This window comes from Enterobacter sp. 342, from assembly GCF_036663495.1.
In the GTDB taxonomy this organism is placed as follows: Bacteria; Pseudomonadota; Gammaproteobacteria; order Enterobacterales; family Enterobacteriaceae; genus Enterobacter.
This window is the reverse complement of sequence record NZ_JAWUEI010000014.1, coordinates 57424-113658: the sequence shown is the minus strand read 5'-3', so window position 1 is coordinate 113658 and position 56235 is coordinate 57424. Positions and strand designations below refer to the sequence as shown.

General features: G+C 52.7%; 62 protein-coding genes and 1 pseudogene (2 of these 63 cut by a window edge). 45 read left to right on the top strand and 18 right to left on the bottom strand.

Going from position 1 to position 56235, the window contains the following annotated elements; all coding sequences use genetic code 11:
- Positions 1 to 348, bottom strand: partial view of a ribosome biogenesis GTP-binding protein YihA/YsxC gene (yihA, locus tag V6E55_RS13555; protein ID WP_028018155.1) — the 5' portion only. 282 nt of this gene lie to the left of the window's left edge; 348 of the gene's 630 nt are visible here — the first part of the coding sequence; it begins with the start codon at positions 346 to 348; its stop codon lies beyond the left edge, outside the window.
- 579 nt (positions 349 to 927) lie between these two features.
- Here yihA and yihI point away from each other — a divergent pair.
- Positions 928 to 1443 (top strand): Der GTPase-activating protein YihI, encoded by a 516-nt coding sequence (yihI, locus tag V6E55_RS13550; RefSeq protein WP_129994699.1) that lies wholly within the window; start codon positions 928 to 930, stop codon positions 1441 to 1443.
- 188 nt (positions 1444 to 1631) lie between these two features.
- The gene (hemN, locus tag V6E55_RS13545) at positions 1632 to 3005 is read left to right on the top strand and encodes an oxygen-independent coproporphyrinogen III oxidase (RefSeq protein ID WP_316943055.1); all 1374 of its coding nucleotides are present in this window, start codon (positions 1632 to 1634) and stop codon (positions 3003 to 3005) included.
- 73 nt (positions 3006 to 3078) lie between these two features.
- Here hemN and V6E55_RS13540 read toward each other — a convergent pair whose 3' ends face one another.
- From V6E55_RS13540 to glnA, 4 genes are all read right to left on the bottom strand, one after another.
- A complete protein-coding gene (locus V6E55_RS13540) occupies positions 3079 to 3189 on the bottom strand; it encodes a YshB family small membrane protein (protein ID WP_049008129.1) in 111 nt (36 codons plus the stop codon).
- A 110-nt stretch (positions 3190 to 3299) separates the two neighbouring features.
- The gene (glnG, locus tag V6E55_RS13535) at positions 3300 to 4712 is read right to left on the bottom strand and encodes a nitrogen regulation protein NR(I) (RefSeq protein ID WP_114980043.1); all 1413 of its coding nucleotides are present in this window, start codon (positions 4710 to 4712) and stop codon (positions 3300 to 3302) included.
- Between the two features lie 11 nt (positions 4713 to 4723).
- A complete protein-coding gene (gene glnL / locus V6E55_RS13530; protein WP_129994701.1) occupies positions 4724 to 5773 on the bottom strand; it encodes a nitrogen regulation protein NR(II) in 1050 nt (349 codons plus the stop codon).
- Between the two features lie 170 nt (positions 5774 to 5943).
- A complete protein-coding gene (gene glnA, locus V6E55_RS13525) occupies positions 5944 to 7353 on the bottom strand; it encodes a glutamate--ammonia ligase (RefSeq protein ID WP_023309763.1) in 1410 nt (469 codons plus the stop codon).
- A 378-nt stretch (positions 7354 to 7731) separates the two neighbouring features.
- Here glnA and typA point away from each other — a divergent pair, with 378 nt between their 5' ends.
- The 5 genes from typA to fabY all read left to right on the top strand — a co-directional run bounded on the left by typA (position 7732) and on the right by fabY (position 12581).
- A complete protein-coding gene (gene typA / locus V6E55_RS13520; RefSeq protein ID WP_047624623.1) occupies positions 7732 to 9555 on the top strand; it encodes a ribosome-dependent GTPase TypA in 1824 nt (607 codons plus the stop codon).
- Between the two features lie 131 nt (positions 9556 to 9686).
- Entirely contained in the window at positions 9687 to 10286 is a 600-nt protein-coding gene (gene yihX / locus V6E55_RS13515) for a glucose-1-phosphatase (protein ID WP_114980042.1), read from the top strand.
- Positions 10280 to 11161: a virulence factor BrkB family protein gene (locus V6E55_RS13510; RefSeq protein WP_114980041.1), complete on the top strand. Its 882-nt coding sequence runs from the start codon at positions 10280 to 10282 to the stop codon at positions 11159 to 11161. The genes yihX and V6E55_RS13510 overlap by 7 nt, the downstream gene beginning before the upstream one ends.
- A complete protein-coding gene (dtd, locus tag V6E55_RS13505) occupies positions 11158 to 11595 on the top strand; it encodes a D-aminoacyl-tRNA deacylase (protein WP_047345532.1) in 438 nt (145 codons plus the stop codon). Before V6E55_RS13510 ends, dtd begins: the two co-directional genes overlap by 4 nt.
- A 44-nt stretch (positions 11596 to 11639) precedes the next feature.
- Complete coding sequence (gene fabY, locus V6E55_RS13500) at positions 11640 to 12581, top strand: fatty acid biosynthesis protein FabY (protein ID WP_028018144.1); 942 nt, start codon at positions 11640 to 11642, stop codon at positions 12579 to 12581.
- An 11-nt stretch (positions 12582 to 12592) separates the two neighbouring features.
- Here fabY and V6E55_RS13495 read toward each other — a convergent pair whose 3' ends face one another.
- Positions 12593 to 13510: an alpha/beta hydrolase gene (locus tag V6E55_RS13495; protein WP_114980040.1), complete on the bottom strand. Its 918-nt coding sequence runs from the start codon at positions 13508 to 13510 to the stop codon at positions 12593 to 12595.
- A 198-nt stretch (positions 13511 to 13708) separates the two neighbouring features.
- Between V6E55_RS13495 and V6E55_RS13490 the strand changes: the two genes are divergently transcribed.
- Positions 13709 to 13951, top strand: a complete 243-nt coding sequence (locus tag V6E55_RS13490) for a ribbon-helix-helix protein, CopG family (protein WP_114980039.1) — start codon at positions 13709 to 13711, stop codon at positions 13949 to 13951.
- A gap of 2 nt (positions 13952 to 13953) precedes the next feature.
- Positions 13954 to 14325: a type II toxin-antitoxin system VapC family toxin gene (locus V6E55_RS13485; RefSeq protein ID WP_237996082.1), complete on the top strand. Its 372-nt coding sequence runs from the start codon at positions 13954 to 13956 to the stop codon at positions 14323 to 14325.
- Between the two features lie 39 nt (positions 14326 to 14364).
- Here the strand turns inward: V6E55_RS13485 and fdhE are convergent, their stop codons facing one another.
- From fdhE to fdnG, 4 genes are read right to left on the bottom strand one after another with little or no spacing between them, the layout of a single operon-like run.
- On the bottom strand, positions 14365 to 15294 hold the full coding sequence (gene fdhE, locus V6E55_RS13480) for a formate dehydrogenase accessory protein FdhE (RefSeq protein ID WP_114980037.1): 930 nt from the start codon (positions 15292 to 15294) through the stop codon (positions 14365 to 14367).
- Positions 15291 to 15926 carry a formate dehydrogenase cytochrome b556 subunit gene (gene fdoI / locus V6E55_RS13475; RefSeq protein WP_114980036.1) on the bottom strand — a complete coding sequence of 212 codons (636 nt, stop codon included), beginning with the start codon at positions 15924 to 15926 and terminating at the stop codon, positions 15291 to 15293. Before fdoI ends, fdhE begins: the two co-directional genes overlap by 4 nt.
- Positions 15923 to 16825, bottom strand: coding sequence for a formate dehydrogenase subunit beta (fdxH, locus tag V6E55_RS13470; protein ID WP_014072386.1), 903 nt, complete (start codon positions 16823 to 16825; stop codon positions 15923 to 15925). Before fdxH ends, fdoI begins: the two co-directional genes overlap by 4 nt.
- 12 nt (positions 16826 to 16837) lie before the next feature.
- Positions 16838 to 19888: a formate dehydrogenase-N subunit alpha gene (gene fdnG, locus V6E55_RS13465; protein WP_147279814.1), complete on the bottom strand. Its 3051-nt coding sequence runs from the start codon at positions 19886 to 19888 to the stop codon at positions 16838 to 16840.
- Between the two features lie 372 nt (positions 19889 to 20260).
- Here fdnG and fdhD point away from each other — a divergent pair, with 372 nt between their 5' ends.
- Both fdhD and V6E55_RS13455 read left to right on the top strand, forming a co-directional pair.
- Positions 20261 to 21097 (top strand): formate dehydrogenase accessory sulfurtransferase FdhD, encoded by an 837-nt coding sequence (fdhD, locus tag V6E55_RS13460; protein ID WP_316943054.1) that lies wholly within the window; start codon positions 20261 to 20263, stop codon positions 21095 to 21097.
- Positions 21098 to 21211: 114 nt separating this feature from the next.
- Entirely contained in the window at positions 21212 to 21424 is a 213-nt protein-coding gene (locus tag V6E55_RS13455; RefSeq protein WP_114980033.1) for a DUF1471 domain-containing protein, read from the top strand.
- Positions 21425 to 21464: 40 nt separating this feature from the next.
- Here V6E55_RS13455 and V6E55_RS13450 read toward each other — a convergent pair whose 3' ends face one another.
- Positions 21465 to 21788 carry an AzlD domain-containing protein gene (locus V6E55_RS13450; protein WP_129994708.1) on the bottom strand — a complete coding sequence of 108 codons (324 nt, stop codon included), beginning with the start codon at positions 21786 to 21788 and terminating at the stop codon, positions 21465 to 21467.
- Entirely contained in the window at positions 21788 to 22447 is a 660-nt protein-coding gene (locus V6E55_RS13445) for an AzlC family ABC transporter permease (RefSeq protein WP_129994709.1), read from the bottom strand. Before V6E55_RS13445 ends, V6E55_RS13450 begins: the two co-directional genes overlap by 1 nt.
- A gap of 102 nt (positions 22448 to 22549) precedes the next feature.
- Here V6E55_RS13445 and V6E55_RS13440 point away from each other — a divergent pair, with 102 nt between their 5' ends.
- The 7 genes from V6E55_RS13440 (at position 22550) to V6E55_RS13410 (ending at position 33498) form a co-directional block, all read left to right on the top strand.
- Positions 22550 to 23098: a helix-turn-helix domain-containing protein gene (locus V6E55_RS13440; protein WP_049004916.1), complete on the top strand. Its 549-nt coding sequence runs from the start codon at positions 22550 to 22552 to the stop codon at positions 23096 to 23098.
- Positions 23099 to 23282: 184 nt separating this feature from the next.
- On the top strand, positions 23283 to 23903 hold the full coding sequence (gene sodA / locus V6E55_RS13435; protein ID WP_010436906.1) for a superoxide dismutase [Mn]: 621 nt from the start codon (positions 23283 to 23285) through the stop codon (positions 23901 to 23903).
- Between the two features lie 221 nt (positions 23904 to 24124).
- Positions 24125 to 29524: an Ig-like domain-containing protein gene (locus V6E55_RS13430; protein ID WP_316943053.1), complete on the top strand. Its 5400-nt coding sequence runs from the start codon at positions 24125 to 24127 to the stop codon at positions 29522 to 29524.
- 78 nt (positions 29525 to 29602) lie between these two features.
- Positions 29603 to 30277, top strand: coding sequence for a 6-hydroxyaminopurine reductase (yiiM, locus tag V6E55_RS13425; protein ID WP_129994712.1), 675 nt, complete (start codon positions 29603 to 29605; stop codon positions 30275 to 30277).
- Between the two features lie 184 nt (positions 30278 to 30461).
- Positions 30462 to 31166, top strand: a complete 705-nt coding sequence (locus V6E55_RS13420) for a UTRA domain-containing protein (protein ID WP_316943052.1) — start codon at positions 30462 to 30464, stop codon at positions 31164 to 31166.
- Between the two features lie 8 nt (positions 31167 to 31174).
- The gene (locus V6E55_RS13415) at positions 31175 to 32140 is read left to right on the top strand and encodes a sugar phosphate isomerase/epimerase family protein (RefSeq protein WP_316943051.1); all 966 of its coding nucleotides are present in this window, start codon (positions 31175 to 31177) and stop codon (positions 32138 to 32140) included.
- A gap of 107 nt (positions 32141 to 32247) precedes the next feature.
- Entirely contained in the window at positions 32248 to 33498 is a 1251-nt protein-coding gene (locus V6E55_RS13410) for an MFS transporter (RefSeq protein ID WP_129997035.1), read from the top strand.
- A 44-nt stretch (positions 33499 to 33542) separates the two neighbouring features.
- Here the strand turns inward: V6E55_RS13410 and cpxA are convergent, their stop codons facing one another.
- Both cpxA and cpxR read right to left on the bottom strand, forming a co-directional pair.
- Positions 33543 to 34916: an envelope stress sensor histidine kinase CpxA gene (gene cpxA / locus V6E55_RS13405; protein WP_014072363.1), complete on the bottom strand. Its 1374-nt coding sequence runs from the start codon at positions 34914 to 34916 to the stop codon at positions 33543 to 33545.
- A complete protein-coding gene (gene cpxR, locus V6E55_RS13400) occupies positions 34913 to 35611 on the bottom strand; it encodes an envelope stress response regulator transcription factor CpxR (RefSeq protein WP_028018126.1) in 699 nt (232 codons plus the stop codon). Before cpxR ends, cpxA begins: the two co-directional genes overlap by 4 nt.
- A gap of 150 nt (positions 35612 to 35761) precedes the next feature.
- On the opposite strand from cpxR, the gene cpxP reads away from it, so the two are divergent.
- Positions 35762 to 36268, top strand: coding sequence for a cell-envelope stress modulator CpxP (gene cpxP / locus V6E55_RS13395; RefSeq protein WP_114980026.1), 507 nt, complete (start codon positions 35762 to 35764; stop codon positions 36266 to 36268).
- A 174-nt stretch (positions 36269 to 36442) separates the two neighbouring features.
- Here cpxP and V6E55_RS13390 read toward each other — a convergent pair whose 3' ends face one another.
- Together V6E55_RS13390 and V6E55_RS13385 are read right to left on the bottom strand one after the other, a co-directional pair.
- A complete protein-coding gene (locus V6E55_RS13390; protein ID WP_016246739.1) occupies positions 36443 to 37423 on the bottom strand; it encodes a phage integrase in 981 nt (326 codons plus the stop codon).
- Between the two features lie 69 nt (positions 37424 to 37492).
- Positions 37493 to 37813, bottom strand: a complete 321-nt coding sequence (locus V6E55_RS13385) for a helix-turn-helix domain-containing protein (protein ID WP_016246740.1) — start codon at positions 37811 to 37813, stop codon at positions 37493 to 37495.
- Between the two features lie 111 nt (positions 37814 to 37924).
- Here V6E55_RS13385 and V6E55_RS13380 point away from each other — a divergent pair, with 111 nt between their 5' ends.
- The 12 genes from V6E55_RS13380 to V6E55_RS13325 all read left to right on the top strand — a co-directional run bounded on the left by V6E55_RS13380 (position 37925) and on the right by V6E55_RS13325 (position 45256).
- On the top strand, positions 37925 to 38206 hold the full coding sequence (locus tag V6E55_RS13380; protein WP_316943050.1) for a Cox family DNA-binding protein: 282 nt from the start codon (positions 37925 to 37927) through the stop codon (positions 38204 to 38206).
- Between the two features lie 10 nt (positions 38207 to 38216).
- Positions 38217 to 38420 carry a hypothetical protein gene (locus tag V6E55_RS13375; RefSeq protein WP_054623566.1) on the top strand — a complete coding sequence of 68 codons (204 nt, stop codon included), beginning with the start codon at positions 38217 to 38219 and terminating at the stop codon, positions 38418 to 38420.
- Between the two features lie 10 nt (positions 38421 to 38430).
- On the top strand, positions 38431 to 38637 hold the full coding sequence (locus V6E55_RS13370; RefSeq protein ID WP_000290619.1) for a DUF4761 family protein: 207 nt from the start codon (positions 38431 to 38433) through the stop codon (positions 38635 to 38637).
- Positions 38627 to 38857, top strand: coding sequence for a phage filamentation protein Fil family protein (locus V6E55_RS13365; RefSeq protein WP_048275527.1), 231 nt, complete (start codon positions 38627 to 38629; stop codon positions 38855 to 38857). Before V6E55_RS13370 ends, V6E55_RS13365 begins: the two co-directional genes overlap by 11 nt.
- Positions 38858 to 38951: 94 nt before the next feature.
- Positions 38952 to 39386, top strand: a complete 435-nt coding sequence (locus V6E55_RS13360; protein ID WP_316943049.1) for a tellurite resistance TerB family protein — start codon at positions 38952 to 38954, stop codon at positions 39384 to 39386.
- Complete coding sequence (locus V6E55_RS13355) at positions 39386 to 39568, top strand: DUF3927 family protein (protein WP_000946669.1); 183 nt, start codon at positions 39386 to 39388, stop codon at positions 39566 to 39568. Before V6E55_RS13360 ends, V6E55_RS13355 begins: the two co-directional genes overlap by 1 nt.
- Positions 39569 to 39610: 42 nt before the next feature.
- Entirely contained in the window at positions 39611 to 39823 is a 213-nt protein-coding gene (locus tag V6E55_RS13350; protein ID WP_316943048.1) for a hypothetical protein, read from the top strand.
- Position 39824: 1 nt separating this feature from the next.
- A complete protein-coding gene (locus V6E55_RS13345; protein ID WP_000620903.1) occupies positions 39825 to 40796 on the top strand; it encodes a DNA adenine methylase in 972 nt (323 codons plus the stop codon).
- Positions 40796 to 41101, top strand: a complete 306-nt coding sequence (locus V6E55_RS13340) for a DUF4406 domain-containing protein (protein ID WP_316943047.1) — start codon at positions 40796 to 40798, stop codon at positions 41099 to 41101. The genes V6E55_RS13345 and V6E55_RS13340 overlap by 1 nt, the downstream gene beginning before the upstream one ends.
- On the top strand, positions 41101 to 43461 hold the full coding sequence (locus V6E55_RS13335) for a replication endonuclease (RefSeq protein WP_316943046.1): 2361 nt from the start codon (positions 41101 to 41103) through the stop codon (positions 43459 to 43461). Before V6E55_RS13340 ends, V6E55_RS13335 begins: the two co-directional genes overlap by 1 nt.
- A 75-nt stretch (positions 43462 to 43536) precedes the next feature.
- Positions 43537 to 44130 (top strand): hypothetical protein, encoded by a 594-nt coding sequence (locus V6E55_RS13330; RefSeq protein ID WP_024153925.1) that lies wholly within the window; start codon positions 43537 to 43539, stop codon positions 44128 to 44130.
- A gap of 13 nt (positions 44131 to 44143) precedes the next feature.
- Positions 44144 to 45256 (top strand): helix-turn-helix domain-containing protein, encoded by a 1113-nt coding sequence (locus V6E55_RS13325; RefSeq protein WP_316943044.1) that lies wholly within the window; start codon positions 44144 to 44146, stop codon positions 45254 to 45256.
- A 403-nt stretch (positions 45257 to 45659) separates the two neighbouring features.
- Here the strand turns inward: V6E55_RS13325 and V6E55_RS13320 are convergent, their stop codons facing one another.
- Together V6E55_RS13320 and V6E55_RS13315 are read right to left on the bottom strand one after the other, a co-directional pair.
- Positions 45660 to 46709 (bottom strand): phage portal protein, encoded by a 1050-nt coding sequence (locus tag V6E55_RS13320; protein ID WP_000014576.1) that lies wholly within the window; start codon positions 46707 to 46709, stop codon positions 45660 to 45662.
- Positions 46710 to 48422, bottom strand: a complete 1713-nt coding sequence (locus V6E55_RS13315; protein WP_316943042.1) for a terminase large subunit domain-containing protein — start codon at positions 48420 to 48422, stop codon at positions 46710 to 46712.
- 153 nt (positions 48423 to 48575) lie between these two features.
- Here V6E55_RS13315 and V6E55_RS13310 point away from each other — a divergent pair, with 153 nt between their 5' ends.
- The 14 genes and pseudogenes from V6E55_RS13310 to V6E55_RS13245 all read left to right on the top strand — a co-directional run.
- The gene (locus V6E55_RS13310; RefSeq protein ID WP_182410513.1) at positions 48576 to 49421 is read left to right on the top strand and encodes a GPO family capsid scaffolding protein; all 846 of its coding nucleotides are present in this window, start codon (positions 48576 to 48578) and stop codon (positions 49419 to 49421) included.
- Between the two features lie 40 nt (positions 49422 to 49461).
- Positions 49462 to 50508: a phage major capsid protein, P2 family gene (locus V6E55_RS13305; protein WP_001246221.1), complete on the top strand. Its 1047-nt coding sequence runs from the start codon at positions 49462 to 49464 to the stop codon at positions 50506 to 50508.
- A gap of 42 nt (positions 50509 to 50550) precedes the next feature.
- Entirely contained in the window at positions 50551 to 51399 is an 849-nt protein-coding gene (gpM, locus tag V6E55_RS13300) for a phage terminase small subunit (RefSeq protein WP_316943040.1), read from the top strand.
- 102 nt (positions 51400 to 51501) lie between these two features.
- Positions 51502 to 51990 carry a head completion/stabilization protein gene (locus V6E55_RS13295; RefSeq protein ID WP_316943039.1) on the top strand — a complete coding sequence of 163 codons (489 nt, stop codon included), beginning with the start codon at positions 51502 to 51504 and terminating at the stop codon, positions 51988 to 51990.
- Positions 51990 to 52190: a tail protein X gene (locus tag V6E55_RS13290; protein ID WP_001102549.1), complete on the top strand. Its 201-nt coding sequence runs from the start codon at positions 51990 to 51992 to the stop codon at positions 52188 to 52190. The genes V6E55_RS13295 and V6E55_RS13290 overlap by 1 nt, the downstream gene beginning before the upstream one ends.
- A 40-nt stretch (positions 52191 to 52230) precedes the next feature.
- A complete protein-coding gene (locus V6E55_RS13285) occupies positions 52231 to 52620 on the top strand; it encodes a putative holin (protein WP_000232677.1) in 390 nt (129 codons plus the stop codon).
- Positions 52604 to 52924 (top strand): phage holin family protein, encoded by a 321-nt coding sequence (locus V6E55_RS13280; protein ID WP_063159706.1) that lies wholly within the window; start codon positions 52604 to 52606, stop codon positions 52922 to 52924. The genes V6E55_RS13285 and V6E55_RS13280 overlap by 17 nt, the downstream gene beginning before the upstream one ends.
- Entirely contained in the window at positions 52914 to 53306 is a 393-nt protein-coding gene (locus V6E55_RS13275) for a M15 family metallopeptidase (protein ID WP_316943038.1), read from the top strand. The genes V6E55_RS13280 and V6E55_RS13275 overlap by 11 nt, the downstream gene beginning before the upstream one ends.
- Before the next feature lie 113 nt (positions 53307 to 53419).
- Positions 53420 to 53950: pseudogene (locus tag V6E55_RS13270) on the top strand (DUF2514 family protein).
- A complete protein-coding gene (locus tag V6E55_RS13265; RefSeq protein WP_000917105.1) occupies positions 53950 to 54444 on the top strand; it encodes a phage tail protein in 495 nt (164 codons plus the stop codon). The pseudogene V6E55_RS13270 and the gene V6E55_RS13265 overlap by 1 nt, the downstream one beginning before the upstream one ends.
- The gene (locus tag V6E55_RS13260; protein ID WP_316943037.1) at positions 54405 to 55049 is read left to right on the top strand and encodes a phage virion morphogenesis protein; all 645 of its coding nucleotides are present in this window, start codon (positions 54405 to 54407) and stop codon (positions 55047 to 55049) included. The genes V6E55_RS13265 and V6E55_RS13260 overlap by 40 nt, the downstream gene beginning before the upstream one ends.
- A 157-nt stretch (positions 55050 to 55206) precedes the next feature.
- Positions 55207 to 55836: a phage baseplate assembly protein V gene (locus tag V6E55_RS13255; protein ID WP_234105256.1), complete on the top strand. Its 630-nt coding sequence runs from the start codon at positions 55207 to 55209 to the stop codon at positions 55834 to 55836.
- Positions 55833 to 56195: a GPW/gp25 family protein gene (locus V6E55_RS13250; protein ID WP_000108898.1), complete on the top strand. Its 363-nt coding sequence runs from the start codon at positions 55833 to 55835 to the stop codon at positions 56193 to 56195. The genes V6E55_RS13255 and V6E55_RS13250 overlap by 4 nt, the downstream gene beginning before the upstream one ends.
- Positions 56192 to 56235 carry the start of a baseplate assembly protein gene (locus tag V6E55_RS13245; protein WP_316943036.1) on the top strand. It continues 868 nt past the right edge of the window, so only the first 44 of its 912 coding nucleotides appear in the window; its start codon is at positions 56192 to 56194; the stop codon falls past the right edge of the window. Before V6E55_RS13250 ends, V6E55_RS13245 begins: the two co-directional genes overlap by 4 nt.

Here is a 56235-nt window from a genome sequence, read left to right as displayed (position 1 = left end):
CATCAGCACCACCAGACCTTTCAGGCACATGCGTTTTTCCAGGTATTCACCCAGCGCACGCTGCCACTTGATTTTCATCTCTTCGGGTACCTGAGCGTAACCGTAGCCCGGTAAGTCGACCAGGCGTTTGCCCTCTGCCACTTCAAACAGGTTAATCAACTGGGTACGGCCAGGTGTTTTTGAGGTACGCGCCAGGCTTTTCTGATTAGTCAGCGTGTTCAGGGCGCTGGATTTTCCCGCATTGGAGCGGCCAGCAAATGCCACTTCAATACCGGTATCAGAAGGAAGGTGGCGAATATCGGGCGCACTGGTGACAAAATGCGTCTGTTGGTAGTTCCAGGTAGTCACGTGGTCGTCTCCAAAATCGTAATCTGAAGGGGATTATACCCGAATGCAGGCAAAAGGCTTTTCTGATTGCATATGGCCTGTAGGTGAAAGCCCTGGCTGTTGTGAGAGATCGGCTAATCAAGCTTTGGGAGATTTCAGATAAATCGCAGGTGCCAAAAATGGCAAACTATTTTAAATCATAAACTTAAATTCGGGTAATTGTCCGAAAATCCCTTTTTGTACTGTTTCGTTGCTTGTTAGTTTAACGGAACAAGGTAAAGTGTGCGTCAGGGCGAGGAAGCCAACAGGAAATCGACTTAAGGATTAGGGGTCAGGAGCGCCAGGAGGCGAAGACGCAGGATTGTCAGGATGACCAGCGCCTGGAGGCGTTTTAACAGGAAATGGAACCGTATCACGGACGGTATCAGCCAAGGGATAAACAGGGCTTGTTGTTGGCAAACACGGAATGTCTGACCCGCTAAGGGTTGTGAGTCAGGAAAAAAGGCGACAGATTGCTCTGTCGCCTTTTTTCTTTGCTTGCTTTCTGCTAGATTTCGCCGCAATTCTATACTGAAGAAAACGACTTAAAGATAAAACATCATGAAAAAACCAACCTCCGCTGCGGGCGCTAAACGCCCTGCAAAAGCACGCCGCAAAACGCGCGAAGAACTGAACCAGGAAGCGCGCGATCGTAAACGCGACAAAAAGCATCGCGGTCATGCTGCGGGTAGTCGTGCGAACGGCGGTGGTACTGCGGGCGCTTCTGCAAAAGGTAAGCAGCAGAAAGATCCTCGTATCGGCAGTAAAACTCCCATTCCACTGGGCGTGACAGACACCCCGGTCACTAAGCAGCACAAACCAAAGAGCGAGAAACCTATGCTTTCACCGCAGGCTGAGCTGGATATGCTGGAGAACGATGAGCGCCTGGACGCGCTGCTGGAACGTCTTGAAGAGGGGGAAACCCTGACTGCTGAAGAGCAGTCGTGGGTTGATGCCAAACTGGATCGCATTGATGAGCTGATGCAGAAGCTTGGTCTGTCTTACGACGATGAAGATGACGAAGAAGAAGAAGAAAAGCAGGAAGATATGATGCGTCTTCTGAAGGGTGGAAACTAACATTTGCACCCGGCAGGAACGCTGGTCCTGCTTATAACCCTTCCGGTTATATGTTATCTGGTGTGGTTATTCGTTAAACTACGGCGGTTGTCGCGGCGCCAGAGGTGGCTGCGCACCCGAATGATGGCCCGCAACGGGGCCAGGTCGGGCCGCCGTATACGAACGCGACACCAACGGAAGGAGTGAGCATGTCTGTACCATCTATCGACTGGGATTTGGCCCTAATCCAGAAATATAACTATTCCGGGCCACGCTATACGTCATACCCTACCGCGCTGGAGTTTACTGATACCTTCGGCGAGACTGAATTTCTTCAGGCCGTGGCGCGCTATCCTGAACGCCCGCTTTCGCTCTACGTCCATATTCCGTTCTGCCATAAGCTCTGCTACTTCTGCGGCTGCAATAAAATTGTTACCCGCCAGCAGCACAAGGCCGATCAGTATCTGGATGCGCTCGAACAAGAAATCTTGCATCGTGCGCCACTCTTTGCCGGACGTCATGTCAGCCAGCTGCACTGGGGTGGCGGTACGCCAACCTATCTGAACAAAGCGCAAATCAGCCGATTGATGGCGTTGCTGCGCAGCAACTTCAATTTTAATGATGACGCCGAAATCTCGATCGAGGTTGATCCGCGAGAAATCGAGCTGGATGTACTGGATCACTTACGCGCTGAAGGTTTTAACCGTCTGAGTATGGGCGTGCAGGATTTCAATAAAGAAGTACAGCGTCTGGTGAACCGTGAGCAGGACGAAGAGTTTATCTTCGCCTTACTGAATCACGCGCGTGAGATTGGTTTCACCTCGACCAATATTGACCTGATTTACGGCCTGCCAAAGCAGACGCCCGAAAGTTTTGCCTTCACACTGAAACGCGTGGCCGAACTCAATCCGGACCGCCTGAGCGTCTTTAACTATGCGCACTTACCAACGCTGTTCGCTGCCCAGCGCAAAATCAAAGATGCCGATCTCCCTTCTGCCCAACAGAAGCTGGATATTTTGCAGGAAACCATTACTTCACTGACTGAGACCGGTTACCAGTTCATCGGTATGGATCACTTTGCCCGTCCGGATGACGAACTGGCCATTGCTCAGCGTGAAGGGGTATTGCACCGGAATTTCCAGGGCTACACCACCCAGGGCGATACCGATTTGCTGGGGATGGGCGTCTCTGCCATCAGCATGATTGGCGACTGCTATGCACAAAACCAGAAAGAGCTGAAGTCTTACTACCAGCAGGTTGATGACGCCGGCAACGCGCTGTGGCGCGGCATTGCGTTAACGCGCGACGACTGCATTCGCCGTGATGTCATTAAGGCGCTTATCTGCAACTTCCGTCTCGATTTCAGTGACGTTGAGTCGCAGTGGGGTCTGCACTTCAGCGATTATTTTGCGGAAGACCTGAAGCTGATTGCACCGCTGGCGAAAGATGGGCTGGTGGATGTATCGGAGAGTAAGATTGAGGTCACGCCGAAAGGGCGTCTGTTGATCCGTAATATCTGCATGTGCTTTGACGCGTATCTGCGTCAGAAAGCGCGTATGCAGCAGTTCTCGCGGGTGATTTAAGGCGCATAGCCAAAAGTATGAAACGTAGGCCGGGTAAGGCGAAGCCGCCACCCGGCTTTTACGTTCAACTCCGCTAGCTAAACAGCCCAACCAGCGCCGCACATAACATAGCCGCAACGGCTGTTTGTGGCGTGTGGCTTTCGGCTGCACCGCTAGAGAGCAAATTCACTAATGATTCCAGCATGATGGTCCCCCCAATTTCCGGGCACGATCATACAAAACTCATCGGAACAGTAAAGCGCAAAATAACAGCATTTTGCGCTCAATTAATAACCTTTACACTTCGGGGGAACATTACTCCATACCCAGCTCTTTCAGCTTACGCGTCAGGGTATTACGTCCCCATCCCAACAGGCGAGCGGCTTCCTGCTTATGCCCCTGCGTATGACGAAGCGCGGTAGTTAACAGCGTACGCTCCATCTCTGGCTGAGCTTCAGAAAGCAGGTTTTGATGACCGGAACGCAGGGCGCGGTCGGCCCACTGCGCCAGTAGCGTCGCCCAGCTGTCAGGCAGTGCATGTCCAGTACTGCTCTCTGGCGCGGATGCCTCAAACAACTCTGCCGGTAGATCCTGAATCAACACTTCCTGCCCGGCGGCCATCACGGTCAGCCAGCGGCAGGTGTTTTCCAACTGGCGCACGTTGCCCGGCCACGCCAGACGCGTCAGAGCGGCATCGGTTTCCGGGTGAAGCTGCTTGGCTTCTACGCCCAGCTCACGAGCGGCCACCTGCAGGAAATGACGTGCCAGGCGGGGAATATCTTCCCGACGTTCACGCAGCGGCGGCAGATGAACGCGAATGACGTTCAGACGGTGGAATAAATCCTCACGGAATTTTCCTTCCTGCACGCGTTGCTCCAGGTTCTGGTGAGTCGCGGCGATAATACGCACGTCCACTTTTACCGGCGCATAGCCGCCCACGCGATAAAACTGCCCGTCGGCCAGCACGCGCAACAGGCGGGTCTGGACATCCAGCGGCATATCGCCAATTTCATCCAGGAATAGCGTACCGCCGTCCGCCTGTTCGAAGCGCCCCTGGCGAATGGTATTTGCGCCGGTAAATGCCCCTTTTTCATGGCCGAACAGTTCGGATTCAATCAAATCCTTCGGGATCGCTGCCATATTCAGGGCGATAAACGGGGCTTTTGCCCGCGGGCTGTGGCGATGTAATGCATGTGCCACGAGCTCTTTACCGGTTCCCGATTCACCGTTAATCAATACGCTGATGGACGAGCGGGACAAACGGCCAATAATACGAAACACATCCTGCATCGCCGGCGCTTCGCCGATGATGTCAGTTGTTGGCCCAAAATCGGGTGTGTGGCGAGGCTGTTGCTGTTCCTGATAGTGGCTAATCGCACGTTCAACCAGCGCGACCGCTTCGTCGATATCAAACGGTTTTGGCAGGTAATCGAACGCTCCTTGCTGGTAGGCGCTCACTGCGGCATCAAGATCGGAATGTGCCGTCATTATGATGACCGGAAGCATAGGGTGGCGTTGTTTGATCTGCTTTAAAAGCGCCAGTCCGTCCATTCCCGGCATGCGAATATCCGAAAGCAGAACGTCCGGCGTTTTGGTGGTGAGTGCGTCGAGTACTTCGCTGCCGCTCTCAAACGTCGTGCAGCTTAATCCTGCCCCTGTGAGCGCGCGTTCAAGCACCCAACGGATGGAGCTATCGTCATCGACTACCCAGACTATCCCTCGTTGCATAAACGTCACCTTTATTTTTTAATCGGCAGGAAAACCGAAAACTCGGTGTGTCCCGGCCAACTGTTAAATTCAATTTTTCCAGAGTGTTGATCGATCAAACTGCGTGCAATGGATAAGCCCAGGCCGGTTCCGCCTTCGCGACCACTTACCATCGGGTAGAACAGGGTGTCCTGTAGATGCGATGGAATACCTGGTCCGTTATCCTCAACGTCGATTCGGGCTGCCAGACGATAGCGTACGCCGTGTAACGTGAGCTGGAAGGCGGTGCGGGTACGTAAAATAATCTCGCCCCCTTCCGGCCCCAGAGCCTGCAGGGCATTGCGTACGATATTCAACAGCACCTGCTCAATCTGATCCGGGTCATGCGCCAGTTCCGGCAGGCTTGGGTCGTAATCACGCACCAGCGTGACGTTTTCTGGTAACTCCATCGAAACCAGTTTCACCACCCGCTCAGCCACTTTATGGATGCTTTCTGTGACGTGCATTCCCGGCTGCTGAGGACCGAGAAGACGGTCTACCAGATTGCGCAGACGGTCCGCCTGCTCAATGATGACGTTGGTGTACTCCGCCAGCGCGGGGTCGGGCAGCGCCTTGGTCAGGAGTTGTGCTGCGCCGCGTAATCCCCCCAGCGGGTTTTTGATTTCATGCGCCAGACCTCGCACTAGATCGCGGGCGGCAATTTGCTGGGCATGCTGAAGCTGCTCCTGGCTCAGTCGGCGCTGATTATCCATCGGAGCCATTTCCAGCAGGATCAATCCTTCAGGAAGACGTTGGGCCGTCAGTGACAGAATATGCGAGCGCCCGTCGATAACCAGCGTGACTTCGTTATCCGTAAATCCCTGACCGGCCTGCAAACTTTCCTGCATCAGGCCAATATTCAGCGAAAAATAACTCAGTAATTCCGGAAGCGGGGTGCCAAACAGTTTACGTGCGCTTTGAGCGAGCAGTTGCTGCGCCGCCGGGTTGGCATAATGTACGGCCAGCTCGTCGTCGACCAGCAAGATACTGTTAATCAAAGAATTGAGGATCTGCCCAGCATCGGGCAGCGTGCCAGTTGCCATTCAGCAGTCTCCTGGAGTTGTTTGCACTAATTTAGTGCAGTATAGCTTTTTCGTCGTAAAAAGCGCGCGAGATCAGGTTGTTGGTGGAGAAAAAAGCCCATCCGGAGATGGGCTAAAAGTTTCCACGGCAACTACCCCCGGCGTTTGTCACGCCGGGTAAAACAACTTAATTAAACGCTGTAGTACAGCTCGAACTCAACCGGGTGTGGCGTCATACGCACACGGTCGTTCTCTTCCATACGCAGGGCGATGTAAGCATCGATAGCGTCGTCAGTGAATACGCCACCTGCAGTCAGGAACTCGCGGTCTGCGTCCAGTGCCTGCAGGGCTTCTTCCAGAGAGCCAGCAACCTGTGGGATCTCTTTCGCTTCTTCTGGCGGCAGGTCGTACAGGTTTTTATCCATTGCTTCGCCTGGGTGGATCTTGTTCTTGATACCATCCAGACCAGCCATCAGCAGTGCTGCGAAGCACAGGTATGGGTTAGCCGCTGGGTCCGGGAAGCGCACTTCGATACGACGCGCTTTAGGAGAAGCAACAACCGGGATACGGATAGAAGCAGAACGGTTACGCGCAGAGTAGGCCAGCATTACTGGCGCTTCATAGCCCGGAACCAGACGCTTGTAGGAGTTAGTGGTTGGGTTAGCCAGGGCGTTGATCGCTTTAGCGTGTTTGATTACGCCGCCGATGTAATACAGCGCCTGCTCAGACAGACCAGCATATTTGTCACCAGAGAACAGGTTGGTACCGTTCTTGGATAGAGACATGTGGCAGTGCATACCGGAACCGTTGTCGCCAAACATAGGTTTTGGCATGAAGGTAGCGGTTTTACCGAAACGGTGCGCAACGTTGTGCACAACGTATTTGTAGATCTGAATTTCGTCTGCTTTTTTGGTCATGGTGTTGAAGCGGGTAGCCACTTCGTTCTGACCCGCAGTCGCCACTTCGTGGTGGTGAGCTTCAACTACCAGGCCCATCTCTTCCATCACCAGACACATGGTGGAACGAATGTCCTGTGCTGAGTCGACCGGAGGAACCGGGAAGTAACCGCCTTTAACGCCTGGACGGTGACCTTTGTTACCACCTTCGTATTTGGTGGAAGAGTTCCATGCGCCTTCGATATCGTCGATAGCAACGTGGGAACCAGAAATAGACGCACCGAAACGGATGTCGTCGAACAGGAAGAATTCTGGCTCTGGCCCGAACAGAACAGTGTCTGCGATGCCGGTAGAACGCAGGTATTCTTCAGCGCGTTTCGCGATAGAACGTGGGTCGCGGTCGTAGCCCTGCAGCGTGCCTGGCTCGAGGATGTCGCAACGGATGATCAGGGTTGGTTCTTCGAAGAACGGATCAATGACCGCAGTGGTCGCATCTGGCATCAGAACCATGTCGGATTCGTTAATGCCTTTCCAGCCACCAATGGAGGAGCCGTCAAACATTTTGCCTTCTTCGAAGAATTCGGCGTTTACCTGATGAGCAGGAATTGTGACGTGCTGTTCTTTACCTTTGGTATCGGTGAAGCGCAGATCAACAAACTTCACTTCATGTTCGTTCAGCATCGTCAAAACGTGTTCAGCGGACATACTTAACTCTCCAGATTGGTCATTGTCGTCGTGGTAACGAGGTCTTCAATTTCTGTTTGTACTGGCTGTTGCCATGTATTTTTTATAAAGCGAAATCTGTGCCAACTTTTAAAACACCCCAAAAAGGCGTTATCATGCGCACCATAGTGCAAAAGGGCTGCACCACAATGGATTTGTTGCACCAGTATAGTGCCTCAATGTGAACATCGGGCACTATATTGGTGCAATTTACGTTAAAGTGCCCTTTTACCGCTCCGTGAAAGCGATCACAAAGCATCTCTGCAATACTTGTTTGCGGGGGATGTTTGTGATCCTGTTTTGTAGTGCGATTAATCCGTGTACAATAACGCGCTATTTCTAAATGCCTGAGGCAAAGTTGTGATCGAAAATTTGCGTAACATCGCCATCATCGCGCACGTTGACCATGGTAAAACTACCCTGGTTGATAAGCTGCTGCAGCAATCCGGTACGTTTGATGCGCGTGCCGAAACCCAAGAACGCGTGATGGACTCCAACGATTTGGAGAAAGAGCGTGGGATTACCATCCTCGCGAAAAACACCGCGATTAAATGGAATGACTACCGTATCAACATCGTTGATACCCCAGGGCACGCCGACTTCGGTGGTGAAGTTGAACGTGTAATGTCCATGGTAGACTCCGTTCTGCTGGTCGTTGACGCAATGGATGGCCCAATGCCACAGACGCGCTTCGTGACCAAAAAAGCATTTGCCCATGGTCTGAAGCCAATCGTTGTTATTAACAAAGTTGACCGTCCTGGCGCGCGTCCTGACTGGGTTGTTGACCAGGTATTCGACCTGTTCGTTAACCTCGACGCGACTGACGAGCAGCTGGACTTCCCTATCGTTTACGCTTCTGCGCTGAACGGTATTGCGGGTCTGGATCACGAAGACATGGCTGAAGACATGACCCCGCTGTACCAGGCGATTGTTGACCGTGTTCCTGCGCCAAACGTTGATCTCGACGGCACCCTGCAGATGCAGATCTCTCAGCTCGACTACAACAACTATGTTGGTGTAATCGGCATTGGTCGTATCAAACGCGGTAAAGTGAAGCCTAACCAGCAGGTCACTATCATTGATAGCGAAGGCAAAACCCGTAACGGTAAAGTCGGTAAAGTACTGACTCACCTGGGCCTTGAGCGTATCGAGAGTGACATCGCGGAAGCGGGCGACATCATCGCCATCACCGGTCTGGGTGAACTGAACATCTCCGACACCATCTGCGACCCGCAGAATGTCGAAGCGCTGCCAGCCCTGTCCGTTGATGAACCAACCGTATCCATGTTCTTCAACGTCAACACCTCTCCGTTCTGTGGTAAAGAAGGTAAATTTGTTACCTCTCGTCAGATCCTTGACCGCCTGAACAAAGAGCTGGTGCACAACGTTGCGCTGCGCGTTGAAGAAACCGAAGACGCTGATGCATTCCGCGTTTCTGGTCGTGGTGAGCTGCACCTGTCTGTTCTGATCGAAAACATGCGTCGTGAAGGTTTCGAAATGGCGGTTTCCCGTCCGAAAGTTATCTTCCGCGAAATCGACGGCCGTAAACAAGAGCCGTTCGAAAACGTTACTCTGGACGTTGAAGAGCAGCACCAGGGTTCTGTGATGCAGGCTCTGGGTGAGCGTAAAGGCGACCTGAAAAACATGAATCCAGATGGCAAAGGCCGCGTACGTCTTGACTACGTGATCCCAAGTCGTGGTCTGATCGGCTTCCGTTCAGAATTCATGACCATGACTTCCGGTACTGGTCTGCTGTACTCCACCTTCAGCCACTACGACGATGTTCGTCCGGGCGAAGTTGGCCAGCGTAACAACGGCGTGCTGATCTCCAACGGTCAGGGCAAAGCGGTTGCGTTTGCGCTGTTCGGTCTGCAGGATCGCGGTAAGCTGTTCCTGGGTCACGGTGCTGAAGTTTATGAAGGCCAGATCATCGGTATTCACAGTCGTTCTAACGACCTGACTGTAAACTGCCTGACCGGTAAGAAACTGACCAACATGCGTGCGTCCGGTACTGACGAAGCAACGGTTCTGGTTCCACCGATCAAGATGACCCTGGAGCAGGCTCTGGAATTCATCGATGACGACGAACTGGTAGAAGTGACTCCACAGTCAATTCGTATCCGTAAACGTCACCTGACCGAGAACGATCGTAAACGTGCTATGCGCGGTGCGAAAGAAGAGTAATTCACTCCTCTCTGGTCAACAAAACCCCGTCCTTGTGTCGGGGTTTTTCTTTTTCTACCCTGTGCGTACTTCATAGCCAAAGCCTGTCTTTCCCGCTACAGTTACTTTTCCACGGCGAGCAGGAGATAAACATGCTTTATATCTTTGACTTAGGAAATGTAATCGTCGATATCGATTTTAATCGAGTGCTGGGCGCATGGAGCGATTTTAGCCGTGTCCCACTGGCGACATTGAAGCAGAGTTTCGTGATGAGCGAGACCTTCCATCAACACGAACGCGGTGAGATCAGCGATGAAGAGTTCGCCGAACGTTTCTGCCATGAACTGGATCTGCCGTTAAGCTACGAGCAGTTTTCTCACGGCTGGCAGGCGGTATTTGTGGCGATACGTCCGGAAGTTACCAATATCATGCACAAACTGCGAGAGCAGGGACATCGTGTGGTGGTGTTGTCAAATACCAACCGTCTGCACACCACATTCTGGCCTGAGGAATACCCTGAAGTTAAAGCGGCGGCAGATAAGATCTATCTTTCGCAGGAGATGGGTATGCGTAAACCTGAGGCACGAATTTATCAGGCTGTTCTTCAGGCAGAAGGATATACAGCGGCCGATGCGGTCTTTTTCGACGACAACGTCGATAATATAGAGGGAGCTAACCAGTTGGGTATTACGTCAATTCTGGTGACCGGAAAAGAGACGATACCAAACTACTTTGCGAAGCAGTTATGCTAAAAACCGTTCATCAAAAAGCCACGCATCATACTCGTCCACTGAGAGCCTGGCTAAAATTGCTCTGGCATCGCATTGATGAGGACAACATGACCACACTGGCGGGTAATCTCGCGTACGTGTCGTTGCTCTCATTAGTGCCGCTGGTGGCGGTTATCTTTGCGCTTTTTTCGGCTTTTCCAATGTTTGCGGACGTGAGTCTGCAGCTTCGCCATTTTGTCTTCGCGAATTTTATTCCTGCAACCGGGGATGTCATCCAGAACTACATTGAGCAGTTCGTTGCCAACTCCAACAAGATGACGGCAGTGGGGGCATGCGGTCTTATCGTCACTGCGCTGCTGTTGATGTACGCCATTGATAACGCGCTGAACACCATCTGGCGGAGTAAAAAGGCACGACCAAAGGTGTACTCCTTTGCCGTGTACTGGATGATCCTGACGCTGGGTCCGTTGCTGGCCGGGGCGAGTCTGGCAATCAGTTCATATCTTCTTTCATTACGCTGGGCGAGTGATTTAAACGGCGTTATTGATAATGTACTTCGCATCTTCCCGCTGATCCTGTCGTGGCTTTCATTCTGGCTGCTCTATAGCGTTGTGCCGACCACGCGCGTGCCTAACCGTGATGCCGTTGTTGGCGCGCTGGTGGCCGCGGTGCTGTTTGAACTGGGTAAAAAAGGATTCGCCCTCTACATCACCATGTTTCCGTCCTATCAGCTGATTTACGGCGTGCTGGCGGTGATCCCGATTTTGTTTGTCTGGGTCTACTGGACCTGGTGTATCGTCTTGCTTGGTGCCGAAATAACTGTCACTCTCGGTGTCTATCGCGAACTCAAAAAAGCAGCAGCAGCTGAAAAACAACAAGAAGCAGACCAACCATGATTGCATTGATACAGCGCGTAACCCGTGCCAGCGTCACCGTGGAGGGAGAGGTGACGGGTGAAATTGGCCCAGGACTTTTGGTGTTGTTAGGTGTCGAAAAGGATGATGACGAACAAAAAGCCAACCGCTTGTGCGAGCGTGTGTTGGGCTACCGTATTTTCAGTGATGCGGAAGGTAAGATGAACCTTAACGTTCAGCAGGCGGGTGGCAGCGTGCTGGTGGTTTCCCAGTTCACGCTGGCGGCGGATACCGAGCGCGGCATGCGTCCGAGTTTTTCTAAAGGTGCCGCACCTGATCGTGCTGAAGAACTTTATGAGTATTTTGTTGAGCGCTGTCGCCAGCAGGAAATGAATACGCAAACCGGACGATTCGCTGCGGATATGCAGGTTTCGCTGGTGAACGATGGCCCCGTCACATTCTGGCTCCAGGTATGAGCCAACTGGCGGCGTGGCCGCGGGTAACAAGAGAGAGTACAGCTATGTATCACCTTCGAGTACCGCAAACGGAAGAAGAGTTAGAAGCCTATTACCAGTTCCGCTGGGAAATGCTGCGCAAGCCATTACATCAGCCAAAAGGGTCTGAACGCGATGCCTGGGACGCGATGGCCCACCATCAGATGGTGATGGATGAAGAGGGCAACCTCGTTGCCGTCGGGCGTTTGTATATCAACGCCGATAACGAAGCGTCTATTCGCTTTATGGCGGTTCATCCTTCCGTGCAGGACAAAGGCCTGGGGACGCTGATGGCGATGACCCTGGAATCTGTGGCCCGACAGGAAGGCGTTAAGCGCGTCACCTGTAGTGCCCGCGAAGATGCCGTAGAGTTCTTCGCCAAACTCGGTTTTGTTAATCAGGGGGAAATAACGACCCCGCAAACCACACCCATTCGTCACTTTTTGATGATTAAACCCATCGCCACGCTGGATGATATTCTGCATCGTGCCGACTGGTGCGGGCAGCTACAGCAAGCCTGGTATCAGCACATCCCGCTGAGTGAAAAAATGGGTGTGCGTATCCAGCAGTACACCGGGCAAAAATTCATCACCACGATGCCGGAAATCGGCAATCAAAACCCGCACCACACCCTGTTTGCCGGAAGTCTGTTCTCGCTGGCTACATTGACCGGCTGGGGGCTTATCTGGCTGATGCTGCGTGAGCGCCATCTGGGGGGGACGATCATTCTTGCCGACGCCCATATCCGCTATAGCGCACCGATCAGCGGTAAACCGAGCGCCGTGGCTGATCTGGGTTCATTGGGGGGCGACCTCGACCGCCTGGCCCGAGGTCGCAAAGCCCGCGTACAAATGCAGGTTGAATTGTTTGGTGACAAAACATCTGGCGCGGTGTTTGAAGGCACCTATATTGTTCTTCCGGCGAAGCCATTCGGCGCGTATGAAGAGGGTGGGAACGAAGAGGAATAATCCCTTCGTTGTTATCGCCTGGCTGAGCTAATCCGCCAGGCGATGTCCCGTATAACGTCTTGTGCCGACTGGCTGATGCCACCGAGTTGAAAGAAGCCATGGATAACGCCCAGCCAGCGCTGAGCGCTACACTTCACACCCTGCTCAGTCAGATGCTGGAACAACATTTCTCCCTCATCACACAGCGGATCGTACTCGGCGGTAACAATGTGCACAGGCGGAAGACCGTTAAAATCATCGCGCCACAGCGGGCTGGCTTCCGGATGCTGAAGGTCAGTCTCTGCGAGATACATTTCATACCCGCTGAGCAGGGTATCGCGGGTAATGACGTAATCCTGGCCATTAAGGGTATAGCTTTCAAAACTGGCTGTGGCATCAAGCATGGGATAAATCAGGATGAGCTGTGCTGGATTCCACAGGCCTTTATCTTTGAGCCGCAGTGATGTCACCAGCGCAAGATGTCCACCTGCACTGTCGCCGCAAAGGGTGATTCGGTTTTTATCCACACCCAGTTTGTCTGCATTCTGCCAGACAAGGTCTGCAGCGCGTTCTGCGTCGTCATGTGCAGCGGGGAATTGATGCTCGGGTGCCAGTCTGTACTGAACCGCAATCACCCGGCAGTTACCGTAAAATGCCAGCTGGCGGAGCTGCTTATCATGCGTATCAAACCCACCGCTGATAAAACATCCGCCATGATAGTAGATGGCAGCAGGTAATAATTCAGACGCATTGAGAGGTGAAAACACCCGAATGGTAAGGCCCTCAAGAACAAACGTCTCTATCTGGACGCGCGTTTCTGTCTCCCCGGCAAGACCTGCGCTGAGAACATACCCTGCTCGTCGTAGCTCAATTGTCTGGCGACGTGATGAGGGGCGACCTGCTGCGATAAACCCTTGAACCAGCCGTTCAATACCCTTTTCCAGTGCCATGAAAATGCCCTCTAACTGTATAGATATACAGCTTTATAGCCTGGTTTAATTCAAAAGAAAACAAGAATGTTGTTGAGGACAGCAATCTGGAAAGCGCCTCGCAAATGGAAGGTAAACTATTGGCTGGGACTTTAACGCTACTGAGAGAAAGCGTATGTTGTCTTGAAAATAGACAATAATGATATACTGAGGTGATATATGAGTTTACTCGCGGAGCTTAACATGGGCAGAATTCTGATCGATTTGTCGGATGACGTTATTCAACGTCTCGATAACCTCAAACAGTTGCGTAACCAACCTCGTGCCGAATTACTGCGTGAAGCAATTGAGCAGTTTCTCGATCAGCAAAGCTCATCCGTTATCCGTGATGCGCTTGGTCTGTGGGGGAACCAGCAAGAAGACGGATTAGAGTATGAACGCAAGCTGCGTGAGGAGTGGTAGCTATGGAACACATGGCGGTTTTTGATACCAATATCCTGATCGACCTTTTCAACAATCGCGTCGAAGCAGCAAATACGATCGAAAACACAGCATCTCACCGGTCAATCAGTCTAATTACATGGATGGAAGTCATGGTGGGGGCACGCAAACATGGCCACGAAGCGAAAACAGCGGCGGTAATGGGGGCATTTGAGATTATCGATGTAACCCGAGAGATCGCTGAAAGAAGCGTCGTGCTCCGTGAGAAACATGGCATGAAACTGCCGGATGCCATTATTTTAGCGACTGCCCAAAGCAGAAATTGCCCGTTAATCACCCGGAATACCAAAGACTTTCAGGGCATTCCCGGGGTTGTTTCACCGTACCAGCTGTAGGCCGGGCAAGCATGCGCCGCCCGGCACTGTCACAGGGAATTATTCCCCTTCACCCGGGAACAGGAACGGGTTGATCGAGCTCCGGGCAAAGCCCTCCTGCTCCATCTTTGCGTCCAGAATCAGCGAGGCGAGATCGTCGGCCACCGCTTCGACTTTCGGGTCTTTTTCCTGATACAGAATCTTCAGGTAAGTGCCGCAGTCACCGCAGCTTTCGGCTTTCACTGCCGCGTCTTCATTTTCCAGCGACCAGTAGTTGAGATCGCGGGTCTGTTCACAGTTGCTGCACTTCACGCGCACCACATGCCATTCGGTTTCACACAGGTTGCAGTGCAGGTAGCGCAGCCCCTGAGTGGTACCAATCTGCACCATACTGGAGACTGGCATAGAGCCGCATACCGGGCAAAACTGGCGTGCTTCGCCATATTCTGCACGGGCTTTACCGGGGATCAGGCTCGCCATTTGCGCCCAGTACAGTGACAGCGCAGCCCAGATGAATGGGGCTTTATCACTGCTGACCAGCGTAAAATCAGAAGCAAACAGCGCACTCGCCATCTCTTCCAGCTCCTGATCGGAAGCTTTTTCCAGGTTTTCGATAACGGCCAGCGCGGTGCCGCTCATCTCTGGCTTCAGCTCGGCAATCAGCGAATGCAGCAGCTTATGCCAGTGTTTATCGCGCGGCAGCACGTGAATATCCAGCGGTGGTTTGCCTTGCTCACTGGCTTCTTTGATGCGCGCAGTCAGGTCCATTTGCAGTGGGTGGTCGTACAGCACCACTTCCTGCGCGTGGGCAATCAACGCGGCAAAGCGCAAAAAATCGCCCAGCGGGTTGCTCTCTGCCAGCTCGCGCAGACGCTCTGCGCGGCGGTTGTAGAGGTTCTTGAGTCTGGGGAATAACAACGGCGGAATATATTCCGCCGTGCGTTTCTCGCTCGACCCCAGCTCATCTTGCGGGATTATGCGAATACTCATTCAGATGACTTTTCCTGTTTCTGGCGAACTTCACGGTACCAGCGCGGGTGATGTTTCTTCGCCCACGTATTGGTTACCCATCCTTCCACCATCGCGGTAATGGTGCCTTTCACCCAAAGGGCGGCGTAAATATGCACCATGATAACCACAATTAACGCCACTGCGGCAAATGAATGCAGCATCAGCGCGAATCGGATCACCGGGATTGAGAAAGCAGGCGCAAAGTACGGACGCCAGATGATCACGCCGCTGACCAGCAACAGGACCAGGAAGATAATCGCCGCCCAGAATACGCATTTCTGGCCGAAGTTATAACGCCCGGTATCACCCACTTCCTCGTTGACGACAATCTTACGAATATTCTTCGCCCAAAAGATATCATCCCGATTGATTAGGTTATGGTGCCAGTAGCGGAAGAACATGATGATGAACGACGCGAACATGATGACGCCAACAAACGGGTGCAGTATACGCGCCAGTTGTGGTGTCCCCATGATCTGCATCAGCCAGTTGAAGGACGGGAAAAAGAACCCCAGCCCGCTTATTGCCGCCAGCATGAAGCAGAAGGCGGTGACCCAATGGTTGATACGTTCCGGCGCGGTATAGCGCACGATGGTGTCACGTTTTCTCATTTGCGCACCTCGTCTTTCTCTTCATGCAGGTTGTCATCTTCCTCTTCCGCGCGGTTCGGGCCGACACCAACGTAGTGGAAAATGCTCGCTGCGAAGGTAGCAGCAAAACCAACCGCTGCCAGTGGTTTCCAGATGCCTTTCCAGAACTTCACGGTGGCGCTGATTTCCGGGTTTTCCGGCAGGCCGTGATACAGATTCGGCTTGTCGGCGTGGTGCAGCACATACATCACGTGCGTACCGCCAACCCCGGCCGGATCGTACAATCCTGCGTTGTCGTAACCACGGGTTTTCAGCTCGCCTACGCGCTCTGCCGCCAGCGTTTTCATATCCTCTTTCGAACCAAAGTGGATAGCACCAGTCGGGCAGGTCTTCACGCAAGCCGGTTCCTGGCCGACGTTTACACGGTCAACACACAGCGTACATTTGTAGACGCGGTTGTCTTCCGGGTTCAGGCGCGGCACGTCGAACGGACAGCCGGCAATGCAGTAGCCGCAGCCAATACACTGCTCAGACTGGAAGTCGACGATACCATTGGCATACTGAATGATAGCCCCTTCTGACGGGCACGCCTTCAGGCAGCCCGGATCCGCACAGTGCATACAGCCGTCTTTGCGGATAAGCCATTCCAGTTTGTCGTTCTGCTCCACTTCGGAGAAGCGCATCACCGTCCAGGACTTGGCGGTCAGGTCAGCCGGGTTGTCATAGACCCCGACGTTGTGACCCACTTCGTCACGGATGTCGTTCCACTCTGAACAGGCCACCTGGCAGGCTTTACAGCCGATACAGGTGGTCACGTCGATAAGCTTCGCCACTTCCTGCTGGTGGTCCCGCGCCTGAGGCGCGGGCGTGAAACCGTTAGTCGCGGAACGACGGATAATGTCCTGAGATTGATAAGCCATAAGTCGTCTCCGTTACACCTTTTCCACGTTCACGAGGAAGGCCTTAAACTCCGGCGTCTGCGTGTTCGCATCGCCGACGAATGGCGTCAGAGTGTTCGCAATGAACCCTTTCTTCGCCACGCCCTCATAACCCCAGTGAATTGGAATACCGATGGTATCCACCTGCTGACCGTGAACGTTGAGCGTGCGAATACGCTTGGTCACCACCGCCTTGGCTTTGATATAACCGCGGTTAGAGGAGACTTTCACGGTATCGCCATGAGCAATGCCGAGCTTGTTCGCCAGTTTTTCACCAATCTCCACAAACTGTTCCGGTTGCGCGATGGCGTTAAGCAGCGCGTGCTTGGTCCAGTAGTGGAAATGCTCAGTCAGACGGTAAGTGGTGCCCACGTACGGGAACTTGTCCTTTTTACCCAGCGCTTCAAAATCGCCCTTGAAGATACGGGCTGCCGGGTTAGAGACCACGTTCGGGTGCAGCGGGTTGGTGCCCAGCGGCGTCTCAAACGGCTCGTAGTGTTCCGGGAACGGCCCTTCCGCCATCTTATCGATAGCAAACAAACGTCCCATCCCTTCAGGCTGCATGATAAACGGCCCGACATCGCTGCCTGGTGCAGCAGTGCTGTAGTCCGGAATATCTACACCGCCCCATTTCGCACCGTCCCACTTCAGAAGCTGACGCTTCGGATCCCACGGGTTGCCCTGCGGGTCAGCGGAGGCGCGGTTATAGAGAATGCGACGGTTCAGCGGCCATGCCCATGCCCAACCCAGCGTATTGCCAAGGCCCGATGGGTCGGCGTTGTCGCGGTTGGCCATCTGGTTGCCTTTCGGCGTCCAGCTACCGGCAAAGATCCAGCAACCACTTGAGGTGGTGCCGTCATCACGCAGGTGCGCGAAGGTGCTGAGCTGATCGCCTTTCTTCGCCAGCACGGTACCGGTGGCCGGGTCGATAACATCCGCCAGCGCTTTACCGTTGCTTTCCATTGCTACTTCTTCCGGCGCTGGATTTTCCGGCGTCGAGTAGTTCCAGCTCATGTTCAGAACGGGTTCCGGGTTCGCGCCGCCTTCAGCCGCATACATCTTACGCAGGCGTAAGAAGATACCTGCCAGGATCTCGCCGTCGTTCATGGCGATGCCCGGGGCGTCCGCGCCTTTCCAGTGCCACTGCAGCCAGCGTCCGGAGTTAACGATAGAACCGTTCTCTTCCGCGAAGCAGGTCGATGGCAGACGGAACACTTCGGTCTGAATCTTCGATGGATCGACATCGTTCGATTCACCATGGTTCTGCCAGAAGGTCGAGGTTTCGGTATTAAGCGGGTCAATCGTCACCAGGAATTTCAGTTTCGACAGCGACTCAACAACCTTGTTCTTGTTCGGGAACGAGGCAACCGGGTTAAAGCCCTGGCACAGATAGCCGTTCACTTTGCCCTGGTGCATCATCTCGAAATACTGCAGAACGTCGTAACCTTTGTCCCACTTCGGCAGCCAGTCAAAGCCCCAGCTGTTTTCCGCTGTCGCTTTGTCTCCGAAGAAGGCTTTCATCATTGAGACGAAGAACTTCGGATAGTTGCCCCAGTAGTTCACCTGGCCTTCAAGCAGCGGTTTAGGTGTGCTGGCCGTCAGGTAGGTTTGCAGGTCAGGCTGTTTCTCGCTTGGCAGGCTCATATAGCCTGGCAGGCTTTGAGACAGAAGACCCAGGTCGGTCAGACCCTGAATGTTGGAGTGACCACGCAGGGCGTTCACGCCGCCGCCTGCCATCCCCATGTTGCCGAGCAGTAGCTGAACCATCGCCATGGTACGGATGTTCTGCGCACCGATAGAGTGTTGCGTCCAGCCGAGTGCATACAGGAACGATGCAGTTTTATCTTTCGCGCTGGTTTCGGCGATCAACTCGCAGACTTTCAGGAAGTCCGCTTTCGGCGTACCGCAGATGTTTTCGACAACGTCCGGCGTATAACGGGAAACGTGCTCTTTCAGCAGGTTCCATACGCATCGCGGATGTTGCAGCGTGGTGTCGCGTTTCGCAAAGCCTTTCTCATCCAGCTCGTAGTTCCAGCTGGTTTTGTCGTATTTGCGTTTTTCGGCGTCGTAACCGCTGAACAGGCCATCTTCGAAGTGGTAATCCTCACGCACGATCAGGCTGGCGTTGGTATAGGCTTCGGTGTATTCGCGGTTATATTTTTCGTTGGTCATCAGGTACAGCAATACGCCTGACAGGAAAGTGATGTCAGTACCTGAACGAATAGGGGTGTAGAAATCCGCCACTGACGCAGTACGCGTAAAGCGGGGATCGATAACAATCAATTTTGCGCCGTTGTGGATTTTGGCTTCCATCGCCCAGCGGAACCCGACAGGGTGCGCTTCAGCGGCGTTACCGCCCATCACCACAATGAGGTTGGCGTTCTTGATGTCGACCCAGTGGTTGGTCATCGCACCGCGACCAAATGTTGGAGCAAGACTTGCTACCGTTGGTCCGTGTCAGACACGCGCCTGGTTGTCGACCGCGAGCATACCGAGTGCACGCGTAAATTTCTGGGTTAAATAACCGGTTTCGTTGCTGGAAGCAGAGGCACACAGCATCCCGGTGGAGAGCCAGCGGTTGACCGTGACGCCGTCGGCGTTCTTCTCAACAAAGTTAGCATCGCGATCTTCTTTAATATGTTTTGCGATGCGGTCAAACGCTTCTTCCCAGCTAATTTGCTGCCATTTGTCGGAGCCAGGCGCGCGATATTCAGGGAATTTGAGGCGGCTTTCGGAGTGGATAAAGTCCACCAGACCGGCCCCTTTCGGGCACAACGCGCCGCGGTTGACCGGATGATCCGGGTCGCCTTCGATATGGAAAATAGACGCTTTGGCGTTTTTAGCACCGTCGCCGAGGCTATACATCAACAGCCCGCAACCGACAGAGCAGTACGTACAGGTATTACGGGTTTCACGGGTGCGCAGCAGTTTGTACTGCCGCGTTTCCGCCAGCGCTACGCCAGGCGCAAAGCCCAGTGCCGCTGCCGTGGTGCCTGCCATACCGCCAGCGCAGATCTTAAAGAACTGCCTTCTGCTGACCTGCATGGGTCACTCCTTGTTTCGACATTGCTTATATATGGTGTTTTGACTTCGCGGCTAAAGAATGACCGCAAAGGAGAAAAATTTGCGTTAATCCCTCAATTCCACGAGGGATATCATAAGAATACCACAATGTCGGTATGCCTGTTCTCATGGCGTTAAAACAAAGTGAACGTATTATCACCTTGCTGATTATAAAGTGTGATACTGATCACGCTGGAAGCTCGACATGTTAAAGCCGTGTAGCGGGTGTCGGGTTGCACCCCTCCGAAATGAGTAGGAGAATGGTTGTTGAAAAGTTGATCCATACTATGCGTAAGACCTGCGGTTTATGTTGCAATAGCAGGCTCACCTTCGTGGTTGTTCAGGAATACCGCTGTGTCTAAACAAAACCGTGCTCCTCACTCGTCGTCATTGCCTGCGGGCATTGTGGAATTGTCGGTGCACAGGCCGCCCCACATCACTCACGCCACGCCCGATTTTCTGGCCGAGGAAGTTCCCGTTGCTCTGGTTTACAACGGTATTTCGCATGTGGTGATGATGGCCTCGCCGAAAGATCTTGAGCTGTTCGCCATTGGTTTTTCTCTCTCGGAAGGCATTATTGAACACCCGCAGGAGATCTACGGCATGGACGTGGTTCAGGCCTGCAATGGCCTTGAAGTGCAAATTGAACTCTCGAGCCGCCGCTTTATGGGGCTGAAAGAGCGTCGACGTGCGCTGGCCGGGCGCACCGGTTGCGGTGTCTGCGGCGTTGAGCAACTCAACGATATCGGTAAGCCTGTTACGCCTCTGCCGTTTACTCAGACCTTTAATCTGGCGTATCTCGACCATGCGCTTGAACATCTCAACGACGTTCAGCCCATTGGTCAACTGAGCGGCTGTACACACGCTGCAGCCTGGGTGCTGCCATCTGGTGACATTGCTGGTGGGCATGAGGATGTGGGTCGCCATGTGGCGCTGGATAAGCTGCTCGGTCGACGTGCGCGTGAAAACGACGTCTGGCAGCAAGGTGCTGCGCTGGTGTCCAGTCGGGCCAGCTACGAGATGGTGCAGAAATCCGCGATGTGTGGAGTCGAAATTCTGTTTGCCGTGTCGGCGGCGACCACGCTGGCAGTGGAAGTGGCCGAGCGCTGTAACCTGACACTGGTAGGGTTCTGCAAGCCGGGAAAAGCGACGATTTATACTCATCCTCAGCGCTTAATTGTTGATCAGTAATTTTGAATGATATTAGCAAATCCTTCCGCTTTTAGTTGTTGGTGATGAGGTCTAGTATTTATCTCATCAAGGCACAACGCCTTACCTAAACAACTTAACGAAAGGGTTTAAATCATGAAAAGCATCAAAACTTTTGTCGCTGTAATCGCTCTGGCTGCTTCTTTCGGTTCTTTCGCAGCACAGACTGTGACCGCAACTGCCTCTACCATTGACGGCGCAGAAGCAAAAATCGCTGCACAGGCTCAGGACGCTGGCGCGTCATCTTACAAAATTACTCAGGCATTCTCTGGTAATCGCGTACATATGACGGCTGAACTGAACAAATAATTCCGCTTTACCGTCGAAAGAGCGCCCCCGGGGCGCTTTTTTATTGGATCCCCGCCAGGCGCAGCAGCGCCGTTACCACTGCCGCCGCAACGATCACCACAATTAACGGCATTTTGCGCCAGGCCAGAAATACGGCAAACGACACGCCCAGAACGCGCGCCATACCTGCAAAATGTTCCCCTTCATAAAAGGTTGTCGCCAGCGCCACGGAAAAGAGTAAAACCGTTGCCGCGTCAGAAAGCAGCGACTGTGAACGCTCCGACAGTGCCAGCCTGCTGCCGAGCTTTGCGCCACCCAGACGCATCAGATATGTCCCTGCCGATAAGATGGCGATACCCAGAATAAAGAATGTCATGTTTCCCATTATTTTTTCCTCGCCGCCAGGCCCAGTAAAGACAGCAGAACCGGCAAACCGACCGGAGCAAACGGCACGGCGGCCAGCGACAACACTGCGCCGCTGCAGGCACGGATCAGCGTGGTACGGTTTTTAAAAGCAGGAACCACTAACGCCAGTAAAATGGCCGGGAACACCGCATCCAGCCCGATGGTTTCTGGGTCAGGCAGAAGTTTACCGACCATGGCCCCCAGCAGCGCGCCCAGTGGCCAGATAATCGCCACACCTAAACCACATAACCAGTAGGCGGCTTTACGCTGTTCGGGCGTTTTTTGCGACAGGCCGAACACCACGCTTTCATCGTTCATGATGTGACAGCCCAAAAAACTCAAACCACGTTTGCCGACCAGTTCACGTACCGTGACGCCAAACGGCACATGGCGGGCGTTCACCAGCAACCCGGCAGCCGCAGCCGCCAGAGGGTTACCTCCGCTCGCGACAATGCCGATAAACATAAATTCGGACGCTCCCGCGAGTACGGTAATGGAAAGCACAAACGGTACCCAGACAGGAAAACCGTAGGCTATCGCCAGCGAGCCGTATGACATCCCGACCACACCAACGGCGAGACAAACCAGGATGATTGCTTTTATCGTGTCGCCTTTGAGGCAAGAGAGATGATGCTTCATACAATTTTAGCCATATCGAACGTGTATCCATTATAATGAACGCAACAGAACAGCTTTTCAAGACGAACGATTCGTTCGATTTATAGAACAAGAGGCCGTTATATGACGCAGCCAATTAGCGTAATCGCCAAAAGTCTGGTGCGAGAACGCCAGCGAACCGGACTTTCACTGGCGGAAATTGCCCGCCGTGCCGGGATCGCTAAATCCACCCTGTCCCAGCTGGAGTCTGGCAATGGCAACCCGAGTCTGGAGACGTTGTGGTCGCTTTGCGTGGCGCTGGATATTCCTTTCGCCCGTTTACTCGAGCCACAACAACCGACCACGCAGGTGATTCGCCGCGGTGAAGGGACCAAAGTGGTCGCCGGGCAGGCTAACTATGAAGCCATTTTACTGGCGGCGTGTCCACCGGGTGCGCGCCGCGATGTTTACCTTCTGATGACTCAACCGGGTGCAGACCGACTCTCGCAGCCGCATCCGCCTGGCTCGGTAGAGCATATTATCGTGACACAGGGGCGGGCACTGGTCGGCCTGATTGACGCGGCGGAAGAGCTGAATGCGGGGGATTACATCTGCTATCCCGCTGATCGTCCGCACATCTTTAAAGCCCTGGAGCCAGACACGTATGCGCTGCTGGTGGCGGAACAGAATTAAACTGCCGGGCAATTTCGTGTTAACTCAATGATAAAAATAACAATTTCTCCATTACTCAAAATCAAATAACCTTATAAAAATTACGGCATTGATAATCATTTTCAATATCATTTAATTAACTATAATGAACCAACTGCTTACGCGGCATTAACAGCTGTGCCGCCCGACACTAATGGAGAGGATTATGAGTTATACACTGCCATCCCTGCCGTATGCCTACGACGCACTGGAACCGCATTTCGACAAGCAGACGATGGAAATCCATCACACTAAACACCACCAGACCTATGTGAACAACGCGAATGCGGCGCTGGAAAGCCTGCCAGAGTTCGCTAACCTGTCTGCTGAAGAGCTGATCACCAAACTGGATCAACTGCCAGCGGACAAGAAAACCGTTCTGCGTAACAACGCAGGTGGTCATGCGAACCACAGCCTGTTCTGGAAAGGCCTGAAAACCGGTACTACCCTGCAGGGTGACCTGAAAGCGGCGATCGAGCGTGATTTCGGTTCCGTTGACAACTTCAAAGCGGAATTCGAAAAAGCGGCTGCAACGCGTTTCGGTTCTGGCTGGGCGTGGCTGGTACTGAAAGGTGACAAACTGGCGGTAGTTTCAACGGCCAACCAGGATTCCCCGCTGATGGGTGAGGCAATTTCTGGTGCTTCCGGTTTCCCAATCGTGGGCCTGGATGTATGGGAACATGCTTACTACCTGAAATTCCAGAACCGTCGCCCGGACTACATCAAAGCGTTCTGGGACGTTGTTAACTGGGACGAAGCAGCCGCACGTTTTGCTGCTAAAAAATAATCCCTGATCGCGACATTACCCGTTAATTCTTATATGAAGCCTGGTTAATTTCACCAGGCTTTTTTCAAACTTTTTTCCTCGCAACACATCAGATTATTTTTACTTAAATTCTAATTAAGAAAATATCAGCATCTGAGATTTATCTGTATGAATATAATTCGACCTGAAAAATATTCTGGCTGACAGTCGATAACGCTTTAGTTTTCACCTTTTTCAGGTCAATGCTCATGCATGTTAATAAAAAGCTAACAATATGTTTGCAGGTGTTTTTTTATCTGCACTTCACGTTTTGTAATGCCTTCTTGTTTTCGTTTCCTGCACATGCTGAAACAAATCAGAACGTAGAAATCAATACAAAGAGTGGTGAAAATAATATTGCCGGGGTGCTCTCTGGTGCCGGGGCATTATTAAGTCAGGATAATAAAAGCGACGCTATTATAAACTCATTAATTAATAGCGGTTCAGGTAAAGCCACAAATGAAATTCAACAGTGGTTACAACAATTTGGCACGGCCAGTGTGAATATTGGCCTTGATCAGAACTTTTCGCTGGAGAGTGCGAATCTGGATCTGCTGCTCCCGCTGTATGATGATAAAGGCGGTAATCTATTATTCACGCAACTGGGTGGACGACGCGAAGATGACCGTAACTTCCTCAACGTGGGTCTTGGTTATCGTTACTTTGCTGATAGCTGGATGTGGGGGGTTAACGCCTTCTATGACCAGCAAATATCCGGCAATACGCACCAGCGAATGGGTGTCGGCGGCGAACTGGGTTGGGATTTTTTAAAGCTCAGTGCTAACGGTTATAAGCGCCTTTCCGGGTGGAAAACTTCCTCTGAGCATCAGGATTACGAAGAGCGCGTAGCAGACGGTTATGATGTGCGTACAGAGGGGTATTTACCCGTTCATCCTCAGCTTGGTGCAAAACTGGTCTGGGAGCAATATTATGGCGACGATGTTGCATTGTTTGGTGATGACGATGATGACCGCCAAAAAAATCCTTATGCGGTTACTGCTGGAATTAACTATACCCCATTCCCCCTTATTTCATTTGGGCTTAACCAAAAAATGGGTAAGGGTGATCAAAATGATACACAAGTTGAACTTAATGTTAACTGGATGCCGGGTGTACCTATTGCAACACAGCTAGACTCCGAAAAAGTTAAAGAGCGTCGTACATTACTCGGCAGTCGAATGGATCTGGTTAATCGTAATAATAATATTGTGCTGGAATACCGTAAGCAGGAGCTTATTTCGCTCTCGCTTCCTGAGCGTATTGAAGGCGTTGAATCAAAAACAGTGCCTGTTACTGTGAGCGTTAAGACGAAATACCCTGTCGATCATATTGTCTGGCAAGACGATAATCTGGTTAAAAATGGCGGGAAAATTAGTGAGAAAAATGGCGCCTGGTTTGTTGTATTACCGCACTATGAGCAAAATAGCGCTGAGAAAAATAGGTATGTGGTTTCAGCAACGGCTTATGACAATCGGGGGAATAAATCTGATACCGCGTATATGACCGTGGCGGTGAATGGATTTGATGTCACTCAGGTCACTTCCGATACCACGTCCGAAAGTACACATTTGCCAGCCGATGGCGTGAGTACCACGCAAATCATAGTGACGCTCACATCCGGTGGCGGGCAGAAAATTACGGGGCTTGCCCGTCATCTGAGCAGCCAGTTACTCCGTGCGTCTGCACGCAAAAAGACCTTCAGTGCAGACCCGGTTAGCGAGAAAATGACAGCGTTCAGGGAACAGTCCGCCGGGGTGTATGTAAGTACGTTCACCAGCGGAAATGTGCCGGGGGATGTGACAATCCAGCCGTTGTACGATACGACGAAGCTGAATAAAACTGTGGTCACTCTTGATGCGATGGACGACTCTCAACATTTTGACCGTCTTGAGGCGTCAAAAAATTCGGCACTGGCGAACGGTCAGGATGCGATTACGCTGACGGCGCATGTGGTGAATGCGGCGAATGAACCGGTACAAGGTGCGCAGGTTAAATGGCTGGGGGATAACTCGCACGCCGTTTTCTCCGCAGCGCAAAGCCGCAGTGATGCACAAGGTAATGCAACGGTATCGGTCACCAGTGACGATGTCGTTCGCCTGACGGTCAACACGCAACTGGAAAATGGCCAATCGATGACAGGCCCTGCGTTGCAATTTACCGCGGATGCCGGTTCCGCCGTCGTGACGCATCTTGAAGCGGATAAGACCGTCGCCAAAGCGGATAATCAGGATACGATCACGCTTAACGCGGTGGTGACAGATGCCAACCGGCACCCGCTGGTTAATCAGCCTGTGCAATGGGCGATAAACTCTGCAAATACGTCGGTACATCTCGCGGATAAACAGAGCAACACCAATGAACAAGGGGTTGCGACGATCACCATCGCCTCGGCAAAAGCCGGGCAGGGAGTGGTTTCCGCCACTGCCGGTAATAGCGAGACCGTCACCTCCGACAAACTCACCTTTGTTGCCGATAGCGAAAGCGCGACCCTCGGTGCCCTCACAGCCAGTAAAACCAGCGCGCTGGCGAACGGGCAGGATGCGATCTCCCTTCAAGTCAAAGTGGAAGATGCCAACAAAAACCCAGTGAAGGGTGCGACAGTCGACTGGTCTGCGGGTAGCGCAACCGCCCGCCTTTCCGGGACATCCACTGAAACTAACGCGCTCGGGATAGCGACCATTGAGGTTACTTCAGCAGATATTGAAACGCTTGAAGTGATGGCGACGATGGGCGGACAAACGCAAACCTCTCCTGCACTGAGCTTTACCGTGGATAGCACAACGGCAGTGGTGAATACGCTGAATGTCGATAAATCTCAGGCGACAGCCAATAACAACGACCGTATTACGCTAACGGCTAAAGTCGTCGATGCTAACGATCATCCGGTTCCTGCATCAGCGTTGCAGTGGTCCATTGTTCAGGGGCAAGGCACGTTGAGCGCATCGCAGAATGCGACAAATGAATCCGGTATGGGGTCAGTGACACTCACCGCCACGCAGCAAGGAACGGTTGTTGTCTCGGTGAATACTGCGACGGGAACCGCGGTGAATTCGCCTGAGTTGGCTTTTGTTGCTGATACGGCTACTGGCAAGGTTTCGCAGGTGACCACGGATAAAACAACCGCTGTGGCCGATGGTAAAGACAAGGTGACGTATACCGCAACCGTGACGGATGCGAATGGCAATCCGCTTCAGGGAATGGATGTAAACTGGAACGTCACACCTTCTTTCGCGAAACCGTCTTCAACAACGTCCCGGACAGGCGCAGACGGCACTGCATCAGTCAGTGTAACAACGCTAAAAGCCGCAGATGTCAGCCTAACCGCGCAGGCTGGAACAGGATCCGCCTGGAATGCGCCAGTGGTGACATTCACTGCCGATAGCACGACAGCACAGATTGGAGACCTTTCTGTAAGCAAAACGACCGCACTGGCGAACGGCGTGGACAGTATCACGCTCACTGGCGTGGTAACGGATACAAACGGTAATCCAGTGAGCGGTGAGACGGCGGTCTGGTCTGTGGTGCCAGCGACAGGTGTACTTTCCTCGACAACGAGTGAATCTGATGCCCGGGGAAATGTGTCGGTTACCCTGAAATCAGACCTGGTCGCGGATTATCGTGTGAAAGCGACTGTTAATGGGCATGAAGAAACTTCTGACAGCGTGTCGTTTACCGCTGATACCACAACTGCCGCGATTCGTACTCTGGTTGCGGATAAAACCAGCGATATAGCTGCGGGCAATGACACCGTGACCTTAACGGCAACTGTACTGGACAACAGCAATCATCCGGTACCTGGGGCGACAGTTTTGTGGTCAGGCGATAACCCGAATGGCGTATTCAGTGAAAGCAGCAGTACAACAGACAGCGACGGTAAATCTTCAGTGACCTGGAGCAGCACACTGGCGAAAGAGACACTGATTACGGCAAAGAGCAGTAATAACAGTGAGAAGGCCCTACAGCTTCACGTTGTGCCCGATCTCCAGAGCGCGATTCCGGTTACTGTTGTCGCGGATAAATCCAGCGCTGCGGCTAACAGCACGGATCAAATTGCCTTAACCGCAACGGTTAAGGATCGGTATGGCAATGCTGTTCACCAGGCAAATGTGGGCTGGCAGGTGACGCCGGCGGGTGATTATCAATTATCAGCAACGGAGCAGACAGCGGATGACGCAGGCCAGTCAGTTGTCACGCTGTCGAGTGCGGATGTCGTTGCCTGCAGAGCGGTTGCCACGTTCAATGGCGTCAATAAACCTTCAGCGACGTTACGCTATGTGGCTGATGTCGCAACAGAGCACGTGTCTCAGATAGTCGCCAGCAAGACGGCGGATATTGTTGCCGGTAAAGATGTCATTACGCTCCAGGCTACCGTGGTGGATGACGATGATCATCCGGTTAGCGATGCCGTTGTGCATTGGGGGACGGATAACGAAAGTGGTGAGTTCCGGCCCGCAGATAGCAGTACGACGAATAGCGAAGGTATCGCCGAAATTACATTCACCGCCAGCACAGCGTTGCCGACGAGGATTGGTGCAGGGATTAACCATACGCAAGAGACACTGACGGTAAACTACATCGGTAACGCAGAGACCGCGATGTTATCCACTATCAAAGCGGATAAATCGAAAGCGGTAGCGGACAACACTGAGCGTGTTACCTGGTCGACAACGGTCAAAGATGCCAATGGTAATGTCCTGCCGGGGGTAACGGTGAACTGGCGCAGCGATTCTGCCGCCATGACGTTATCAGGCAACAGTAGTGTGACGGATGCGAACGGTATTGCGACGGTAAGTGGCACAACAACAAAAGCGGGTGATGTTGTGATGACGGCGACACTGCCGACGAGGGGGCTGTCGCTTTCCGCGGGTAAAGTGAGTTTCGTTGGTGATGTTAAAACCGCTGGGCTGGTGTCACTGAGCGCAGATAAATCGGTTGCCCTGAGCAACGGCATGGATTCAGCTAAATACACCGTTGTGGTAAAAGACGTTAACCAGAACCTTGTTCCGGATGCGTCAATAAGCTGGCAAACCACGATGAACAATCTGTCGGCTGCCAGTACCAAAACTAATGCCTCTGGTATCGCGACCGTTAAGCTCTCGGGTCATGGGGTGGGGATGGCTACTGTTAGCGCCTCGGTTAACAGTTCAACATTGTCTGACAGCAGTGTGAAATTTATCAACATCATTGAAGATACATGGGTGATTAATAGCAACAGTTCAAGCTATTCATCGGCCTCGATTGGTGGGTATCCCTCTCTGGGCTTTGTTACCGTTGCGCCGACCAATGGCCCGACATCCCTGGCGTGGGCACCGAGCGGGTATGCGGCTGTGTCAACGCCGGTGATCCTGACGGATGGTAGCGGCAAGCAGTATTCCGTTAATCTGAAAGGATACCGACAGTCTGACTGCTCTCAGAGGCCATTGAATGCCGCTGTTGGGTGCAATGGTGGTAGCGGTATGCGCGCTAAATTCACTTATGCTCGCACAGATAATCCGGATTTACCTGCCGGACATTACACCGGGTTGGTCCACTTCCTGGGTAAAGACTGGCATACCAGCTATGCCTTTGAATACAGGTTAACGATGGATCTGACAGTGTACTAACGCTAAAAAACTTGCGTAAATACCAGGGAAAAGCGAGTCTGATGGCTCGCTTTTTTGTCTCTGCAGAAAGGAGCAGCAATGCATTACCCGGTGAATGTATTTACAGGCAAGGTAAGGGAATACGACGGTAGCCGCCCGAGCGCCATCGCCAAAGTGCAGGTCGACGGTGAGCTGACGTTAACCGAGCTTGGGCTTGCGGGCGACGAGCAGGCCGAGAAGAAAATCCATGGCGGGCCCGAGCGCGCGCTGTGCCACTATCCGCGCGAGCACTATCAATACTGGATAACCGAATTCCCCGAGCAGGCAGACCTCTTTGTCGCACCAGCCTTTGGCGAGAACCTCTCCACCGAAGGGCTGACGGAGAGAAATGTTTTTATCGGTGATATCTACCGCTGGGGCGATGCCCTGATTCAGGTGACGCAACCGCGCTCACCGTGCTTCAAACTTAACTACCATTTTGGCATCAGCGATATGTCTGCCCAACTGCAAACGGCAGGCAAAACCGGCTGGCTGTATCGCGTGGTGCTGGCAGGGCAGGTCTCTGCGGACGCGCCGCTGGAACTGGCATCACGCCTGAGTGATGTCTCGGTGTACGACGCCTGCGCAATAGCCTGGCATATGCCGTTTGATGACGACCAGTATCATCGCCTTCTGTCGGCGGCGGGGTTATCAACGAGCTGGACAAGAACGATGCAGAAGCGGCGTATAAGTGGGAAGATCGAGGACAATTCGCGGCGATTGTGGGGGAAATAGCGGTTTCCGCAAAAACGAGAGTGCCCGCCTGAATCAAGAGGACACCGCCTTTATGGCGCTGTCCTCGCTAATCATGAACTTGATACCTGGCCCACAAAAATAACGTCAGCCTGCCGAAAAAACTTGAGAATTTTCTCCGCTCAAATATTGTGTCTTCAAATTGGTTTAAACCAGATTGCGAGACATGAAAGAAAAAAACTATGTTGATCTCCTGAGGGACCGCTTCGAAAGTTGGCTAGCGGCTAATGATTTTCCGCCGGGCTCCAGACTTCCCTCCGAGCGCGAATTGTGCGAATTGCTTGATGCGAAACGCATGACCTTAAGGCAGGTTTTAATTGAGCTTGAGGTCGCGGCGCGCATTTTCCGCAAGAACCGCAGCGGGTGGTTCATCTCTCCCCGTCGATTCATCTACAACCCAAAATCGCTCTCCAGTTTTAATGCGGAGGCGCGTGCACAGGGACGAAAACCTTCCTGGGGTTATTTGACCAAAGACGTTGTCGATACTGTACCTCGTCATATTGAGAAAGCTTTTTCTTCTTCCAGGGCTCCCTGCCTGATTACCGGCTGGTGCGGACTGGATGATCATAAAGTTTTTTACCATGAGTCCTGGATTGATGCCGAAACCGCCCCGGGCTTTATGGCGAAGCTGGAAAATCACGCTTTTTCTAAAGTCTGGGAAGAACATTTTGGGCTTGCCTTAACCATCAAAGAGATGATTTTCAAACCCGTCAATATGCCTGAGCTTGCCTGCAAAGAGTTGGGCGTAGCACCCAATACGTACGGTATTTTGGTAGAGAAGCATCGTGCCACCTCTGAAAAAAAAGTGGTTCAGGTGGATCTGGAGTACTGGAGACTTGAATCCGTCGAACTGGTTATTCGTGATGAGTGAGAAAAATTATGGAAAACGTTATCAGAGAAAAACTCGCTGAGCGTGCAAAAAACATCCGTCTTTATTTGCATGCCTATGCCTTTCATTTAAATATGCGTTACGAGAGAATTCTTCCTGAAGATTTACTGGATATTGCACATCAGAATCATTTATCGGGTGTGAAAGTGCATGTTGAAGACGGTGAATCCTTTTCACTGAGAAATATGCGGCCAGAGCAGTTGGTCTCTTTTAAAAAGAAAGCCGAACAATACGGGCTGGATATTCATATTGAGACCAGCGCATCAGATAAAAAGACACTGGATGAGGCTATTGCTATTGCGCAGGCCACAGGTGCTACCTCTGTCAGATTTTATCCACGTTATGAAGGGTATTTAAATTCAGTACTGGAAAAAATCGCGCAGGATATCGCTTATCTGGCGCAGTTTGATAATAGCGGTATCCAGTTTACGATTGAACAGCATGAAGATCTCAAAGGACATGAGCTGGTTACGCTGGTAAAAAACAGTGGTATGAAGAACCTCTCAATACTCTTTGACTTTGGCAATATGATTAATGCGAACGAAGAGCCAATGGCTGCGTTACGGACTATGTCGCCTTACATCACTCAGGTTCATATCAAGGATGCCAGAGTGATAAAAGAGGGTAAAGGATGGGCGCATGAAGCCTGCCGTACAGGGCTCGGTGATCTCCCTGTAGAGATGATGTTGCGAGAACTTTTACTGTTGGGTGACGACCAGGCCCAGGTCACTTCTTTTGGTCTTGAAGAAGAGGTTGATTATTACGCGCCAGCATTTCGTTTTGATGATGAAGGAGATAACCCGTGGATACCGTGGCGTGACGCAAGTTTTACGCCGCTTCCTGATAATGAACTGGTTGACGCTCGTCTGGCACAGGAAAAAGAGTATGCTATTTCTCAAATTGAGTTCATTCGTAATTTGTGCGCTAAATTTATAAATATAAAACAACCTGCTTAATTAATTTAACAGTGTCTTATGGCTTCCTTTTTCAGGGATGGCCTGGATTCTTATATATTACAGAACGGTTTTCTCTCAAAATTGTAGTGAGGGTGTCGAATATGTTCATGAATAAATGGGCTCGTCTGTGCTTTTTGGTATTAGGTGGTGGAACGATATTTAAGCTTTCCAGCATGAAGGATGTTTTTTATGTCCCAATGCAAAGTGACTGGGGGCTGACAAACACACAAATAGGGCTCAGTTTTACGGTATATACGATTGTACAAACCACGGGGCTTTTCCTCTCTCTCTATATTGCCGACCGCTATTCTAAGAAGATCCTTCTGCCCTTCGGGTTAATTGGTGTCGGGCTGTGTGGTCTCTATTTATCCACGCTACCGTCTTTCACTGGCTATCTCATTTGCTTTGCGGCGATGGCCTTCTTTGCTGATGTCGTTTACTGGCCAGTATTATTAAAAGCCGTTCGCCTGTTAGGAACAAAAGAAGAACAGGGGCGGTTGTTCGGGCTTCTGGAAGCAGGACGTGGTGTGGTGGACGTTATTGTGGCTTCTGGCGCGCTGTTTGTCTTTGTTCACTTTGGTGAAGGGAAAGCGGGGATGCAGGCTGGTTTGCTCTACTACACGATTATCACCCTGATGGCCGGCGTTATCACCTACTTCATCGTTGATGATGATCATGTCAAAAAAGCGGATGGAAGCAGCGCAAACATTGAAACCCTGAAAGGGATTAAGCATGTATTGACCTGCCCGAATGTCTGGTTAGCGGCATTTGGTATCTTCTTTGTGTATGCAGCTTACTGTGGTTTGACCTATTTCATCCCGTTCCTGAAAGACATCTACATGCTCCCGGTTGCGCTGGTAGGGGCGTACGGGATCATTAACCAGTATGCCCTCAAAATGGTGGGTGGGCCGGTGGGTGGTTTCCTGGCAGATAAAGTGGCTAAGTCTCCCACGGTCTACCTGAAATGGACGTTCTTGATTTCTGCCGTTGCGATGATGTTGTTTATGCAACTCCCTCATCAGTCGATGAACGTTTACATCGGGATGGTTGCAACATTAGGGTTTGGTGCCATCATCTTCTCGCAGCGCGCCATCTTCTTTGCCCCGATGGATGAAATTGGAACCCCACGGCAGTATGCCGGTTCGGCAATGGCATTTGGTTGTATTATCGGCTATATGCCCGCGATGTTTGCGTACACACTCTACGGCTGGATTCTGGATAACTTTAAAGGGATCACCGGATACAACTATGTCTTCAGCGTGATGATTGCTTTCAGTCTTTCAGGATTTGTTTGCTCGACATTACTGGTGAAACGCATCAAAAAACAGAAAGTTATGTCAGTCAGTGAGGCGGCATAAGATCATGAACAGCGTCCCCCGATGCAACATCGGGGGACGTGGGGTCAGGAACGTTTATACAGTGGCAGCCACAGCGTTAACCGCAATCCGCCCAGTGGGCTGTCGTCGGCTTTCACCCAACCGCGGTGCTGCTGCATGGCGGTTTCAACAATCGCCAGACCCAGCCCCGTGCCGCCAGATTCGCGGTCACGTGCCTCGTCGGTACGGTAGAACGGTCGGAAAATTTGCTCGCGGTCTTCCGGACTCACACCAGGGCCATCGTCATCCACGATGACGGTGATCCCGTCTTTATCAACCGAGAAGGCGACCTCAATTTTCGTATGCGAGTAGCGCAGGGCGTTACGTACGATGTTCTCCAGCGCGCTTTCCAGCGTGTTGGGGTTACCATACAGCGGCCATGGCCCCGGCGGGAAGTTGACGGTGAACGATTTGCCCATCTGTTCTGCTTCAAAGGCCGCGTTGTCTAACACTTCATGCCACAGATGATTGGCTTTCACCGTCTCGCTGACCAGCGCGTTTTTCTGCTGATTGCGCGACATCACCAGCAGATCGTTGATCATGCTGTCCAGACGATGCGCTTCCGTTTCAATACGTTCCAGCTCTTTGCTCTCGCCACTGCGACGACGGAGCAGGGCGGTGCCAAGCTGTAGTCGTGTTAGCGGGGTACGCAGCTCGTGCGAGATATCCGAAAGCAGCCGTTGCTGCGCCGTCATCATACGCTCCAGCGCGCTCACCATCTGGTTGAAACTGGCGCCTGCGGCAAGGAACTCTTGTGGTCCGGATTCCAGCTCAGGATGCTGTCTCAGATTGCCCTGCGCCACTTCATCGGCGGCATTTTTCAACTTACGCGCTGGTTTTGCCAGGCTCCACGCCAGCCATAACAGCAGCGGCGAGCTGACCAGCATAGTGACAATCAGCAACAGGAGAGGACGGTCAAATAGCAGGTTGATAAAATCAGACTGGGAATTACTCGCCGGACGGATCAAGTAGAGCTGATAATTATCCTCCCCGTCCCTGACAGAGAAAGGCCCCACCATCTCAACGCGGCCATATTTCTTCTTCTGGGGGTGATCGGCGTTATCTGCCTGACCGATAAAGTTACGGATAATCTGCATTTCATTGCGATCAGCACCAATCACACGGCCTTCACTGGTGACCAGCAGCAGGCGCTGCCCGGGTGGTGCCCACTTGTCGATAGCGCGAAACAGCCTGCGCCACCACATCAAATCGTTTGGCGGGTCATTTGCCAGCTCGGCTTCGACGTGCTGCTCGATCATCACGCCCTGACGTTGCTCGCTGTCGAGAAGCTCCGTCATCTGGCGTGAGTCGAGTTTTGGCAACATCAGTACGAGCATTAAAACCAGTGCCAGCGTCAGCCAGAAGATGGCGAAGATGCGGGCGGTTAAGCTTCCTATCATGAAGCGGAGACCATCAGATAACCGCGACCACGCAGGGTTTTAAACCATGGATGACCGTCTTTACGCTCCGGCAGCTTACGGCGCAGGTTAGAGATGTGCATGTCGATGGCGCGGTCAAACGGCGTGAGACGCTTGCCCAGCACTTCCTGGCTCAGATGTTCACGCGATACCACCTGGCCGAGATGTTGCGCCAGCAGATAAAGCAGGGTGAACTCCGTGCCAGTCAATTCCAGCGCCTGGCCGTCGAAGCTGGCTTCCTGGCGGCCTGGGTTCAGGCTCAGGGAGTCCACTTCCAGAGTCGGCGAACTGTTATCGGTATTCTGCTGCTGCTCGCTCCAGTGGGAACGACGCAGAATAGCGCGAATACGGGCAACCAGTTCACGGTCGTTGAACGGTTTCGGTAAATAGTCATCCGCACCCAGCTCAAGGCCGAGAACGCGGTCAAGTTCGCTGCCGCGCGCGGTCAGCATAATGACGGGTGTCTGGTGTGTCTGGCGAAGCTCTTTCAGCGTATCAATGCCGTTTTTCTTCGGCATCATGACGTCGAGCAAAAGTAAATCGATGCTGTCGTCAAGGAGACTCAGCGCCTGCTCGCCATCATGGGCAACCAGAACGTTGAAACCTTCCATGTCGAGCAACTCCTTTAAAAGGGATGTGAGCTCTCGGTCATCATCAACTAACAGGATTTTATTCATTGTTTAAATACCTCCGAGGCAGAAATTACGACATCAAGGCTGTCTAATCCATGACTTTACGTTGTTTTACACCCCCTGACGCATGTTTGCAGCCTGAATCGTAGACTGTCTCTCGTTGAATCGCGACACGAAAGATTTTGGGAGCAAGTGATGCGCAAAGTTACCGCTGCCGTCATGGCCTCAACGCTGGCGTTCAGTGCGTTTAGCCAGGCTGCTGTAGCTATCATCAGCGATAACGGTTCCTCACAAGAGGACACAACGCAGCACAGTAGCCAAAGCCATATGTTTGACGGCATAAGTTTAACCGAACATCAGCGTCAACAGATGCGAGATCTGATGCAGAGGGCAAGGCATGACCAGCCCCCTGTTAATGTTAGCGAAATGGAGACAATGCATCGCCTTGTCACCGCAGAAAATTTTGACGAAAGCGCTGTACGCGCTCAGGCCGAGAAAATGGCACAGGAACAGGTTGCCCGCCAGGTAGAGATGGCGAAGGTCCGCAACCAAATGTTCCACCTGCTAACGCCCGAGCAGCAAGCGGTTTTGAACACCAAACATCAGCAGCGTATGGACCAGTTGCGTGAGGTTGCACGGATGCAGCGAAACTCGGAAACGACGTTTTTCAGTAGCAATAGCAGTACCCGTAGTAACCAGTAAACCCTGTTTTCCTTGCCATAGACACCATCCCTGTCTTCCCCCACATGATGTGGGGGTTTTTTTTATCAGGTACTTAGAAAAAATCCATTATAAATCAACCTTTATTGCAACAGCCATAAGCAGTTACAAGAAGGATATAGCGTTACGGGTGTAGACAAGATGTAGACAACATTGTCACACCGCCAACCCGCCGCCGAGAGGGTTTAACGTTACTGCGTGTTGCAGGTAATCAGGTGCAAGGTGAGCATAAACCATCGTCTGTTGTATGCTGGCGTGCCCCAGAATTTGCTGTAACGCAATAATGTTCCCCCCGTTCATCATGAACCAGCTTGCAAATGTATGCCGAAGCACATGCGTGGCCTGCCCGCGTGGTAAATCGGGCTTAACCTGTCTGAGCCGTTCGCAGAAGTTTTCATAGTCAACTTTGAACAGTGGCCCGGTGTCGCTGGTCTTGATCTCTTTCTCCAGTTCTTCCGATATGGGAACCGTGCGCTTTTTCCCATTTTTGGTCTTAAGGAACGTCACGCGTCCGTGATTAACCTGCTCACCGCGCAGCGTGCTGCCTTCACCCCAGCGTGCGCCAGTGCTGAGGCATAGCAGTGCTACGCGTCGATCGTCGCCGGTCAGAGTGTCCAGTAATTTGCTGATCTCTGATTTGGCGAGATAGGTCATAGCTGGGGGCGCTTCTTTCAGTGGTTCCAGACCCTTACAGGGGTTATCCTTCCTGAACTCTTCCAGCTTTATCAACGTGCTGAACATCCCGGACAAACGGTAAATATCCCGATTGATCGTTGCTGCACTGATACCGTCTTCCAGCCTTTGGCTTCGGTGCTGTGCAATCATTCGCTTGTTCAGTCGGTTAACGGCTGGATCACCCAACGCCCTGATCGTTTTATTCAGGTGCCGTTTTTCAATCTCGCCATTTTCCTGAGTCTGTCCATACAGCAGCCACCAGGTATCTAACAACTCGCTTAAGGTGCGGCGGTCAACGCTCGCGCCCAGCCATTCTTTTTTGTCGGCGTTGGCTAGTACATAACGCTCAAAAAGAACTGCCTCTTGTTTCTTCTCAAATCGCCTGCGGATACGTTTTCCGTTACGTCCGCGCGGCCATACGTCCACTTCATATTGACCACCTTCGAGCTTCTTAATCGACATAAGAAAGCCCTCTGGCGTTTATTTCTCCATCCTGATAACAGATAGTGAAAATGTAATGTTTATAAACGGTTAACCAGTTTGTTTCTCGGAGCGGTCTGATCCAGTTGACTCTGGCCCAATGTGTGCGAGGGCCGGTGCGATTTGACCAGCTTGAGGGGCGGTCTTATCTGTCATGAGCCAGAGCGTGTATTTTGCAAAGCGGGGATGTTGTGTGATCTTTAACAAGATTTCACTACCAACGCCTTCTCTTCTCCCCATCTCGTAATGCTTTTGAGTGCCTGCCGGAATACCTGTCAATTCAAAGAATTGAGTTCTGGATAGCCCTTCTGCATCCCTTATAGCTCGAATTTTTTCCCCAATCCCGCTTGACTGGGTCTCATTTGATACCATATCCTTCTCCTTGTTGGGTCTCAATTGATACCATTAAGATGAAATGGCAACCGCCAATATAAGCAGTTACAAGCCGAAATAAGCGCCTAGCGCCAATGGGGATTATGACACATGACTGAGAAAGTTTTAGAGGGGTTCATTGAAGTGCGTCACGCCGTTGACGCAGTTCCATACCCAAAATTCGCCGAGTTAATCGGTAAGAAGCCCGCCACGGTTAAGAGCATGATTGAAGACGGTAAGTTGCCGATCATCCCATGGAAGAACCCGGAAAGCCTGGGCGCCCGTGCTGAGAACTGGATCTATATTCCTGAGTTCAACCGCGCAATGCGTGACGCCTACTACAACCGTCCGAGAGAGCAGCGCGACGCTTGGTTGCTGTGGATCGGTCTTTGAGGTTATCGCGATGAGCCAGAAAACAGCCAACCACGAAAACCGGGTGCGTGAATGTAACAATATTCTGGACACCCATTTAAAAGATATGCAAACGGGCTTCATGATTCGCACCAATAGCGGCGAGTTTATGATCAGGGATAAAAAGCTGATTAAGAAAATAACCAAAGACGTGGCGCGCCATGTTGATGGTGAATTGCTTAAATTGGGAATGTGAGGGGGCTTTTGTGGCTGTGCAATTAATACAGTTAAGTCGTCACTCATATTTATATCGTGGCTTCACGATTCAAAAGTGCCCGCGTAATCCATTTACGTTTAAGCACTCTTATCGTATTTCCAGCAATGGCGATTATTACGGGCGTGACTTTGCTTTAGCGGAAGCCATGCGCACGGTTGATCAGATGTATAAGCAAGGGGGCAGTAATGCACGATGAAGGCCCATCACTGGCAAGCCTGCTTAAGCACGGGTGCCAGGTTACACACTTCAAAAACTCACGCGGCTGGCTGGAAACACCAGACGGGCAATTCTTTAAACCTGAGCCTAGCAAGGTTCAATTTATTAAGGGAATGAGTAAGCCCTTTGTTTATACGAAGAAGATAAACAAAGGATTGCTTTTTAACCTTGTTAATTCTTTGAGAGATTTAATCGGCTAACAACGTCAGTTAAATAGTAATTAAAAAACAGTCTTCACTGTCGTCACTTAATTAAGTGATGGCGCTTTCACTCATCCTAAAAAGGATAAATAGAATGTTTAATAAACTGTTTGGAAAAAAAGTAGCAGCGGCAAAAGTTGAACTTAAGAAAGTGGAAAATCGCGATCTTATGGAAGCTATTGTCGGCGGTTGTCTTTTGGTATCTGCCGCCGATGGCGAGATCGAAAAAGAAGAAACCAGCAAGCTGGATCAGCTTATCCGCTCTAACCCGCGCCTTGCGCATTTCGGCAATGAAATTACATCCACCATCAACCGCTATACGGAACAGCTTGAAGCTGGCTTCCGCGTTGGCCGCATGAACATTTTGCGCGAAATCGACGACATCAAAAACGATCCGAAAGAAGCCGAAGAAGTTTTCGTCAACATGCTGACTATCGCCGAAGCGGAAGGCCAGATCGAACCAGAAGAACAGAAGGTGCTGGAAGAGGTCGGGCGCCGTCTGGGGCTGCGTGTTGAGGATTATCTCTGATGCTGCGCGTGCTGGATTCACTACGTCCGGCGCTGGCCCTGCTGTTGGCCTTCATGGTCGTAGCAGTGGATTTCACCAGCTACCTGCTTTCGGTGATTGGCGACGCCTTCTTCGTTGGCGCTCTTCTTCTCCTTGTCTGGCCTGCCCTCAAGTCAGCTAACCAATCAGCGGATCACCAGTAACAGATTGCCGGGGAAACCCGGCAATTTCTGAGGCTTCGAATCATGACTAAACGCGATCAATATAACTTCATCCTGCACGTTCTCTTACCTGCTGTTGAGCGTGAAGGGCTGACGATTAAAACCCGCCGCGATGGTGAGTTAACCCTTTCTTCTGACGATCCCTCTGTTTCCTGCTTTATCGACGACATGCGCCAGCGCCTTACCACGGCGTTGCAGCATCCGGCTGTTCCATCTTCCCCTTACGGAGTCCTGTAAAATGATCCGCCCGTTCATCAAATGGGCAGGGGGTAAAACCCGTGTCCTTCCTGACCTGCTGCCACACCTTCCTACAGCCGACTGCCTGATCGAACCGTTCGTAGGCGGCGCGTCGGTATTTCTGGCGACTGAATACCGCCGCTATGTGCTGGCTGATATCAACCCAGATCTTATTAACCTGTATCGGGAAGTCACCCGTTACCCGGACTTAGTGATCGATGCGGCCCGCGAACTGTTCAACAGTAAGAACAGCCCGCAGGGATACAACGAAGTCCGCGCCGCGTTCAATAAGCAGGTGGGTACGGTAAAAAGCGGTGGGTTGCGTTATGGCGCTGAAATGGCGTGCATTATGCGCGCTGCTCAATTCCTGTATCTGAATCGCCACGGTTATAACGGCTTATGCCGATACAGCCGGAAGACCGGCTTTAACGTGCCGTTTGGCAAGTATAAGAGCGTCTACTTTCCAGAAAATGAAATCCGCCTGTTTGCCGAAAAGGCCAACGATACAAAGGCAATATTTCTTTGCGCGCCGTTCCAGCGTTCTCTACAGGTCGTCACGGGTGGCGATGTTCTCGTTTACTGCGATCCGCCTTACCTGCCTGAAAGCAAAACAGCCGATTTTACCCAATACCACACCGAACCATTCACGGAAGACAACCACCGCCAGTTAGTCCAGGCACTGCTGGAAGTTAACCGTAAGCATGGCGTGAAGGTCGTCATTTCCAACAGCGACACCGAAGCCACCCGCGCGATTTATCAGCCCTTCAAGATGCACGAAATCAGCGTGCAACGTTCCGTCAGCACTGACAAAGACAACCGACAGAAGGCCAAAGAAGTGATCGGCGTGCTGCCTGTCTGCGACTGCTGCGGGCGTTACGGCGGGGGTTGCCCTGATTGTGGCGCCGTGATGGGTGATGCGACTTACAACGCGATGGTTGCGGCGGGCACGTTTGACGATCTGGAGGCTTTTTAATGGCAAAAATCTATATCGCTGGCCCGATGAGCGGTTTGCCTGGATTCAATCGGCAGGCATTTAACCGTGCAGCCGGGCACGTAGTGCGACGCGGAAACGTTGCCCTTAATCCGGCGATTTTGCCGGATGGATTAGAGCAGGCGGAATACATGGATATTTGCTTCGCCATGTTGCGTTGTGCTGACGAGATCTTCTTGCTGGATGGCTGGCAGCAGTCTGCCGGGGCAAGAGCAGAATACGCGTTAGCTCAAAAGCTGGGGTTGAAGATCCAGCACCAGACGATCGATCGGTTCGCGGGGGCGTAATGACCGCCGTAACCCGTGGCCGTCGCGCGCCCTCTCCACCTCCACCGTATCCGGGTAGCGCTGACAATGCTATCCCTTACGCTTATGGCGGGAACAAACCATACCAGCCGATTGGCGTTGATGTAGCGCCGGGGCTGGATGGTTTCGACTATCTCACGCCGGACGGCACGCGTAAGCATATTGCGTTCAGTGAACTGGTAGCGGAAGACGAAAAGCCGGAACGCAGTAAGCTGCTGCGTCGCCGTCTGGCTTCTCTTCCGCAGTATATCCGCCGTCACTTTGCCGCGAAGCTGGATGCGCTGGACGCGAAAGACCGTAAAGCGGCAGATCTCTGGCTGGTTAATACCTTTGAGCGCCACGTATTAACGCGTATTGATAGCGTCAACAGTGTTTACCAGCCTGATACTGTGATGCCCGGCATTCTGCTACCAATCCGCGATCAGCTTTTCCGTATGCTTTGGGCAGGGAAAAAAGAGTTAAAAAGACTGGCTTATACGCTTGCCGATATCTTTACGAGCGAGTTTATACGCGAGTCCGATCACCAGTTGGCGCGCACCGGCGATCCTGAGTTCGCGGCGCTTTCTGGCTATGGCCGTATTGCGTCGCTGGCGGTGCATCTGAAAACGCCGATCCCAGGTTGGACAGCATATTGCAATGAAGAACTTGAAGCGGAGGACGCGTTACGCGCGGTTCTCCGTCTTGAGTCACCGCAGTGGTGGTTAAACCGCCTGCGCCGTATCCATGCCCGGTGGCGTGAGCATTTGATGATCGCAGCGGGATACGTCCAGAAAAAATCTTCCCCATACAGTAGCGCCCCGTGCCTTACGGAATGGCTGGCCCAGAAAAAGGCTAACCGTGAATACCTCAAGGCTATGGAACTGGAAGACCAGGACACGGGCGAGCGCATTTCACTGATCGATAAAGTCGCCGGCAGTGTTGCCAATCCGGCCAACCGTCGCCGCGAACTCATGACGAGAATGCGCGGCTTTGAAGATCTGGCGAAGCTGGAAGGGTTGGCCGGTGATTTCTACACGCTGACAGCACCTTCCCGTTACCACTCCATGCAGCATAACGGGCGCCGCAATAATAAATACTGTGGCGCGTCGCCGCGCGAGACGCAGCAATATCTTTGCAAAGTCTGGGCGAGAACCCGCGCAGCTTGGAAGAGAAAAGGGATCCGCGTCTTTGGTTTCCGCGTGGTCGAACCGCACCACGATGCAACGCCCCACTGGCATTTACTTCTTTTTATGCGCCCGGAATGCGTCGAGCAGGCGCGCGAAATCTTCCGTAAATATGCCCTGAAAGAAGACGGCAACGAACCGGGAGCGCAGGAAAACCGCTTTCAGGTTGTGCCGATCGACGATGCCCACGGCAGCGCAACCGGCTACATAGCGAAATACATTTCGAAGAATATCGACGGCTTCGCGCTGGATGGTGAGAAGGACGACGAAACCGGGGAAGACCTGAAAGAAATGTCACTCCGCGTTAGCGCGTGGGCATCGCGCTGGGCTATTCGCCAGTTTCAGCAGATCGGCGGTGCGCCGGTCACGGTATATCGGGAACTTCGCCGCCTGGGCGATCGCGAACTGGTGTTGCACCCTGAACTGGAAACCGCCCGGCAGGCCGCTAACGGTGGCGAATGGGATAACTACGTATTAGCCCAGGGTGGCCCGTTGGTTGAGCGCGATAAGCTGCGCATCCGTCTGAACTATGAAACCACTGAAAACGGCAACGCCTACGGCGATAACGTCCAGCGAATCACTGGTATTTACTGCCCGATTACGGGCAATGACTCTTTGATCTTCACCCGCACCACTCAATACAAAATTGTGCCGAAGCGCCAGAGCGCTGACGGTGTGGCCGTTGACGTTGGTTTTTCAGGCGGCAGCGCCGCCCCTCGGAGTTCTGTCAATAACTGTACGCGGGATCCCGCGACAGGTGCAGACGGTCTTGAACATGCCGATCACGAAGTGGGCGAGACGGTGAATTTTGATGCTCTTTCACGGCAAGAAAAGCGGGAACTGGCGCAGCGGTTAAGTGACGATGTACGGGCTAAGCGGAAAACGCGGCCACCGGAACGGGAAGAGGGAGCAAAGCTATCAATCAAAGAGCAGCAGATTAGTGAACTGCTGGCGCTGCGTGGGATTGATGCCAGCACCGGAATGGTCAGATCAATAATGGCCGGAGCGTCAATCGCTTGCGGCGATCTCGTTTTGACCGTGCAAAATGGGCGGCTAGTTTCCAGCAACCGCGCAGCATCTGGGGTAGATAAATTGGCATCTGAAAAAATGGCAGTTAAGAAAAAATCTGACGAGCTTCTCAATCGTTGGAAAGTGGCTGTAAAAATTAACAGGGGTTAGTTGACAAAATCAAAATTCTGCACCATTATCCCGGTTGACAAAGTTTGATTTTTGCACTGAAAGGAAAGTGACCCGATGCAAAATTACCCATTACCTTGGACGTTTCATCCGCAGTTAACCGAAGAACGCTTATCTATCATTGCGGAGGCACTCCTTAAAGTGCAGGAAGACACACATGAGCTTTTGTCTTCTTCGCTTGATGATAATTATACCCGCGCAACATGCACTTTTGGACGCCAGAAGAATCGAATCGTCAAACTGTGCATGTCAAAAAAATACGACTGGTTGGGGCTTTCTAATCCCAATAACGATTACACAATCACTATTGGTGGTATCCCAATCCGTTCTTTTAGCGATGATCCGACTAATCCGAAAAAGGCTAACTTCTTCCGAAAGAATAGTGTTGATCAGTTATTCGCATCAGAAGATACAATCCCTACTATTTGGCGCTTCGTTGTAGAGAAACCAGAGTTCGAAGGTGAAGGTGGGCGAGTGCATTTTGCGGGTTATAATGCGCTGGAAGAAATGCTCTCTTTATGGACGTATGGCGAAGAACGGGTAACTGTGCTGCATTCTACAGACGATACCCCGCCAGCACCTGTTAAGATTGAGCTGGATGATATCAGCGCTTCTGTTCCTGAAAAGGAAAAGAAAAGCGATAACGGATAATAGTAGGTGAAAAGTGTTTAACGGTTCTAATTTGCGATTGGCTCGTCTGTATCACGAGTTATCACTGGAGCAAGTTGCTGAGCGGGTCGATAAGACCCGCCAGTACATTCAGCGGCTGGAATCCGGCTCGGCTGTGCCTACTCCTGAGCTTGCGAATAAATTAGCTGCCGTATTGCTGGTCACGCCTGAATTTTTCGCAGTACAAGAGCAATCTCCAGTGAATGAAGAGATCGTTCACTTCCGCAAGCGTAGTTCAACACGTATGGCTACTAAGTGGGCGACGCTCGCTAAAGCTGAATTGTATCGCCGTCTCATTGAAGTTTTTGATGAGTACTTGAATTTACCGCCAGTAAGATTTCCTGAACTGAGAGTAAATACTCAAGAGGACATAGAAAGAGCCGCTGAGAAATGCCGGGCTGATTGGGGATTAGGTTTTGGGCCGATCGACAACATGACTCGTCTTGCTGAAAAGCTGGGAGCATTTGTTACTTCTTTCGATTCTGTCTCTGATGATGTGGATGCGCTTTCTGTTCCTTTAAGTCGGCCATTCATTGTAAGAAATACGGCTAAAAAATCGCCTTGCCGTCAGCGTTTTGATATTGCTCACGAAGTTGCACATTTGATTTTGCACGAAGGTATTTCAACGGGGGATCGGGTAACTGAATCTCAAGCTAACCGTTTTGCATCAGCTTTGCTTCTACCCCGATCGGCGATGGCAAAATATTTTCCTCGCCCAATTGGCGGTCGTATCGACTGGCAGGGGCTAAGTCAGTTTAAACTGACGTGGAAAGTTAGTAAGGCAGCAACAATTTATAGAGCACATCAGCTTTCTCTTTTAACCGATGCCCAATATAAAACGGCATTCTTCGGTTTAAAGCGCAAGGGGGAAGCCATTGATGAAAAAGAAGATTATTTGATTCCTAATGAAAAGCCAGAGCTATTTCATAAGGCAATGAAGTTTCTCTTAACGGATCTGTCAGTTGATGTTGAGTCATTAGCCAAGCGTTTGTGTATTACTCCAGCTATGTTAGCGGAGTTAGCGAACGATAATTCGTTAGATTTTGCCCCAGAAATCGTTACCGAAAATGTTGTTTCTTTATCTGCTTATCGAATGAAATCTGCATAATTCGATAACCAATGAATCCCGCTTCGGCGGGATTTTTTTTACCTGCAAAATGGCGCATAAACTTGCATGAGAATGCACAATTTTTTCGATAGTCATTTTCTTAACTAAGGCCAGACGGGGCGGGCCTTCCGGTGGTTTGCACATTTGCACAAAAAAGCGAGGTTTCTGCGTGCGGGCGAGGCGGGGGAATGAGCGCGCGCTGAGGGGTGGGATAGGGTCGGTATTATCTGCGCCGATTTTCGCGCCGCTGCGCCTCGCTGCTGCGTCGTTTTCGGTTCGCCGTGGTGGTTTGAGGTAAAAGAAAAGCCCCTGCCAGCGGGCTGCTGAGGGGCTTAGGTGCTGTGTGGTCAGTTGCGGCCGTGCTGGCCGTTCCACGGTGGTGGCGGGTATGTCCGGGCTGGCGTCAGATCGCTGCCTGCAACAGTGCGTAAGGGTTGAAGCGCACCACGTCGATCCCCAGCCAGTCGTTTAACTCTTTCAGGCTTTCTTGTATCGGGGCCAGTTCGTTGATGGAAAACACCTTCGCCGCTTTCTCTACGTCGCCGAAGCCACCGGAGTTATTCGGCATTACCCCCATCAGAACGGGCGGCACGCGGTGCGCGGCTAACAGGTCGTCGCGGGTGGCGTCTTTGATGCCGGTAAACTCATCCTTCGCCGCCACCTGGCTGAACGGCATAATTTGCAGGCCGTCTTTTTTCCCGCCCGCCGCGTAGACAAACAGGTTTTTAAAAGCACCGTTGCCGCGTGCATCTTTCAGCGACTTCTTAAGCTTTTCCACATCGTTATTATTCGCTACCGGGTCAGTGAGGTAGACGATCACCCCCGCATGACTGCCGTTAATGTAGTAGTTGCGGCGAAATACCGTTGCTTCACCGTTCAGCATGGCGCTTTGTAGCGCGGCCAGATATTCCGGCGCGCCGTAGATCTCCTGGTGCGGGCTGGGGTTCTTGATCTGGCAGACGCTGCCTGGTTCGAACGCGTGATCGTCAACGTAGCGCGGAACAAACCAGAATTGCGCCGGGTCTATGCCGCGCCGCGTATATTTTGCCTGGCTGTGCCGCAGCTCGATCGGCTGACCGAGTCGGTTGCGGCGGCATTCCATGTAACAGTTACCGAAAATTAAATAATCCTGCACCCAGGCGGTGAACTCCTGCCGGGTCAACAGCGGGTGCGGTATGTAGCAACTGGCGATAACATTGCGTTTAAATATCAGCGGTGACTGGTGATAGGCGGCAACGTCGAACATGCGCGCCAGCCCGTAGGGGCTGATCGGTGGTTCATACCAGCGGCCATTGTTATGGCATTCGAGGCACTCCATAAGAGACGCGCGATCGTTGACTGCGATCGGGTCGCCAAAGCTGAAAGATTCCACGCTTTCCAGCGGGGTGGCTGCGTTGCTGGCCGTGCTGGCTGGCGCAGCAGTTGGCGCCCTGAATTTTTTTTTGCCGCTCAATTAAAACTCCTCCACAAAACTGCCGTTATCGCCGGTCACTTCCGCGCCGATCGGTTCGTTGTAAATGCCCTGCATAGTTGCCCATGCCAGATCGCCGTGATTGCTGCCACGGGCCCGATCGGACTGGTAGGTAATAACGCCGCCTGCGGTGATTTTACGCACGGTCATAAACGACTGCGCGAGATCCATCATTCCGGCGTCGAACTCAAAGCGCCCGGCACGAATGACCATCAACATTTTGAGCACCATCGACCGCTTAAGAACCGGTGAATAGTTGTATTTAACCGCCTGCGGGAAGAACTTGATCACCAGTTGATAAACCGCATCGCCGATCCCCGTGCCGTCGATAGCAATGTGCTGCACGTTGTAGCGGGTGGTGATCTCTTTAATAAATTTGGCCTGCTCTTCGTACTCCATGCCGCGTAACTGGTGGCGCTCTACCGCGCGGAACTTACCACCCGGCACGGCTGGCGGGGCCAGCACAACCAGCCCGGCGCTGTCGCCTTTGCCGCTGCTGCCGTTGGGGTCATAGCTAACCCAGACAGGGCGATTACCTAGCGGACGGGGTGCAAACGGGTTCCAGTCCGGCCACGCGTCCGGCATGTAGCCATCAACGCCGCAGCCCAGAATTGCGTTGTAGTCGAATGCGCGTTCCCCGGCTTTAACGAACATGCAGCCGTAGAGGTTGGCGTATTCATCGGGGGAGTTCTCGTTACGGATTTCATCGGTATCAACCAGATCGAAGCCGAGCTTCACGGCGTCTTCCAGCGTGACTATCTGGCGCCAGATGTTATCCCCGCCCAGCTTGCCGTTTTTGAGCGTCTTATAACTGGTGTCGATATCCACCCGATCGGCCCGTGAACGGTGCTTATTGAACTGATCGCCAGTCCAGAAGGGATAGGCTTCATGTTCTTCACTGGAAGGCGTCGAAAAGTAGGTGCGGCGTAGCCCTTTGTGGGTCGCCATGCCTGCTGCGACTTTACGCAGGTTGATGAAGTTGCTGATCCAGAAGGCTTCATCCATGTACAGATCGCCGGTGTAGCTCTGTGCTGTCGCGGCAGAGGTGCCGAGAAAGTACAGCGTTGCGCCGTTGCTCAATACGATGGCGTCGCCACCTTTGAGTTCTACACCGATTTCCTGTGCCAGCTTCTGAATGAACCGCTTGAACTGGAATGCCTGGGCGCGGCTGGCTGACAGGAATATCTGGTTATTTCCGGTTTCCAGCGCACGCAACAGCGCTTCGCGGGCAAAGTACCAGGTGGCACCAATCTGGCGCGATTTGAGGATAAAGCGGTTGCGTCGGTTCCACTGTTTGAACCAGCGTTTTTGATGCTCGTAGAGCGAATCAAAGACCAGGGCGCGAAGCTGGGTTATCTGTTCTTCGGTGAAATGGTTTTTCGGGGTCTTCGACTTCTTCTCTTTCTCCTGGTCGCGTCGCTCATGCCGCTCAAAGCGGTCAAGTTGGCGCGCCAGCAGGTCAATTTCTTTGAAGTCCTTCGGGGTTTTGTCGTCCTTTTCCACCAGGCGCAGGTAACGAACGTGCGTGCGATCCTGCACCCGCTGCATGGGGGTGGCTTTATCCCATTCATAGCGGCGGCGCCAACTGTAGATCGTGTTAATGCTCACCCCGATTTCCTTAGAAATCTGAGTGATGCTAAACGCCTGCCAGTAGAGGCTTTTGGCTTTTGTGCTGAGGTCTTCGGCTGTATTCATGGCAACAGGCTATCGCGCTCGCGCGCGCAACAATATCGCCGCTGGTTGTCGCCTGAGTCCGACAAAGTGAAGGCTTTGCGCCTTCCGGCTGCAAAGGGAATGATTGGGGCACTGGTTAATATCAATCGCTTACCAACCCGGAGCTTTGTCACCATGCCAATGACAAATTTTTTCCGCGTCGCAGTCGAAGGCGCAACCTGTGATGGCCGCGTGCTGGAACGTCAGCACATTATCGAAATGGCCGAGCAGTACGATCCCCAGGTCTATGGCGCCCGCGTCAATCTGGAACACATTTTAGGCTGGTCTCCAAACAGTGATTTTCGTGCTTACGGCGACGTTGCTGAAACGAAATATGAAGAAATCGCCGAAGGCCAGTTAAAGGGCAAGCTGGCGCTACTGGTGAAGGTGGACGCCACGGATGAACTGGTCGAACTGAAGAAGAAACGCCAGAAAATCTACCATAGCATTGAGGTGCATCCGTCCTTTGCCGACACTGGCAAAGCCTACCTTATGGGGCTGGCCTGTACCGATAACCCGGCGAGCCTGGGCACCGAAATGATGAAGTTTTGCACCCAGAACGCCAGCGCCAACCCACTGGCTGCACGTCACTACGCACCTGAATGCTTCTTCACTGAAACCCTGGAATCGTCTCTTGAATTTGCACAGGAAGAGCCGCCAGCGTCCGACACCGGGAAGAATTTCTTTTCCCGTATCAAGGAAATGCTGACCGGAACCCGCCAGCACTTCGATCGTGAAAATGGCGATATCCGCCAGGCGGTTGAACTGGTAGCGGAAAGCCAGGGTGAATTGCTGGACAAGATGGAAAAACTGAGCGCAGGGCAGCTTAAGAACAAGCAGACCGCCGAAGCGGTGGAGAAGTTGCGCTCTGAGTTCGACGAGATGAAAGCGCAGCTTTCTACCCAGGACGCCAGCAAATTCCGCCGCCCGGAAGCGACCGGCGCAACTGAAAAATCTAACGCCCAGCTTGCTGACTGCTGATCGCCGCCAGTAACGAAGGAACAGTACAGGAAATATAACTATGCGTAATTCTACCCGTGAATTGTTTGATGCGTATCTTGAGCGACAAGCTGAACTGAATCACATCAATAAGTCCCACGTAACAAAGTCGTTCAGCATTGATCCAAGCGTTGAGCAGACGCTTGAAGACAAGGTGCAGCAGTCTTCCGAAATGTTGAAGCTGATTAACATCTACGGCGTTAACGATCAGACCGGCGAAAAAATCGGTCTGGGTGTGAGCGGCCCGATTTCCAGCACCAACAATTCCACCACCGATCGCCGTCAGCCTGTTTCCGTCACGGCGCTGGATTCGAACAAGTACACCTGTAATAAGGTGAACGCGGATACTTTCGCCTCTTATGCGCAGCTTGATGCGTGGGCTAAATTCCCGGATTTCCAGCAGCGTCTGAGCAATCAGATCATTCAGCGTATCGCGCTTGACCGCATCATGATCGGCTTTAACGGAACCAGCTATGCGGATAAGTCCGACCGCAACGCTAACCCGCTTTTGCAGGATTGTGGTATCGGCTGGCTGCAACAATACCGCGCGAACGCGCCGCAACGAGTCATGAAAGATATCACCGTGACCAGCCGCGACGATTCCAACCAGGTGATCGCTAAAGGTGATTACGGTAACTACGACTCGCTGGTTTATGACGCGGTTAACTCACTGATGGACGAATGGTACAAAGATTCGCCCAATCTGGTGGTGATCACTGGTCGTAACCTGACGGTTAGCCGTTCGTTCCCGATCATCAACGCCGTCAGCACCAATAACCCGAACTCCGAAGCGCTGGCCGGTCAGTTGATCGCATCGCGTAAGACGATCGGCAACCTGCCTTCGTTCATCGCGCCTTTCTTCCCTGATGGCAGCATGTTTATCACTTCGTGGGAAAACCTGTCGATTTACTGGCAGGAAGGTGCGCACCGTCGCCGTATCGTGGAAGAGCCGGAATATAACCGCGTCTCTACCTACAGTTCGTCAAATGATGCCTATGTTGTTGAAGATTACGGCTTCGGCTGTCTGATCGAAGGCATTACCGCCGCCGAACCAGCACCGGCACCATAAATCAGCGCAGGCCAGCTAACTGCTGGCCGCTTTGGGGGCATCATGTTGACACCTGCTCAACAACATTTTAATCGCGTGATGGCTGAACGCCGCCACGCCAGCCGTGAGCCGTCGCAGCTTGAAATGACGGCATACGAAACCATGCTTCACCGCCTGCGACTGGATAAAGCCCGTTTGAGTCGTGTCCAGTCCCAGAAGGCTAAAGCGGATTTAAAACGCGAACTGCTGCCGGATTATCAGCCGTGGATCGAAGGCGTACTTACGGCAGATTCCGGCCAGTCTGACGACGTGTTAACCACCGTCATGATCTGGTGTTGTGACTGCGGAAACATCGCCGAAGCCCTGCGCATTGGTCAGTACGTATTGCGCCATAAGTTGCCGATGCCGGATCAGTATCGCCGCACCACCGCCACCGTACTGGTGGAAGAAATTTGCGATCCCGTCCTGGCTGCATTCAAAGCTAACCCGGCTGTTGCGCCGGTCGCCGCTGACCTGCTGGAAGCATTAAGGGGCTTAACCCTGAACGAAGATATGCCGGATGAGGTGCGCTCAAAGCTGCTTAAGGCGCTGGGGTATACGCTGCGCCTGACTGACAACGTTGAATCGCTTACCGCTGCGGTTGAATACCTGCGCCAGGCGGCAGTGTTGAACCCGAAAAAAGCAGGCGTAACCCGTGATATTGAGCTTCTGCAACGAGCGCTTAATAAGTCTGGGCAACCTGCTGACGGTGACGGCGCAGACGGCAAGCCAGAAGCAAACAGCACCGAAACCAAGACGGCAATGCCGCCAGCCCAGCCAAAAGCGAAGCGGGAAACCAAAAAGCCCGCCGCTAAAAGCAAGCCGGCAGCGAAGAAAAGAACCACGACAGCCCGCCAGAAGGCGGCGTCATAACCGAACGTGCCCCCGCGCACCCAGGCGGCACGGCAGGCGAAAACAGGCAACGCCGCGTCTTCGTCCTGCCGTCCACCGCCTGACTTATACGGAGTAGAGATCATGAGTCTGGTAGCCACTGAGCCAGTACGGCCACCATCCGATGCTGTGCCTGATGATGGCGGCGCGAAAGTTGAAAGCCTGCCATTCTGGCCGGTCATTTCGCTGGCTGAACTACGCCGCGCGATGCGTCTTGATGGGCAGGTGACAACCGATCGCCTGATGTCGCGAACGGTGGAAGCGGTGGCCCATGTTAATGATCAGCTTTTCCTGTGGCGCCAGGTGCAGATTGATGCGGGCTATGAGTCATTGGCAGAAATTCCGGCCAGTCCGGTGAATGGCACTTCCGTGAAGGTATGGCGCTATAAAAACGCCGTGTATTCACTCACTAAGGCGCTGTTGATTGAAGGCTACCGCGATATTGACACCACCAGTAAAGGCGAAGACCACGCGGCGGCATTGAGCACGCAGATCGATACGCTGTGGCGGGATGTGCGCTGGTCAATCCGTGATATCCAGGACGAAAGCCGGGGCCTGGCGGAGTTGGTGTAATGAACGTTCAGGCGCAGCAAAACGACACGATCGACCTGCTTTGCTGGCGCTATTACGGCAGAACAGCAGGCGTTACCGAGGCGGTGATCGATGCCAATAAGGGCATTTCCGCCGCCACTGAGTTGCAGGCCGGGCAGATTGTTTACCTGCCAGAGATCCAGCCGCCAGCCCAGCGGGAAACCGTGCAGCTATGGGATTGATTAAAAGTGAATAATTCAGAGGATTAAGCGGGGTGTAAGTATGGTCGGTGAGCCAATTTCCGGCGCTGCCGCTGCAACGGTGACAATTACAGGCGTCACATTTGCCAGCATGTTATCAGGCACTGACGCGGGCGTTTTTGTCGGCGCTTTTGCCGGGGCTGTGGTGTATGTGCTTTCCGCTGCTGAGTTAAGCCGGTTCGCTCAAATTGGGTATTTCATTGCTTCTTTTTTGATTGGCGTACTCGCGGCAGATATGACAACCGGATTTATCACGTTGGCGATCGGTAAGTACCTCCCTGACGGCATTACGGTGGGTAAATCTATTGGGGCAACCGTCGCCGCCGCGCTGGGGGTTTATGTACTTCTCATGCTCAGAAAAATAAACCCAGGACGTTTATTTTCGGGGGGTGGCGATGGTAACGCTAAATGAACTTCTACTTATCGTGAATGCAATTACATGCGCAGTAATCGCGGTAACTTTGGGTACTTATCAGCGCAATGGGGCAAAGCATAAGCGAATGGCTGCTTTGTTTGCTTGGGTGCTCATTGTTGCGTGCGGTTCAGTCACCATCCTGATCGTTACCGGAAGGTATTCAACCGCAAACTTTGCGGAGACGGCGATCAATATGGCGCTCTGTGTGGCTGTTTTATCGGCCAAAGGCAACGTAATGAAGATTGTTAACAGATCGGACGTAATGAGCATAAGCAAACGAGGTGCCCGTAATGGCAAATAACTTTAAATTCAGTCAGCGAAGTGAAAATAACCTGCGTGGTGTGCATCCCGATCTGGTGAAGGTAGTCAGGCTGGCGCTTGAGCTTTCGCCGGTTGATTTCGGTATTACGGAAGGTTTGCGTACTGTCGAACGTCAAAAGCAACTGGTTGCGGAAGGTAAAAGCCAGACCATGAACAGCAGGCATCTTTCCGGTCACGCCGTTGATGTTTTCGCTTATCCAACGCCTGCCGGTTCATGGGACTGGCAGTATTACCAGCAGATTTCCCAGGCGTTTAAGCAGGCGGGTAAAAATCTGGGCATTCCGGTGGAGTGGGGCGGAGACTGGAAGACGCTCAAAGACGGGCCACACTTCCAGTTACCTTATGCCGATTACCCTGCCTGATGTGCCGTGCAGGTCATTTTAACTGTGCTGGCCGTGCGTATCGAGCGCGGTCATTTTTGACAGTGCTCCAGCACGTCCGGTATTGACGGTGCGAGCTGGCGAGAGGTTTAGAGATGGGGTTGTCACGCTGGAAAGTGATCGTTTGTCTTGTGCTGGCCGCTGCTGCTGTATGGGGTTTTAGCCACTGGCGTTACAGCGCCGGTTACGGTGATGCCGATCAGCACTGGCGTGAAGAGTGGGCGCAACGTGATGCACGCGACGCCACCGCGCTGGCACAAAGGCAGGCTGAGGCCAGGGCAGAATAACAACGCCGACAAGGTGAAATTGATGCGATCAGAAAACAAGCCAGCCAGCAGCTTGCTGGCGTGCAGGCTGATGCCGATCGTGCCCATGCTGCTTCTCGTGGGCTGCACGACAGGGCCGACAAACTCGCCAGGCAACTGGCAGACCGTGAACGCGCCTGCGGTGCCGGAACTCCCGGCAGAAGCGAGGCAGAAACCAGCGGCGCCGTACTGCTCGCCGACCTGTTCCGCCGCGCTGACGATCGAGCGGGGCAACTGGCAAAAGATGCTGATGAAGCAAGAGCCAGAGGGTTAGCCTGTGAGGCTGCGTATGATGCGGTTAAGTCCGGGAGGGATAAGTAATGCTTAAACCCGATTTGCTGCGCCAGATGATAAGCCAGCATGTGCCATGGCTGCGCGAGAATCCCGATAATCTGGCGGTTTACCTGCGTAAAGGTCGTATGGTCAGCACCGGCCAGCGTGCTGCTGCGTTTGAGTATCGCTATACGCTGGAAGTGCTGGTGATGGATTACCCTGAATCTCTGGATACTATCAGCGTGCCGGTGCTGGCATGGGCGCGCTTATATCAGCCTGATCTGTTGTTTAACCCGGACAGGCAGCAGAACGGCATAACATTTGAAGCCGATATTCTGAGTAACAGCACGATGGACGTGCTGATCCAGATTCAGGCTGATGAAGCGGTGATCGTCACCCGTGAAGATGGCGAGATCGTCACCCGTCACCGTGCTGACCCTGCGCCGGGGCCAGAAATTGGCGCGTGGTCACTGGTATTTGTTGATGAGGTCAGCGGCGAAACATGGCAGGACAACAAACCGATCCCCTCTTCCAGCAGTTAGACGACTGGTTAGCCAGCGTTGCCGCGCAGCTTTCGCCTGGGCACCGTCGCAAGCTGACGCGCGACGTTGCGATCGGGCTGCGTAAGCGCCAGCAAAAGCGTATCGCCAGCCAGAAGAACCCCAGCGGCGAAAGCTATCAGGCCCGCCGCCGCAAAATCCTGCGCACCCAGGGCGGTATAAAGTTCATATGGAATGATGAGACCAGGGAGTTACGCAACTGGCGAACCACGGGCAGGGGTGAGCACCGCGCAATCACCGGCTATGACGTGGATCGCGGTGCCCTGCGCACGTTCTATAAGCGCGATATCCAGCGCTATATTGAAATTAATCTCAACCAGTCAAAGCAGAACCGTACCAGAAAAGATCCGATGTTCCGCAAGCTGCGCACCGCACGCTTTCTTAAGGCTTACGGTACGGGCGGCATGGCCGTGGTTGGCTTTCAGGGGCATACCGCCGAAATTGCCAGCGTTCACCAGTACGGTGAAGTTGATAACGTGGTGCCGGGTGCCCGTGCGCGCTACCCGGTGCGTGAACTCCTGGGCATGACCGAGGGGGATTTAGACTGGCTGGCCGATACAGTTGTTACCTTCATGCAAGAGATTTGATTGTCACCAACCCGCCACAATGGCGCCGCGTTGTTTGCGCGCGCGCGACTCCTGATACTGACTGCATAACCCAAAAGCCGAAACGGTCGTAAAGCCTGCTACCGGGTGGAAGCGACGCCGGACAGCGTAACCGGCACCACGGGAAACAGTCAGCACTATGAATTTAAACGAACTCTATCGCCTTATCTGCAATCTCGCCCGCATTGGCACCGTGCTGGAAGTGGATACGGAAAAGTATCTTGCACGCGTCGAAACCGGCGAGAACAAAACCGACTGGATCCGCTGGGCAGTACCACGCGCCGGTGAAGCCGTGACGTGGTGGGCGCCGACAGTGGGCGAACAGGTTTATATTTTGTGCCCCTGTGGTGAGATGGAGACGGCATTCATTGCAGGAAGCCTTTACAGCGAAGACGCACCGCCGCCAGATGCTGGCGCTACCACCTGCGTGATCCTGCACCCGGATGGCGCCCGTATCTCATATGACCCGGAGGCCAGCGCGCTGGTTGTCAGCGGGGTGAAAACGGCAAGCGTCACCGCGTCAGAATCCATTACCGCCACCGTGCCGGTGGTAACGGTCAAGGCAGATACGCGCGTTACCCTGGACACGCCGGAAGTGGTCTGCACCAACAAGCTGATCACCGCCACGCTGGAAGTGCAAAACGGTGGGGAAATGAAGGGCGATATTACCCATTCAGGCGGATCGCTTTCGTCTAATGGTGTCGTTGTCCATTCGCACAAACATAGCGGCGTTCAGTCCGGTGGCAGTAATACAGGTGGCCCGGTATGAGTACAGTCCGTTACAGCGGCATGAATGCCGGTTCAGGCCATGCCATCACCGACAACGAACATATAGCGCAGTCTATCGGCGACATTCTGTTAACGCCGATCGGTTCGCGTGTGATGCGCCGTGCTTATGGTTCGCAGCTTTTCAACCTGATAGATCAGCCGGTCGATAACGCCATAACGAAGCTGCGCGTTATGTCTGCCATCTACAGTGCCCTGTATTTATGGGAACCGCGGATCTCTCTGACCAGTATCACCCTGAGCGCGCCGGGCGCCGGTCGGCTGGTTGCCACTATCCAGGCCAATCGCACCGACAATCAGACGCCATTTAACGCCGATATCACATTGAGGGGCCAGGCATGAGCGGCACGATCGATTTATCGCAGCTACCGCCGCCCGTGGT

Coding starts and splice junctions, on each gene's coding strand:
- V6E55_RS13255 (WP_234105256.1), top strand. CDS start 55,207: ATGAATTTAAACGAACTCTATCGCCTTATCTGCAATCTCGCCCGCATT.
- V6E55_RS13315 (WP_316943042.1), bottom strand. CDS start 48,422: ATGAATACAGCCGAAGACCTCAGCACAAAAGCCAAAAGCCTCTACTGG.
- glnG (WP_114980043.1), bottom strand. CDS start 4,712: ATGCAACGAGGGATAGTCTGGGTAGTCGATGACGATAGCTCCATCCGT.
- V6E55_RS13540 (WP_049008129.1), bottom strand. CDS start 3,189: ATGCTGGAATCATTAGTGAATTTGCTCTCTAGCGGTGCAGCCGAAAGC.
- V6E55_RS13355 (WP_000946669.1), top strand. CDS start 39,386: ATGCTGCGCGTGCTGGATTCACTACGTCCGGCGCTGGCCCTGCTGTTG.
- gpM (WP_316943040.1), top strand. CDS start 50,551: ATGTTGACACCTGCTCAACAACATTTTAATCGCGTGATGGCTGAACGC.
- V6E55_RS13260 (WP_316943037.1), top strand. CDS start 54,405: ATGGCAGGACAACAAACCGATCCCCTCTTCCAGCAGTTAGACGACTGG.
- V6E55_RS13310 (WP_182410513.1), top strand. CDS start 48,576: ATGCCAATGACAAATTTTTTCCGCGTCGCAGTCGAAGGCGCAACCTGT.
- yihI (WP_129994699.1), top strand. CDS start 928: ATGAAAAAACCAACCTCCGCTGCGGGCGCTAAACGCCCTGCAAAAGCA.
- V6E55_RS13510 (WP_114980041.1), top strand. CDS start 10,280: ATGCTAAAAACCGTTCATCAAAAAGCCACGCATCATACTCGTCCACTG.
- V6E55_RS13415 (WP_316943051.1), top strand. CDS start 31,175: ATGGAAAACGTTATCAGAGAAAAACTCGCTGAGCGTGCAAAAAACATC.
- cpxP (WP_114980026.1), top strand. CDS start 35,762: ATGCGCAAAGTTACCGCTGCCGTCATGGCCTCAACGCTGGCGTTCAGT.
- cpxR (WP_028018126.1), bottom strand. CDS start 35,611: ATGAATAAAATCCTGTTAGTTGATGATGACCGAGAGCTCACATCCCTT.
- fdoI (WP_114980036.1), bottom strand. CDS start 15,926: ATGAGAAAACGTGACACCATCGTGCGCTATACCGCGCCGGAACGTATC.
- V6E55_RS13290 (WP_001102549.1), top strand. CDS start 51,990: ATGAACGTTCAGGCGCAGCAAAACGACACGATCGACCTGCTTTGCTGG.
- V6E55_RS13265 (WP_000917105.1), top strand. CDS start 53,950: ATGCTTAAACCCGATTTGCTGCGCCAGATGATAAGCCAGCATGTGCCA.
- V6E55_RS13410 (WP_129997035.1), top strand. CDS start 32,248: ATGAATAAATGGGCTCGTCTGTGCTTTTTGGTATTAGGTGGTGGAACG.
- fdhE (WP_114980037.1), bottom strand. CDS start 15,294: ATGAGTATTCGCATAATCCCGCAAGATGAGCTGGGGTCGAGCGAGAAA.
- V6E55_RS13285 (WP_000232677.1), top strand. CDS start 52,231: ATGGTCGGTGAGCCAATTTCCGGCGCTGCCGCTGCAACGGTGACAATT.
- V6E55_RS13495 (WP_114980040.1), bottom strand. CDS start 13,510: ATGGCACTGGAAAAGGGTATTGAACGGCTGGTTCAAGGGTTTATCGCA.
- V6E55_RS13250 (WP_000108898.1), top strand. CDS start 55,833: ATGAGTACAGTCCGTTACAGCGGCATGAATGCCGGTTCAGGCCATGCC.
- V6E55_RS13330 (WP_024153925.1), top strand. CDS start 43,537: ATGCAAAATTACCCATTACCTTGGACGTTTCATCCGCAGTTAACCGAA.
- V6E55_RS13490 (WP_114980039.1), top strand. CDS start 13,709: ATGAGTTTACTCGCGGAGCTTAACATGGGCAGAATTCTGATCGATTTG.
- glnL (WP_129994701.1), bottom strand. CDS start 5,773: ATGGCAACTGGCACGCTGCCCGATGCTGGGCAGATCCTCAATTCTTTG.
- V6E55_RS13335 (WP_316943046.1), top strand. CDS start 41,101: ATGACCGCCGTAACCCGTGGCCGTCGCGCGCCCTCTCCACCTCCACCG.
- V6E55_RS13390 (WP_016246739.1), bottom strand. CDS start 37,423: ATGTCGATTAAGAAGCTCGAAGGTGGTCAATATGAAGTGGACGTATGG.
- V6E55_RS13445 (WP_129994709.1), bottom strand. CDS start 22,447: ATGAAGCATCATCTCTCTTGCCTCAAAGGCGACACGATAAAAGCAATC.
- V6E55_RS13365 (WP_048275527.1), top strand. CDS start 38,627: ATGCACGATGAAGGCCCATCACTGGCAAGCCTGCTTAAGCACGGGTGC.
- V6E55_RS13485 (WP_237996082.1), top strand. CDS start 13,954: ATGGAACACATGGCGGTTTTTGATACCAATATCCTGATCGACCTTTTC.
- hemN (WP_316943055.1), top strand. CDS start 1,632: ATGTCTGTACCATCTATCGACTGGGATTTGGCCCTAATCCAGAAATAT.
- V6E55_RS13350 (WP_316943048.1), top strand. CDS start 39,611: ATGACTAAACGCGATCAATATAACTTCATCCTGCACGTTCTCTTACCT.
- V6E55_RS13280 (WP_063159706.1), top strand. CDS start 52,604: ATGGTAACGCTAAATGAACTTCTACTTATCGTGAATGCAATTACATGC.
- V6E55_RS13345 (WP_000620903.1), top strand. CDS start 39,825: ATGATCCGCCCGTTCATCAAATGGGCAGGGGGTAAAACCCGTGTCCTT.
- yihX (WP_114980042.1), top strand. CDS start 9,687: ATGCTTTATATCTTTGACTTAGGAAATGTAATCGTCGATATCGATTTT.
- V6E55_RS13275 (WP_316943038.1), top strand. CDS start 52,914: ATGGCAAATAACTTTAAATTCAGTCAGCGAAGTGAAAATAACCTGCGT.
- yiiM (WP_129994712.1), top strand. CDS start 29,603: ATGCATTACCCGGTGAATGTATTTACAGGCAAGGTAAGGGAATACGAC.
- V6E55_RS13360 (WP_316943049.1), top strand. CDS start 38,952: ATGTTTAATAAACTGTTTGGAAAAAAAGTAGCAGCGGCAAAAGTTGAA.
- V6E55_RS13375 (WP_054623566.1), top strand. CDS start 38,217: ATGAGCCAGAAAACAGCCAACCACGAAAACCGGGTGCGTGAATGTAAC.
- V6E55_RS13420 (WP_316943052.1), top strand. CDS start 30,462: ATGAAAGAAAAAAACTATGTTGATCTCCTGAGGGACCGCTTCGAAAGT.
- cpxA (WP_014072363.1), bottom strand. CDS start 34,916: ATGATAGGAAGCTTAACCGCCCGCATCTTCGCCATCTTCTGGCTGACG.
- sodA (WP_010436906.1), top strand. CDS start 23,283: ATGAGTTATACACTGCCATCCCTGCCGTATGCCTACGACGCACTGGAA.
- V6E55_RS13440 (WP_049004916.1), top strand. CDS start 22,550: ATGACGCAGCCAATTAGCGTAATCGCCAAAAGTCTGGTGCGAGAACGC.
- V6E55_RS13385 (WP_016246740.1), bottom strand. CDS start 37,813: ATGGTATCAAATGAGACCCAGTCAAGCGGGATTGGGGAAAAAATTCGA.
- V6E55_RS13295 (WP_316943039.1), top strand. CDS start 51,502: ATGAGTCTGGTAGCCACTGAGCCAGTACGGCCACCATCCGATGCTGTG.
- dtd (WP_047345532.1), top strand. CDS start 11,158: ATGATTGCATTGATACAGCGCGTAACCCGTGCCAGCGTCACCGTGGAG.
- V6E55_RS13430 (WP_316943053.1), top strand. CDS start 24,125: ATGCTCATGCATGTTAATAAAAAGCTAACAATATGTTTGCAGGTGTTT.
- fabY (WP_028018144.1), top strand. CDS start 11,640: ATGTATCACCTTCGAGTACCGCAAACGGAAGAAGAGTTAGAAGCCTAT.
- glnA (WP_023309763.1), bottom strand. CDS start 7,353: ATGTCCGCTGAACACGTTTTGACGATGCTGAACGAACATGAAGTGAAG.
- V6E55_RS13380 (WP_316943050.1), top strand. CDS start 37,925: ATGACTGAGAAAGTTTTAGAGGGGTTCATTGAAGTGCGTCACGCCGTT.
- V6E55_RS13450 (WP_129994708.1), bottom strand. CDS start 21,788: ATGGGAAACATGACATTCTTTATTCTGGGTATCGCCATCTTATCGGCA.
- V6E55_RS13340 (WP_316943047.1), top strand. CDS start 40,796: ATGGCAAAAATCTATATCGCTGGCCCGATGAGCGGTTTGCCTGGATTC.
- V6E55_RS13305 (WP_001246221.1), top strand. CDS start 49,462: ATGCGTAATTCTACCCGTGAATTGTTTGATGCGTATCTTGAGCGACAA.
- fdxH (WP_014072386.1), bottom strand. CDS start 16,825: ATGGCTTATCAATCTCAGGACATTATCCGTCGTTCCGCGACTAACGGT.
- V6E55_RS13455 (WP_114980033.1), top strand. CDS start 21,212: ATGAAAAGCATCAAAACTTTTGTCGCTGTAATCGCTCTGGCTGCTTCT.